Below are 55306 nucleotides of genomic sequence, written 5' to 3'. Positions count from 1 at the left end.
ATCTCATCGTCGCCGGTGCGCTCGAAGGACCACTCGTTATTATGTGCAACCTGCTCGATCACATCCACCGGGTGGATTTCACGTGCATATTCCAGCTCGACAAGTTCCATGAAATGCTTCCTGACGTTCTGGGAGCGCTATTCCCGCACTCCGCGGAAAGGCACACGCGAACAATCTTAATCTCGAACACGGTCGGCAGGATTTGGTCTGCTACGCACACTGGGACCGGGTCCCCACCACCCGGCGCATGATCCCGTTACGAATCATGCAACAAATTCAGTGTATTGATGCAGAGTCGCGTGAACAGCCCCTTTTTTGCGGCAAGGGGCACAAGGGTGTGGAAAGCCGCTCGCACAAAGATTCATCGAAGACCGATAAGCGATTCAGCCGAAAGCGCTTTTTCGGATCGGGCTTTGTGGAAAAGGTTAACGAAATATTTTCAATTATTTTTTGGGAGCGGCCTTCGTAGATCGTTTTGCCGGCGCTTCTTCGGCTGCCGTCTGGGTTTGACCCGGCGCTTTGGCCAATTTAGCTTCGAGCTCAGCGACTCGCCCGGTGAGCTTTTCGTTCTCGGCGCGAAGCTTCAGTGTCATCTCGCGTAGCGCTTCGAACTCTTCGCGCTGCACGACATCCATGGAATTGAGCATGCGCTCGGCCTGACCCTTGAAGGCGGTCTCGACCTCACGGCGCACGCCCTGCGCAGCCCCTGCGGCGTCCGTCACCAGCTTGGCGAATTCGTCGAGAATGCGGTTCGGTCCGGTCGACATGGCAAAACCTCTTGGTTGAAGTTTTGACGTAGTGCCGCGCGGCAGCGAATGCAAGATCGTTGCTTATGCTGCGACTTGATGCCGTCAATAATAGTTATTAAATTCGGCGCAGTGAAAGGATCAACCCATGGCCATAAGCGCAGATCTCGGGGGACCGCTCGAGGAATTCGTCAACAAGCTGGTGACCAGCGGCCGCTATAACTCCAAGAGCGAAGTGCTGCGCGAGGGCGTTCGCCTCATCCAGGAGCGCGAGACGAAACTCGCCGCACTCGATGCAGCCATCGCCCGCGGGATAGCTGATGCGGAGGCGGGACGGGTCAAGCCCGCCGAGGAAGTGTTTGCCCGGCTTGAGGCGAAGTACAAGGCGCAGGCTTCCGGCCGTAAATGAAGCGCGTCATTTTTACCGACGCCGCGGAAGGGGAACTTGAAGCGATCGGCGACTATATAGCTGTCGACAATCCCACCCGCGCCGCAACGTTCATTCAAGAATTACGTGACAGATGTCTCAGCCTGCCGGACATGCCGAAGCGATTCCCGTTGTTGCGGCGCTATAGGTCCAGCGGCATCCGACGGCGCGTCCACGGCAACTACCTGATCTTCTATCGCATCGACAACGAAACCATCGAAATCGTGCATATCCTCCACGGCGTTATCGATTATGAGGCGCTGCTCTTCCCCGAAAACTGACCCGTATCACGTTTGAGTTGATCCCTCCCCCGCCTTGACCCGGCCAAAAGCCTGCATCATGGTCCGCGCCGAACCGCCGCCCGACCCGGGAGTTTTTCTTGAGCGACTATCTTGCCCTGCCTCTGGCTGCCCTGCCCTTCCCCAATATTGATCCGGTGATCGTCCAGATCGGGCCGCTGGCGATCCACTGGTACGGCGTTGCCTATATCGTCGGCATCCTGTTTGCGTGGTGGTACGGCAAGCGGCTGGTGACCACCCCTAGCCTCTGGAACAACGGCAACCTGCCGATGAAGCCGGAAGACCTTGACGATTTCCTCGTCTGGGCGGCGGTCGGCGTCGTGCTGGGCGGGCGCGTCGGCTACATCCTGTTTTACGATCTGGCCCGTTACATCCAGAACCCGCTCGACATCTTCAAGGTCTGGCAGGGTGGCATGTCGTTCCATGGCGGCTTCGCCGGCACGACGCTGGCGATGATCCTGTTTGCCCGCAAGCGCGGCATCCCGGTCTGGACCATGTTCGACGTGGTCGCCGCCGGCGTGCCCGTCGCGCTCGGGCTGGTGCGGGTCACCAACTTCATCAATTCGGAGCTCTGGGGCAGGCTCACCAACGTCCCCTGGGCATTCGAGTTCCCCACGGGCGGCCCCTTCACGCGTCATCCGAGCCAGCTTTATGAAGCGGGGCTCGAAGGTCTTGTCCTGTTCTGCGTGCTGCGCGTTCTCACCCACACGCTTTTCAAACTGAAACGTCCGGGCTTCGTCGCAGGCGCCTTCGTCGCCGGTTATGGGCTGTCGCGCATCATCGTCGAATTCTTCCGTCAACCGGACGCGCAGCTCGGCTACCTCTTCGGCGGCTGGCTGACGATGGGCATGGTTCTGTCCGTGCCGATGGTCCTGCTCGGCGTCTGGGCGATGGTCACGGCCAAGCCGGCGCCTGAACCGAAAGCCGCATGACAAAGCTCAAGGAGCGCATCAAGCGGCTGATCGCGGCCAACGGCCCGATTTCGGTTGCGGACTATATGGCGCTTTGCCTGTTCGACCCCGAAGACGGCTACTACACCAACCGCGAGCCTTTCGGCACGGAAGGCGATTTTACGACCGCGCCGGAAATCAGCCAGATGTTCGGCGAACTCATCGCCGTCTGGCTGCGGAGCGCGTGGGAGGCAACCGGAGGCCCTCTGCCCGTCACCATCGCCGAGATCGGGCCGGGCCGCGGCACGCTGATGAAAGACATCTTGCGCACGCTGGCGAAGCTCGACCCTTCGCTCGTTGCGCAAGCCTCCTTCGCCATGATCGAAACCAGCCCAAGGCTGGCTGAAATACAAAAGAAAACGCTGACCGGGACACAGGCCCGCATCGACTGGCATCAGTCCATCAAGACCTTGCCTGCTGCCCCACTGTTCATCGTCGGCAACGAGCTTTTCGACGCTATCCCGATCCGCCAGTTCGTGCGCACCAGCGGCAAGTGGCAGGAACGCGTGGTCGGCCTGAACGACACCGGCGAGCTTCAATTCCTCGCTGGCGCCGCTTCACTCGACCCGTCCTTACTGCCCGCCAATGCCGCCACCGCTTCAGACGGCACCATCGCCGAGCTTGCGCCGGCGCGAACCGCGTTGATGGACGCAATCGCCGACAGGATAGCGACCCTTGGCGGCGCCGGCCTGTTCATCGACTATGGCCATCTCGAACCCGGCATCGGCGACACGCTGCAGGCGCTGCGCAAACATAAATATGAGGATGTACTGGCAAGCCCCGGCCATGCCGACATCACCTCCCATGTCGATTTTTCAGCACTTGCCGCAACCGCGCGGGGAAAGCAGCTCGACGCCCATGTCATGACCCAGGGTCACTTCCTCCTGGAGATGGGCCTGCTGGAACGTGCCGGCCAGCTGGGGGCAGCTCAGGATGCCGTAGGCCAGGAAAAAATCCGGAGGCAAGTCGAGCGTCTCGCAGCCCCCTCCGCCATGGGCGACCTCTTCAAAGTGCTGGCGATTTTGCCTTCCGGAACAGCCGTTTCGCCCTTTTCCGATGCGGATTGACTCGGCCAATCCGCTGCCTCACTGTCCCGTCCGCACCATTGCAGGCGAGGCTCCCCCCGGCGAAGTTTCGCCTTGACGGAATGGGTTTGGCGAAGAACAAGGCGGCATATGTCAGATCAAATCACGCTGAACCCGATCCGTTCCACCCTGCTCGGCGAAGCCGAAACCAAAGGCATAAGGCACGGTTACTTCACCCGCGTCGGCGGCGTCTCCAACGGCATCTATGAAGGCCTCAACATCGGCTCGGGCTCCAATGACGATCAGTCGCTGGTCCGCGAGAACCGCCGCCGCGTGGCTGCCTGGATGGGCGTCGATGTCGATTCGCTGCTAAGCGCCCACCAGATCCATTCGCCCGATGTGATCGTGGCGCGCGAGCCGTTTTCCGGTCCGCGGCCGAAAGCTGACGCAATCGTGACCGACCGCCCAGGCATCGCTATCGGTGCGACCACCGCCGATTGCGGACCGGTGCTGTTTGCCGATGCCGAGGCCAAGGTGATAGGCGCAGCGCACGCCGGCTGGAAGGGCGCTTTCACCGGCGTGCTCGAAAACACCATCACCGCCATGGAAGGACTGGGCGCCAAGCGCGACCGCATCGTCGCCGTGCTCGGCCCCTCGATCGGCCCCGACAACTACGAGGTCGGCCCCGAATTCGTCGCGCGCTTCGCGGAAGTCGACGGCGAAAATGCACGTTACTTCGCACCGTCGAAAACACCCGGCCACGCCATGTTCGACCTCAATCTCTACACGGTCGATCGCTTGCTGAAGGCGGGTATCACAGCCGAAAGCCTCGACCGCTGCACCTATGCCGAGGAAGACCTGTTCTATTCATATCGCCGCTCCACCCACCGCAAGGAAGCGGATTACGGCCGGCAGATATCGGCAATCATTCTGGAGGACATCTGATGGCGCTGCATTTCGAACGCTCCGAGTTTGACGCCCGCCGCGACCGGCTGGTCATCGAGATGGCCGAAAAGAAGCTCGATGCGATCCTGATGTTCGCGCAGGAGAGCATGTACTGGCTGACCGGTTACGACACATTCGGCTTCTGCTTCTTCCAGTGCCTCGTCATGAAGGCCGACGGCTCGATGGTTCTGCTGACGCGCTCGGCCGATCTGCGCCAGGCAAGGCACACCTCGACCATCGAGAACATCGTCCTGTGGACCGACCGCGACGGTGCAAACCCGACGCTCGACCTGCGCAACCTGCTGAACGACCTCGACCTCCTCGGTGCCCGTATCGGCATCGAATACGACACGCATGGCCTGACCGCCTTCAACGGCCGCCGGCTGGACGAACAGCTCCAGACCTTCGGCCAGATCGTCGACGCCTCGGGCATCATCTCGCGGCTGCGCCTGTTCAAGAGCCCCGCCGAAATCAAGAAAGCGGAAAAAGCTGCCAACCTCGCCGACGACGCGCTCGATGCCGGCCTGAAGCTGATCAAGCAGGGGGCGGATGAAGGTGCGATCCTTGCCGCCATGCAGGGCGCGATCTTCGAAGGCGGCGGCGATTACCCTGCCAACGAATTCATCATCGGCTCAGGCGCCGACGCGCTGCTGTGCCGTTACAAGGCCGGCCGCCGCAAGCTCAACAAGAACGACCAGTTGACGCTGGAATGGGCCGGCGTCTTCCACCACTACCACGCCGCCATGATGCGCACGGTGCTGACCGGCAAGGTTTCCAAGCGGCATCAGGAACTGTTCGACGCTTCCCGCGACGCGCTCATCGCCGTGGAGAAGGCGATGACACCCGGCGCCACCTTCGGCGACGTCTTCGACGCCCATGCCAAGGTCATGGAAGCGCATGGCCTGACCAAGCACCGGCTGAACGCCTGCGGCTATTCCCTCGGCGCGCGCTTTACGCCGTCCTGGATGGACATGCCGATGTTCTACCAGGGCAATCCCGAGCCCATCGCACCGAACATGACGCTGTTTGCGCATATGATCATCATGGATTCCGAAACCGAAACCGCGATGACGCTGGGTCGTACCTACCTGACGACGGATTCCCAACCGAAGCCGCTTTCGCGCCATGATCTCGACTTGATCGTGAAGTGAATCCGCTGGTGAAGATGGTTGCGCAAAAGTCGCCGGGGAGTTCGAGCACAATGAGGCGATTGGCGGCAAGCGCTCTGTCACTGCTCGCAATCGCCGCGCTGACCGCCTGCACCAGCACGCAGGATGTTCTCGAGCCGTCGGCAATAGCCCAGCAACAACAGCAGACGACTGCAGCAACCGCTGGCCAGCCTGCGCAGACCGGAACGACCACGCCTCAGCCGTCATCGCCGACGGCGCCGTCCCCTGCGCCATCAGGCACAACCGCGGCCATCACCACCAATGCCCGCATCCAGATCGCGCCGATCGTCGGCGCAAGCGTCGAGGCCGCGACCCCGTTAACCGAACGGCTGGCAAGCCGCGCCCGCCAACGCGGCATCCGCCTTGCCGGCGGGTCGGACGGATCGGCGACTCATATCCTCAAGGGTTATTTCTCGGCCCTCACAGAGGGCAAGGAAACGACCGTGGTCTATGTCTGGGACGTATACGATCCCGCTGGCACGAGGCTGCACCGCATCAACGGCCAGCAGAAGGTTCAGGTGACGGGCGGCGACGGCTGGTCGTCGGTTCCGGCAACCGCCATGCAGGCCATTGCCGACACCACCGTCGATCAACTGGCCACATGGCTGGCCGGCAGTGCGGGCTAGATCATGATCCCGAAAAGTGGAAACCGGTTTTCGGAAAAGATCATGATCCGACTCTGAGTTGTTGCGATGAAGCACCGTTTCTTTGGAATAACCGACGAAATAATCCGACGCCGCTTGCAATAGCGGCGCAGCCCGCTAAAAGCCCGATGAAATCCTTCACCAGGAACGGTGCATGAAACTCTTCGCAGGCAATTCCAATCGGGTCCTGGCTGAGGCGGTCGCCCGCTATCTGAACGTGCCGATCGGCAAGGCGAGCGTGCGGCGCTTCGCCGACCAGGAAATCTTCGTCGAAATCCAGGAGAATGTGCGCGGCGAGGATGTCTTCATCCTGCAGTCGACCTCCTTCCCGACAAACGATCATCTGATGGAACTTCTCATCATGATCGACGCGTTCATGCGCTCGTCGGCGCGGCGCATCACGGCGGTCATTCCCTATTTCGGCTACGCAAGGCAGGATCGCCGCGCATCGGGCCGCACGCCGATCTCGGCCAAGCTCGTCGCCAACATGATCGCCCGGGCCGGCGCCAACCGCGTCCTGACGCTCGATCTTCATGCCGGCCAGATCCAGGGCTTCTTCGATATCCCGACCGACAACCTCTTCGCCGTACCGGTCATGGCGCGCGACGTGAAGGCCAAGTACAAGCAGCTCAACAACGTCATGGTCGTCTCGCCTGACGTCGGCGGCGTGGTCCGCGCCCGCGCGCTGGCCAAGCGCATCGACGCCCAGCTCGCCATCGTCGACAAGCGCCGCGAGCGCCCGGGCGAATCCGAAGTCATGAACGTCATCGGCGACGTGCGCGGCAAGGACTGCCTGCTGATCGACGACATCGTCGATTCGGGCGGCACGCTCTGCAACGCGGCCGACGCACTGCTCGCCAACGGCGCGACCAGCGTCACCGCCTACATCACCCACGGCGTGCTCTCGGGTGGGGCTGCCGCACGCATCGCCGGATCGAAGCTTCAGGAACTGGTCATCACCGATTCCATCCAGCCGACCTCCACCATCGAAGCCGCACACAACATCCGCGTCATCTCGATCGGCGATCTCATCGGCGAAGCAATCTCGCGCACGGCAACGGAAGAATCGGTCTCCAGCCTGTTCGATTGATTCTTCGTGACACTCCCGAAACCGAGACAGGTTTCGGGAAATCGATTCAGGAACAGGCAGATAGGCTACCGTCCTGATTCTATTGTGACGGATGAAGTTTCGGCTTTCTAAGCTTACAAAAGCGTCCACACCATTCCCGCCAGTGCCGCCGCAACCAGCACGGTTATCATGTTGGCGTGCCATCTGATCAGCGCAACGCCTGCGGCAATCGCAATGACGCCCGCCGCTATATCCAGCGACGAAAAATCCGGCACTGGCAGCGTGAACGGCCCAACCTTCCACTCGCCGACATGGCCAAACAGCACATGCAGCGAAAACCACACCGCCAGATTGGCGATGATGCCGACCACCGCTGCAGTGACCGCGCCAAGCGCGCCGGCAAGCCAGCGGATGTTGCGCACGGTTTCGACAAAGGGCGCCCCAACGAAAATCCACAGGAAGCACGGCACGAAGGTGAACCACAGCGTGACCAACGCCCCGGCCAGTCCGCCGGTCAGCGGATCGAGGCCTGAAAGGCGCGCGCCGCCGAGAAAGCCGACGAACACCAGCACGAGGATGAGCGGCCCCGGCGTCGTCTCGGCAAGGCCAAGACCCGTCAGCATCTCGTCCGGCTTCAGCCAGCCATAGACCTCCACCGCCTGCTGCGCGACATAGGCCAGCACGGCATAGGCGCCGCCGAAGGTAACAGCGGCCATCTTCGAGAAGAACAATGACTCGGCTGCGAAGACATTCGCGCCGCCGAGCGTCATGTGCAGAACCGCCAGCGGCACGAACCAGATCGCCAGCCACACGGTGAGCGTCGTCAGGAAACGCCGCCAGCTTGGCCGCGTCCATTCCGGCATGACGGTGATGAGTTGAGGCGCTTCTTCTGGCTCCGCGCCAATCGCCGGCCTCGACATCCAAAAATGCGCCGCCGTCCCGCACAGCGCCGCAACCGCGATTATGATCGGAAACGGAACCTTCAGAAAGGCGATGGCAACAAATGCGGCCATAGCAAGCGCAACCATGAAACCGCCCTTCAGCGCCCGCTTCGAGACCTTGATCAGCGCCTCCAGCACCACCGCGAGCACCGCAGCCTTCAACCCGAACAACAGCCCCTGAACCAGGGACGCATCGCCCAACAGCAAATAGATTGCCGACAGCAGCGTGATGACGACGGCTCCCGGCAGCACGAACAGCAGCCCGGCGACCAACCCGCCGCGAACCCCATGCAGCAGCCAGCCGGAATAGGTCGCAAGCTGCATTGCCTCCGGCCCCGGCAGGAGCATGCAGTAGTTCAGCGCATGCAGGAATCGCGGCTCGTCGAGCCAGCGCTTTTCGTCGACCAGTATTCGGTGCATCAACGCGATCTGCCCGGCCGGTCCGCCGAATGATAGCAGCCCGATCTTGGCGAACACCTTCGTCGCTTCGGCGAAGGTCGGCGCGGGCAACTCGAAACCCGGTTCCGACAGGATTGCATCGTCAGCCATCGTCATGCCGCCACCGGCCAGTTGTGACGCTCGGCGGTTGCATGCCTGCACCAGCCATACAATGCATCGTAAATGATCATGCCTTTTTCCAATTGCCGCAGGTCATCCTGCTCGGTTGCCGAGAGTCCAAGCGATACAGCCAGAAGCCCCGCCGCCCGTGGTTCGATATCCAGCCGGGCGGTGTCCGCACCGCGCACTATCCGCGCCAGTTGCAGAAGCGCCGGATCGGAAAGGCCGAATTCCGCGATGAGCGTGTCGAATGTGCAGTCCTCAGCGCGGTGCGAGTAATGGACATCCTTGATGTCATAGGGAATCGCCCCAATTTCTTCGGCGACATCCTTCACCCATTCGGCTGCAACAAAATGAAAAACCGCTAATGGATCGATAAATCGCCGGATAAGCCACGGGCAGGCGATGCGGTCGATCTTTGGCCGCTCCCGCGTCACCCAGACGCTCGGTCCAGCGGCAACGTCGACACCGGTGCCAGCGCGCGAGACCAGAACGCCCCCAGCCTCCTCATAGGCATCGATGCCCCCATCGAGCATCGCGACATCGGCCCCGGCACGGGCAAGCCCTGCAGTCGCAATCTCGCTGACATTGTGCCCATGGGCGCAATAGACGACGATCTGCTTTCCGTCGCGAAACTCAGGCGACCATTCCGCAGTCTTCATATGATCGCGCCAGACCGCTGCGGCAATGCGCGTCGGCGCTTGCCTGAAAATGGCCTCGCGACGAACATCGACCACGTGTGGAAACCGGTCGGTTCCGGTCAAAGCAATAAGGTCCTGGGCTGAAATTCTTCGTGGCATGGTATCCTCCGCATGCAGCAGCGAAGGCGGAGCTTGGGCATTGCGCCTCAAACGGGGAGTCCACCATGCCCCCGGTAAATCGACATTATTCCCGCTTTGGCATCGCTTCAACCGGATAATCGTCTTTCGATCGATTGCATCCGCGACTTGCTGCTTTCGCCAAGAGGCTTTAGGGGAGGGTTCGAAAAAGATTTGCGAACCGCGCGGCCAGTCGTTGACCAGAAGCATTGTCACCGCCGCGCTTACGATGAAAGCCTGATTTTATGACCGACTTTGAACTGATGGCGCCCGCGCTGGCTGCCGCACTCGCATCGCGTGGATACGAGACCCTCACCCCCGTCCAGCGCGCCATGCTGACCCCGGAGGCCCGCGACGCCGACCTTCTGGTCTCGGCGCAGACCGGCTCGGGCAAGACGGTGGCCTTCGGCATCGCCATTGCCCCGACCATGCTCGATGGGCGCGAGCGCTTTGGCGCCGCCGGCCTGCCGCTTGCCCTGATCGTCGCGCCGACGCGGGAACTCGCCTTGCAGGTTCGCCGCGAGCTCGAGTGGCTCTATCGCGAAACGGGTGCCCGCATCGGCTCCTGCGTCGGCGGCATGGACATGCGCACGGAGCGCCGCGCTTTGGCCGATGGCGCGCACATCGTCGTCGGTACGCCCGGCCGCCTGCGCGACCACATCACGCGCGGCTCGCTGGATATCTCCGAGCTTCGCGCCGTCGTGCTCGACGAGGCCGACGAAATGCTCGATCTCGGCTTCCGCGACGATCTCGAATTCATTCTTGCCGCAGCCCCTGCCGAACGCCGCACGCTTCTGTTTTCGGCAACGGTGCCCAACCAGATCGCGCAGCTTGCCAAGCGCTTCCAGCGCGACGCCCACCGCATCACCGCGCAAGGCGAAAGCGACCAGCACGCCGACATCGAATACCAGCAGATACTTGTCGCGCCGTCCGACCGCGAAAACGCCATCATCAACACGCTGCTGTTCTTCGATTCCCAGAACACCATCGTCTTCTGCCACACCCGCGAAGCCGTGAAGCACCTGACGAGCCGCCTTTCCAATCGCGGCTTTGCCGTGGTTTCGCTGTCGGGCGAACTCAGCCAGGCCGAACGCACCAACGCATTGCAATCGATGCGCGACGGCAGGGCGCGCGTCTGCGTGGCGACCGACGTCGCGGCGCGCGGCATCGACCTGCCCAATCTCGGCCTGGTCATTCACGCCGACCTGCCGACCAACCCCGACACGCTCCTCCACCGCAGCGGCCGCACCGGGCGCGCCGGCCGCAAGGGCATCTGTACACTGATCGTGCCGCTGCACCGCCGCGGCACCGCCAGCCGCGTGCTGAAACTGGCGAAGTTGACGGCGCGCACCGTGCCCGCACCGACGGCCAGCGACATCGAGCGTCATAACCGCGAGCAAATCCTTGAAGATCCGGCCTTGTCGGTCGCCCCGACCGAGGACGAGGTCGCCTTCGTCGCGGAACTGATGAAGGCACACGGCGCCGAAAACATCGCCGCCGCCTATCTGCGGCTGCAGCTTGCAGCGCGCCCTGCCCCCGAAGAGCTGATGGACGCGCCGACGCACTTTGCCGAGCGCGCACCGCGTGGCGAAGGCCGTGGCGAGGCCGCCCCGCGCGACCGCAGCGACTTCGACAATGGCGTCTGGTTCCGCGTCACCGTCGGCCGCAAGCATCGCGCCGAGCCGCGCTGGCTGCTGCCGATGATCTGCAAGGCCGGCCACATCACCAAGCGCGCGGTCGGCTCGATCAAGATCAACGACACCGACAGCAATTTCGAGATCGCCGGCGACAAGGCAGATGCCTTCTGGGCAGCGGTGAAGGAAACCGGCACCGGCGAAAAGGGCGTGACGATCCAGAAGATCGACGGCAAAGCCGCCCCTGCCCGCGAAGCAGCCGCCCCTTCCTGGAACAACGAGAAGAAGGGCAAGTTCAAGCCCAACAAAGCCAAGCCCAGGACCGAGGGTTTTTCAGGCGAGCCGCCGCACAAGAAGCCGAAGAAGAAGTTCAACAAGGCAAAACCAGCCTGAGAACGGCGATTTCGCGCCAAACCTTGCGCTTAGATGCACCTTCGGCTATAGAGCCGCCACCCGCGTAGACACCCTTGGAGGCAACGTGGATGAGAGCCGCCTCAACCGGCGGCTTTCGACGTTTGAGGACCGGTATTAAACCCGTCCCCGGGCGCTCCATAACACGAAAGGAAATGCCATGAGCCACGATACTTATGAGCTCAAGGCCGAAGCTCGCGAACAGGTCGGTAAGGGGTCCGCCCGTGCAGTTCGCCGCAACGGTAAAGTGCCTGCAGTTATTTATGGCGACAAGCAGCCTCCCCTGGCGATCGCCCTGTCCTACAAGGACATCTACTACAAGATCCACGGCGGCGGTTTCAAAACCACCATCGCGACGATCGATCTTGACGGCAAGAAGATCCAGGTCCTGCCGAAGGATTACCAGCTCGACCCGGTCCGCGATTTCCCCATGCATGTGGATTTCCTGCGCGTCGGCAAGAACACTGAAGTCAACGTCAACGTTCCGGTTCACTTCACCAATGAAGAGAAGTCGCCCGGCATCAAGCGCGGCGGCGTTCTCAACATCGTTCGCCATGACGTGGAATTCCACTGCCCGGCCAATGCGATCCCGGAATTCATCGAAGTCGACCTCACCGGTCTCGACATCGGCGATTCGGTTCACATCTCGGCCATCAAGCTGCCCAAGGACGTGAAGCCGGTCATCTCCGATCGTGACTTCACCATCGCGACCGTTGCCGCACCTGCCGGCCTCAAGAGCGAAGATAACGCAGCTGAAGCCACGGCTGAGGCTGCGGCCGAAGCTCCGGCCGAAACCGAAGAGTAATCTTCGAGGCTCCGGAGGGCCGCAACGATGCTGCTTTTTGCAGGTCTCGGCAATCCGGGTGCCAAATATGCCAACAACCGGCACAATGTCGGCTTCATGGCGGCGGAGGCAATCGCCCGCCGCCATGATTTTTCGCCCTGGTCGAAGAAATTCCAGGGCCTGATCGCCGAAGGCAAGCTCGACGGCGAAAAAGTCATCCTCCTGAAGCCCCAGACCTTCATGAACCTGTCCGGCCAGTCGGTCGGCGAGGCGCTGCGCTTCTACAAGCTCCAGCCTTCCGATCTCACGGTGTTCTACGACGAGCTCGATCTTGTTTCCGGCAAGGTGCGGGTGAAGACCGGCGGCGGCGCTGGCGGCCATAATGGCATCCGCTCCATCGACCAGCACATCGCCAGGGACTATCGCCGCGTGCGCATCGGCATCGGCCATCCGGGCGTCAAGGAAATGGTGCACAACCACGTGCTCGGCGACTTCGCCAAGGCCGACGGCGAATGGCTGGACGTGCTTCTGGACGCAATAGCGGACAATGCCGCCTTGCTCACCAAGGGCGACGACAACGGCTTCATGAACCGCATCACGCTGGCACTGCGCGACAAGCTGCAACCGACCGGCACCGACGACACCCCGCCGCCGAAAGCACCGAAGCCCGAGGCGCCAAAGGCTCAAAGCCACATAAGGCAGGCCCGCAAACCGCAGGCTCCGGTGATCAAGATTCCCGAGAGTGGTCCCATGGCCGCGATGCTGAAGAAGCTGTTCGGCGGCAAGGAGTGACTTTGCCCCGGCTACGACCGGTAGTTACTTCTGCGTTGAAGGGCACGATGGCCTGATTTCTTGAAGAAACCTCCCATTATCGCTATATTTCTCACGAACCTCGTGTTTTCGTGAGATTGAGCCATGAAAAACCTGACCATATCGCTGAAGGAAGAGCTTCTGCAGGACACCAGAGTGAACGCTGCAAAGGCCGGCAAGAGCATGTCGCAATATGTCGCCGACTTGCTGGAGCGGGAAGCTTCCCATGAAACCACCAGTGCAGACGACGAAATAAAGCGCCGGCTGGCGAGGTTGCAGCGTGTCTTCGACGGGCCCAAGCTTCCTATTTCTGAAAATGGGCGCATGCCTACCGCGGAAGAGCGGAATGCCAGGCGCTAAGGTCTTCATAGACAGCAACACCTTTCTCTATACATTTGACGTCTATGAAGGAGAAAAGAGACTGTTGGCACAGCGTTGGTTGGAGTATCTGTCCAATCGCAATCGCGGCGTCACCAACCTTCAGGTGCTGAACGAAATTGCCAATGTTGCGATACGCAAGTCGGCCAAATTCGGAGACACCAACGTCTTTTTCAGGATCGACGCCTTCGCTGATTTCGGCTCACATCCTCTTCGGCTCGAAACAACAATCGCTGCACGCGCGATCCATCTTATGTTTCGCTTCTCCTGGTGGGATTGCCTTCTCCTCGCCTCAGCGCTCGAACTGGGCTGCAAATACTTCCTTTCCGAGGATTTGAAGGACGGTCAGGTCATCGAAGGCTTGACGATCATCGACCCTTTCGCCCATAGCCCTGAGCAAATCTTGGTTCCTCGATAAGGCTTTATCATCATGGGTTTCAAATGCGGCATCGTCGGCCTGCCCAATGTCGGCAAATCGACGCTTTTCAACGCGCTCACGCGCACGGCTGCAGCACAGGCCGCCAACTACCCCTTCTGCACCATCGAGCCGAATACCGGCGAAGTGGCCGTGCCCGATCCGCGCCTGAAGAAGATCGCTGACGCCGCGAAGTCAAAGGAGATCATCCCGACCCGGATCTCCTTCGTCGACATCGCCGGCCTGGTGCGCGGCGCCTCGAAGGGCGAAGGACTGGGCAACCAGTTCCTCGCCAACATCCGCGAAGTCGACGCCATCGTGCACGTGCTGCGCTGCTTCGAGGATGACGACATCACCCATGTCGAGGGCCGTATCGACCCGGTCGCAGACGCCGAGACGGTCGAAACCGAACTGATGCTTGCCGACCTGGAAAGCCTCGAGCGCCGCATCGTCCAGTTCCGCAAGCGCGCCGGCAGCAAGGACAAGGAAGCGCTGACCGTCCTGCCGACGATGGAACAGGCGCTGGCCCTGCTGCAGGAAGGCAAGCCCGCGCGCATGCTGCTCAAAGGCATCGCGGCGGAAGACCTCGCCATCCTGCAAGGTCTCAACCTGCTTACCTCACATCCCGTCCTCTATGTCTGCAACGTCTCGGAAGCCGAGGCCGCGACCGGCAACGAGCACACAGCAGCAGTGGAGAAGATGGCAGCCGCGCAAGGTGCCGGCACCGTCGTCATCTCGGCGGCGATCGAGGCCGAAGTCGCCCAGTTGCCCGACGAGGAAGCCCACGAATTCCTGGCTGATCTCGGTCTTGAGGAACCCGGCCTGGACAAGCTTATCCGCGCCGGTTACGACCTTCTGCACCTGATCACCTATTTCACCGCCGGCCCCAAGGAAACGCGCGCCTGGACCATCCAAAAGGGCACCAAGGCACCGCAGGCGGCTGGCGTGATCCACACGGACTTCGAACGCGGCTTCATCCGAGCCCAGACCATCGCCTACAATGATTTCGTCACGCTTGGCGGCGAAGTGCCAGCCAAGGAAGCCGGCAAGGCGCGCGACGAAGGCAAGGAATATGTCGTGCAGGACGGCGACGTTCTGATGTTCAAGTTCAACACCTGACCGCAGCGATGTGACGCCGATTCTTGACGCATTGAACGCCGAGGTCTACGGCGTTCACTTAAACCAAGCGTCGGCCTCTGACGCGCTTTCTCTCAAGAAACGGAGCCCAGCGATGATCAAGGCCTTTGTCCTCGACAATGACCGCCTGCGCCCGGTGGACGATCTCGAGGCGAACAAGGATGCGGTGATCTGGGCCGATCTCGTTATCCCAACCAAGGAAGAAGAAGCGGAAGTCGAGAAGTGGCTCGGCGTCGGCGTGCCGACGCGCGAGGAGATGGAGGAGATCGAGATTTCCTCGCGCCTCTATGTCGAGAACGGCGCCTACTTCATGACCGCCACGCTGCCGGCGAAAACGGATGAGGATCATCCCATCATGTCGCCGGTAACCTTCGTGCTGTCGGGCAAAAGGCTGATCACCATTCGCTACCACGAACCGCGTGCGTTCCAGACCTTTCCGCTGCGGGCCGAAAAAGTCACCATGGGCTGCACAAATGGCGAGACCATCCTCGTCAGCCTGCTCGAAGCGATCGTTGACCGCCTTGCCGACGTGCTGGAGCGTATCGGTCATGACATCGACACCATTTCGCACGGCATCTTCCAGTCATCCGAAAAGAATGCTTCCAAGCGCGACCACGACTTCAAGAAGGTGCTGCAGGCCATTGGCCGCAAGGAGGAACTGACCTCCAACATCCGCGAGAGCCTGATGACACTTCAGCGCCTGTCCGGCTTCCTCGGCAACGTCACCATGCAGGCCAAGAGCAAGGATGTGCGTGCTCGCGTCAAGACGCTGTCGCGGGACGTATCCTCCCTCACGGACCACGCCTCGTTCCTGTCCAACAAGATCACCTTCCTGCTCGACGCCACGCTGGGCATGATCAACATCGAGCAGAACGGCATCATCAAGATCTTCTCGGTCGCCGCCGTAGTCTTCCTGCCGCCGACGCTGGTCGCCTCCATCTACGGCATGAATTTCGACATCATGCCCGAACTGAAATGGCTTCTCGGCTATCCCTTTGCTCTCTTCCTGATGGTCCTGTCGGCCATCCTGCCCTACCTCTACTTCAAGCGGCGCGGCTGGCTGTAACAACCGTAAGGCACCTGTGGCGCCACGCCCGGCCTTGCCGTCGGAGGCGACAATTGGCACTATGAAAGTTCAAGCCTGAACAGGATTGCGGCATGACCACCAAGAAATGGGCCTATGAGGATTTCCCCGAAGGCGGCTCGATCGACCTCGGCACCAAGGTTGTCACCGCCGCCGAGATCATCGAATTCGCCAGCGAGTTCGACCCTCAGCCGATGCACCTCGACGAGGAAGCCGGCAAGGCGAGCATTCTGGGCGGGCTTTCGGCCTCCGGCTGGCACACCTGCGCGATGTTCATGCGCATGATGTGCGACGCCTTCCTGCTCGACTCCACCTCGCAAGGCGCGCCCGGCATCGAATATGCCCGCTGGAAGAAACCTGTACTGGCCGGGGACACGCTGACGGGCCGCAGCGCCGTCCTCGCCAAGCGCCTGTCGAAATCGCGCCCGACGCTCGGCTTCGTCACCTGCCGCCATGAACTCTTCAACCAGAAGGGCGAAAGCGTGATCGAGCTGGAAAACACCGGAATGTTCCTGACGCGCGAGGGCACGGCATGACGCTGGACGAATTCCTCGGCATCGGCGTCACGGTCACCCTCGGCTCGCACAGATTCGAGCCGGAAGCCATCAAGGCTTTTGCCGCCAAATACGACCCCCAGCCTTTCCATATGGATGAGAAGAAGGCCGAGAACAGCGTGTTCGGCAGGCTCTGCGCCTCCGGCTGGCACACCACCGCGACCTGGATGCGTTACAATCTTGAACAGCAGGCGCTGGCAGACGGTAAATGGGACGGCCCCGGCCCCAAGCCGGAATTCGGCCCCTCACCCGGCTTTAAGAACCTGAAATGGCTGAAGCCGGTCTATGCCGGCGAAACAGTAACCTTCACCCGCACCGGCTTGAGCCATAGGCCGGTCGCCAGCCGTCCCGGATGGCGGCTCGTCACCATCCGCGCCGACGCTTTCGATTCGACCGGTGACAAGGTTCTGGAGTTCGAGAGCGCGGTTCTGGTGAAGGCGGATTGAGAACGATCTGAAAGTTCAGTGCTGCCCCTCACCTGCCTGCCGGCATCCTCTCCCCGTATAGTGACGGGGAGAGGAAGACTGGCCGCAACGTTGACGCCCCCTCTCCCCGTTCTTCACGGGGAGAGGGTAAGGGTGAGGGGCAGCGCCGACCTCTCAAAACTCAATGCCCGTCGAACGCCACCAGCGTCCTCACCGGCACATCCAGCGCCTCCAGCTTCGCCCTTCCGCCCAGCTCCGGCAGGTCGATAACGAAACAGGCGGCCACGATATCCGCCCCCATCTGGCGCAGCAGCTTCACGGCGCCCTCAGCCGTGCCTCCGGTGGCAATCAGGTCGTCGACCAGGATAACCTTCTCACCGGGCACGACCGCGTCCTTGTGCATCTCCATCTCGTCCAGCCCGTATTCCAGGCTGTAGGCGACGCGCACGGTTTCGTGCGGCAGCTTTCCCTTCTTTCGGATCGGAATGAAGCCAGATGAGAGTTGGTGCGCCATTGCCCCGCCAAGGATAAAGCCGCGCGCCTCGATGCCGGCGATCTTGTCTATCTTCGAGCCGGCATAGGGATGCACCAGTTCGTCGATAGCGCGCCGGTATGCCCGCGCATTGCCGAGCAGCGTGGTGATGTCGCGGAACATGATGCCCGGCTTGGGATAGTCGGGAATGTTGCGGATCGCAGAGATCAAGGTGTCTTCGAGGGAGGATTTCATGAGACCGTTCCGTTGAGGCTTACTTGTGCGACCGCGCGGACAAAAAGAAAAGGGCGCTTGCGCGCCCTTCCCAACATTCGACTTGCCGGCGGTTGCCGCTTTTAGTGGGCGACGCCCGACCAGACCTTGCGCTTGGTCAGGTAGACGAGCGCTCCGAACAGCAGCAGGAAGGCCATGACACGGAAGCCGGTCTGCTTGCGTGCTTCCAGATGCGGCTCGGCGGCCCACATCAGGAAGGCGGAAACGTCGCGGGAATACTGGTCGACCGTCTGCGGCGCGCCATCGTCATAGGTGACCTGGTCATCCGAGATCGGCTTGGCCATGGCCAGCGACTTGCCGGCGATGAAATACGGGTTGTAGTGCGTGCCCTCGGCGATCTGCATCCCCGCAGGCGGCTGCTCGTCGAAGCCCGTCAGCAGCGCGTGAATATAGTCCGGACCGGCTTCGGCATACTGCGTGAAGATGTCGAAGATGAAGGTCGGGAACCCACGTTCCACGCCGCGCGCCTTGGCGATCAGCGAGAAGTCCGGGGGAGCCGCACCACCGTTTGCAGCGGCAGCCGCATTGTGGTTCGGGAACGGCGACGGGAAGTGATCGCTGGGGATCGCCTTGCGCGTGAACATCTCGCCATCGGCGTTGGGGCCATCCTGCACTTCGTATTCGGCAGCGAAAGCCTTCACCTGGGCCTCGGAATAGCCGAGATCTGCCAGCGTGCGGAAAGCTACCAGCTCCATCGAATGACAGGCCGAGCAGACTTCCTTGTAGACCTTCAGGCCGCGCTGGAGCTGGGCCTTGTCGTAGGTGCCGAACGGACCTGCGAAAGACCACTTTTCCTGCTTCGGCTTGTGGATCGGAAAATGGGTCGGCTCAGCCTCGTTATGGCCTTCCTCGGCGGCGATGGCAGCGCCGAATGCGCCGGCCACGACCAGTCCGAACACAGCCAATCCAGTGAGAATCTTTTTCATGCGAACATTCCTCTCAAGATTCTCGCTCAGCCCTTGGTTTCCGGCGATGCCGCAGCACCCGCGGGATGACCCGAGCCGGACTTGTTCTTCTCAAGCACCGCTTCGGTGATCGAGTTCGGCAACCGCCGCGGCGTCTCGATCAAGCCGAGAACCGGCATGATGACGAGGAAGAACGCGAAGTAGTAAAGCGTCGAGGCCTGAGCCAGCGCCACATATGTGCCTTCCGCCGGGCGCGAACCGAGCCAGCCGAGGAAGATGGCATTGGCAACGAACAGCCAGAAGAACAGCTTGTACCACGGGCGGTAGAAGGCCGAGCGAACCTTCGACGTATCCAGCCACGGCACGAAGAACAGGACCGCGATGGCGCCGAACATGGCCAGCACGCCGCCGAGCTTCGAGTCGATCGGACCGATGTTGAAGGTGATGGCGCGCAGGATCGCGTAGAACGGCAGGTAGTACCATTCAGGCACGATATGGGCCGGCGTCTTCAGCGAGTCGGCAACGATGTAGTTGTCCGGGTGGCCGAGATAGTTCGGGATGTAGAAGACGAAGTAGGCGAACACGGCAAGGAACACGACCATGCCGAAGGCATCCTTGATGGTCGCATAGGGCGTGAAGGCCACGGTGTCGGTCTTCGACTTGATCTCGATGCCGGTCGGGTTGGTCTGGCCGACGACATGCAGCGCCCAGATATGAAGAATGACGACGCCGGCAATCATGAAGGGCAGCAGATAGTGCAGCGCAAAGAAGCGGTTCAGCGTCGGGTTGTCGACGGCGAAGCCACCAAGCAGAAGCTGCTGGATCCACTCGCCCACCAGCGGAATGGCGGTGAAGAAGCCGGTGATGACGGTGGCGCCCCAGAAGGACATCTGGCCCCAGGGCAACACGTAGCCCATGAAACCGGTCGCCATCATCAAGAGATAGATTATGCAGCCGAGGATCCAGAGCAGTTCACGCGGCGCCTTGTACGAGCCGTAGTAGAGGCCGCGCATGATGTGGATGTAGACGGCAATGAAGAACATCGAAGCGCCGTTGGAATGCAGGTAGCGCAAGAGCCAGCCCGAATTCACGTCGCGCATGATCTTTTCGACCGACTGGAAGGCCAGGGTCGTGTCTGCCGCATAGTGCATGGCCAGCACGATGCCGGTCAGGATCTGCGCACCCAGCATCAGCGAAAGAATGCCGCCGAAGGTGTAGGCATAGTTCAGGTTACGCGGAACCGGAAAAGAGACGAACGAGTCGTGGATGAGGCGCGGCAATGGCATGCGCGCGTCGAACCAGCGTTCGATGCCTGTCTTTGGCGAATAGGTCGAGTGTCCACCGCTCATGGATTAAGTTCCCTCTGCCTTAGCCGATCCGGATCGAAGTGTCGGAAATGAACGAGAATACCGGGATCGCCATGTTCTCAGGCGCCGGTCCTTTGCGAATGCGTCCGGCCGTATCATACGCCGAGCCGTGGCACGGGCAGAACCAGCCGCCATATTCACCCTGCTCGCCGAGCGGGATGCAGCCAAGATGGGTGCAGACCTGAACCATCACCATCCAGGCTTCCTTGCCCGGCACGGTGCGGTTTGCGTCGGTCGCGGGCGCGTCGCTCGCCAGATTGGCGTTGCGTGCAAGCGGATCCTTGAGATCGCTGAGGCTGACGGCCTCGGCTTCCTTCATCTCTTTTTCGGTGCGGTTGCGGATAGCCACCGGCTTGCCGCGCCACTTGACCGTCAGCGACATGCCAGGCGTCAGCGACGAAACGTCAACCTCCACCGAGGAGGCTGCAAGCGTCGAGGCGTCGGGGCGCATCTGGTCGATGAACGGCCAGGCGACCGCACCAGCGCCAACGACGCCAGCCATGCCGGTCGCCACATAAAGAAAATCACGACGGGTTGGGTCGATCGTGTCGTTTGCGCTCACGAGATATGATCCTTTCGCCTTACCCACGCCGGCGGTGGAGCCATGTCCCCGCTCACTGTCGACGGCCCGCAACCGCATAGCGGACCAGGCTGACGAATTCCTCCGGCATTTGGCACTCGGTTTATGCGCGAAGCCGGCGCTTGTCCAGACGGGACAAGGGGTCAGGGCAGATTGTCGCGGGTGGCTGTGGAGAGTTTATCAACAGGGTGGAAAACCATGCGCCATGTAAAAATGTAGATACATATCTACATTATCGTTGATACGTGGCCATTTTTGTGGAAATCTATCTGTAGACGAACGAGGATCACCGTGACCATTACGACTCTGTCCAGCCGCACGTTCAATCAGGACACAAGCGGCGCTAAGAAAGCCGCGAATAATGGCCCGGTCTTTATTACCGACCGTGGCCGGCCGGCCCATGTCCTGCTGACGATCGAGGATTATGAGCGCCTTGCAGGCAAGACGATGAGCCTGGCCGAAGCCCTTGCACAGACCGATGGCGGCGATTTCGACTTCAATCCGCAACCCATCGGCAAAGGCCTGTTCAGGCCGGCCGATCTCGACTGATGTACCTGCTCGACACCAACGTCATCTCCGAACTCAGGCGCAGGGAACGGGCAAACCGTCAGGTTCTGGCGTGGGCGGACACCATGTCGCCGGTGCAGTTCTTCCTTTCGGCCATAACCGTGCTCGAACTGGAATATGGCGCCCTTCTTGTCGAGAGGCGAGACGCGCTGCAAGGCGCATCGCTACGCAACTGGATTTCAGGAACCATTTTGCCGCAATTTGAAGGCCGCATCCTTCCGGTCGACACCACGGTTGCTTTGCGCTGTGCAGCCTTGCACGTACCCGATCCTCGACCCGAGCGCGATTCGCTGATTGCGGCAACGGCGCTGGTGCACGGCCTGATCATCGTCACGCGCAACACAAGCGACTTCCAGCCGACCAGCGCGCCGCTTTTCAACCCGTGGCATGAGACGGGCGCCACGGCCTGACCCGCCCCTCTCATGGCTCGAATAACCGCGCTCACATCGCGCCGAGCCTGACCAAAACTTCCTTCGGGATGGCGAGATCGCGGATCACGTCGTCATGGCGGCGCAGGCCGCAAAGCTCGCGCTGGATGAAATAGGCATGCACGGCGCGAGCCGTCGCTTTCAGCAACCGTGTTCTCCCATCGGCATCGCCCTGATGATTGCGCAGCAGCGCCAGCGCCTCCTCGGCGCGCTGTCCGGCTCGGCCGAGCGATACGGCCATTTCCGCCAGCATTTCGTGCTCCAGCACGTTGAAGCCTGTATCCTGCGATGGATGCGAATACTTGCCGGGCGGACGAAGCGACATGGCCGCCCTACTCCGCGGCGAGCCGATCGGCCAGGAAGCCGCCCGACTGGCGCTTCCACAGCTGCGCATAAAGGCCATCCCTGGCGATCAGCGCTTCATGCGTGCCTTCCTCGACAATCTGGCCGTCGTCGATGACGATCAACCTGTCCAGCGCCGCGATGGTGGAAAGCCGGTGAGCGATGGCGATGACGGTCTTGCCTTCCATCATCCGGTAGAGATTGTCCTGGATCGCCGCCTCGACTTCCGAATCCAGCGCCGAGGTCGCCTCGTCGAGAATGAGTATCGGCGCATCCTTCAGCATCATGCGCGCGATGGCCACGCGCTGGCGCTGGCCGCCCGAAAGTTTCACGCCGCGCTCGCCGACGTGGGCATCGTAGCCGCGCCTGTCCTTGGGATCGGACACATCGACGATGAACTCATGCGCCGCCGCCCGCTCGGCAGCCTCCTCGATCTCCGCCTGCGTCGCCCCTTCCCGGCCATAGCCGATATTGTCGCGGATCGAGCGATGCATCAGCATCGCCTCCTGGCTGACCACGCCGAACTGCGCGCGCAGCGACCCTTGCGTCACCGAGCGTAAATCATGCCCGTCGATAAGGATGCGGCCTTGCTCGACATCGAACAGCCGCAGCGCCAGGTTGACGATGGTCGTCTTGCCCGCCCCCGACGGGCCGATCAGCGCCACACGCTCACCCGGCCTGACATGCAGGTTCAGGTTCTCTATGACGCCGCCGCCCTTGCCATAGTGGAACGAGACGTTCTCGAAGCGGATATCGCCTTTTGCGCGCGGCATGACCACCGCATCCGCCGCATCACGTATCGCAGGCCGTACCGAGATCGTGCGGGTGGCATCCTGCACGGTGGCATAATTGCGGATCAGGCCGCTGATGTTGAACATGATCCAGCCCGACATCTGGTTCAGCCGGAAGACAAGGCCGAGCGAGGCAGCGATGGCGCCAGTGGAAATGCCGCCACCGGTCCATTTGTAGATGCAGATCGCCGCCACCGATCCCATCATGAAGCCGTTGAGGATGGCAATCGCGCTGCGAACCAGCGTGACCGAGCGCGTCAGCCGCACGACCGCAACCAGAAACCGCTCCAGCCCGTCGCGGACATAGGCATGTTCGCGCCGCCCGCTGTCGAACAGTTTTACCGCCATGATGTTGGTGAAGGCATCGACCAGCCGCCCGTTGAAGATCGAGCGTTCGTCTGCCACGGCGCGGCCGGCGCGGCGCATTTCGGGCAGCAGGAAGTAGACGATCGCTCCATAGAGGACGAACCAGACCGTCACCACGACACCCATCAGCGGATCGACCGTAATCAGGATCGTCGTCGTCAGGATCATGAAGGTCAGGAACGCCCACATGGTCTGGAGCACATTGACGATGAAATCGCCGACGGCCTCGCCGCCCTGCATGATCTTTGTCGCGATGCGTCCGGCAAAATCGTTCTGGTAGAAATCATAGGGCTGCTCGATGACGCGGCGGAATGCCTGCCAGCGCACCATCGAGAAAAAGCCGGGCACGACCATCTGCTGCTCGACGATCGCGCCGCCGATCATCACCACGCTGCGCACCACCAGAAGCAGCGCCATGAGCGCCACCAGTTCCGGCCAGTGATCGGTCAGCAATGCCTGCGGGCTGGTCTTGTCGAGAAGATCGATCAGCCAGCCCACAGACCAGTAGAGCGCGGCATCGACCGCGCCGCTCAGGCCGCCGACGATCAGCAACAGAATGAACGGCCCCTTGGCCTGACTGGCGAAGTAAAGGATGAAGCGCCACGCATTGGCCGGCAGCACTTCGCGGTCGGTGTCCTGGAAGGGATCGACCGCGCCCTCGAACCTGCGCCACAGCCTGTCGCTAAAGTTGCCGTCTTTCATTCGGCCGGCCTCGTCGCTTCGATCTGGTCTTCGTGGAACAGGAAGCCGCCGGACTGGCGCTTCCACAGCCGCGCATAAAGGCCGTCCTGCTCCACGAGTTCGTCATGCGTACCCTGCTCGACGATGCGCCCGTCATCGAGCACCACCAGCCGGTCGAGGGCTGCGATGGTAGAGAGGCGGTGCGCAATGGCGATGACGGTCTTGTTCTGCATCAGCGCATGGAGATTTTCCTGGATCGCCGCCTCGACATCCGAATCGAGCGCCGAGGTCGCTTCATCCAGCACCAATATAGGCGCGTCCTTCAGGAAGACACGCGCGATGGCGATGCGCTGGCGCTGGCCGCCCGACAGCTTCACGCCGCGCTCGCCGACATAGGCGTCGTAGCCGGCGCGCTCCTTGTTGTCCCGCAGCCTGCCGATGAAATCATGCGCCTCGGCCTTGCGCGCGGCTGAAATAATCTCGGCGTCGGTCGCGTCCGGCTTGCCGAGCTTGATGTTGTCGCGCAGCGACCGGTGGAACAGTGCGGTATCCTGGCTGACGACGCCGATATTGGCCCGCAGCGAATCCTGCGTGATCGTCGAGATATCCTGCCCGTCGATGACTATCCTGCCGCCTTCCAGATCGTAGAGCCGCAGCATCAGGTTGACGAGCGTGGTCTTGCCGGCACCGGAAGGCCCGACCAGCCCGACCTTCTCGCCCGGCTTGACGACGAGATCGATGCCTTCGAGCACCCCGCCGCCCTTGCCGTAGTGGAAGACGACGTTTTCAGCGCGGATCTCGCCACCCTTGACCACCAGTTCCTTGGCACCGGGCTTGTCGATCAGCCCGAGCGGCTGCGAAATCAGCGCCTTGGAGTTTTCGAGAACGCCGAGATTCCGCAGGATGCCGTTGAGCTGCATCATCAGCCGCAGCAGCAACATGTTGAGCCGCAGCACGAGGCTGAGCGTGAAGGCGACGGCGCCGACGGTAATCGTGCCCTCGACCCAGAGAAACACGGCAAAGCAGGCAATCGCCGTGATCATAACGCCAGACAGCGCGGTCATGGTGATGCGCAGGCCGGTCAGCTTGCGCATGAACGGCCGCTGCGTCTCGACATAGGTGTCGAAGCCGTTGCGGATATAGCGGTCGTCGCCATCGGCGGCGAACAGCTTCAGCGTCAGCACATTGGAATAGGAATCGACGATGCGGCCATTGATCATCGAGCCGGCCTCGGCGGTCGCCTCGGCATGCTTGCGTATCGACGGCAGGTAATGGCGCGCGACGAAGCCGAAGGCGATGATCCAGACCAGCACCAGACCAGCCATGCGCAGGTCAAGGCTCGCCACCAGCGCCAGCGTGGTGATCGTATAGATGATCATGAACCACACGACCTCGATGAAGCTTTCCATCAGGTCGCCCGTCGCCTGCCCCGCCTGCCACACCTTGGTAGCGATGCGGCCGGCGAAATCGTTCTGGAAGAAGGCATAGGACTGGCGCGAGACGTGGCGATGCGCCTGCCAGCGGACGAGATTGTAGAAGCCCGGCGTAATCGTCTGCTCGTCGATCAGGTCGGACAGCGCCTCGACGATCGTACGCAGCACCAGAACGGTGACCAGCATGAACAGCAATTGCATGCCGGCAGCATCCCACAGCCCCTGCCAGCTTCGGTTGTTGGACGCCTGATCGAGAATATCGACCAGATGCCCGACGAAATAAAAAAGCCCCGCTTCGACGAGCGGGGCTATTCCACCGATGACCAGCATGGCGAAGAAGGCGAGCTTTGCCTGGCCGACATAATGCCAGATAAAGCCCCACACCGTCTCGGGTGGCCGAAGGTTTCCGGGCTCCCGAAACGGGTTCACCCAGCCTTCGAACACCTCATAGACGGCGCGCATGCTCATTCGGCGGCGAGACCCTTTCCAAGCGTTGCATTCTCAACCGATTCGTCATCCGGCAGGAAGCCGCCTGATTGACGGGTCCAGAGCTGCGCATAGAGCCCGCCGCGTGCGACGAGTTCCTCATGCGAGCCTTCCTCGATGACCCGGCCCTGGTCCATGACGACCAGCCGGTCCATCGCGGCTATGGTGGAAAGCCGGTGGGCGATCGCGATCACTGTCTTGCCCTCCATCAGCCTGTAGAGGTTTTCCTGGATTGCCGCCTCGACCTCGGAATCGAGCGCGGACGTCGCCTCGTCGAGAATGAGGATCGGCGCGTCCTTCAGCATAACGCGGGCAATGGCGATGCGTTGCCTCTGCCCGCCCGACAATTTCACGCCACGCTCGCCGACATGGGCGTCGTAGCCCTTGCGTCCCTTCGGATCGGAAAGCCCGGCGATGAATTCGGCAGCCGAGGCGCGCCGCGCTGCTTCCACCATCATCTCGTCGTCGGCATCGGGACGGCCATAAAGAATATTGTCGCGCACCGAACGATGCAGCAGCGACGTATCCTGCGTGACCATGCCGATCTCGGCGCGCAGCGAATCCTGCGCCACGGCCGAGATGTCCTGGCCGTCGACAAGGATGCGGCCGCTTTCCAGATCGTAGAAGCGCAGCAAAAGGTTCACCAGCGTCGACTTGCCCGCTCCCGAGCGCCCGACCAGACCGACCTTCTCGCCCGGCCTGATCGTCAGCGACAGATGCTCGATGACGCCTTTGCCCTTGCCGTAGTGGAAGCCGATATTCTCGAACGCGATCTCGCCCTTGCTGACGGCGATATCCTTCGCGCCGGGCTTGTCCTCGACAAGCCGCGGCATCGAGATCGAGCCGATGCCGTCCTGCACCGTGCCGATATTCTCGAACAGGCCCGACACTTCCCACATGATCCACTGCGACATGCCCCACAGCCGCAGCACCAGTCCGATGACGACGGCGACAGCGCCGATCGATACGGCCTCGCCGAGCCACAGCCAGATGGACAGCGCGGTGACAGCGGTGAGCAGGACCGAATTGAGGACATAAAGAACGCCATAGAGCCCTGTGACCAGCCGCATCGAGCGATAGACCGTCTCGAGGAAGCTCGACATGCCCTCGCGCGCAAAGGAGGCTTCACGCCGGCTATGCGAAAACAGTTTTACCGTCTGGATGTTGGTGTAGCTGTCGACGACGCGCCCGGTCATCAGCGAGCGGGCGTCCGCCTGCTCTTCCGCCACCTTGCCGAGCCGCGGGATGAAGTAGCGCAGCAATATCATGTAGCAGACGAGCCAGATGGCAAGCGGCGCAGCCAGCCGCCAGTCGGCAGAGCCGACAATGACCAGCATGCCGAGGAAATAGACGATGACGTAGTTCAAGACGTCGACGAGCTTGATCACGCATTCGCGCACCGCGAGCGCCGTCTGCATCAGCTTGGTGGCGATGCGGCCTGCAAACTCGTCCTGGTAGAAGGTCATCGACTGCTTGAGCAGGTAGCGGTGCACCTGCCAGCGGATGCGCATGGGATAGTTGCCCATCAGCGTCTGCTGGTTGACCATCGAATTGATGAACACCGTGCCCGGCAGCAGAAACAGCACGACGAAGGCCATCGCCGCCAGCTTCCAGCCCTCGGTCTGGAGGAAGGTCTCGCGATTCTGCGCCGACAGCCAGTCTACGATCGAGCCGAGGAAGCCGAACATCCACACTTCGGCCAGCGCGACCAGCGCCGTCAGAATAGCCGAAACGGCAATGAAGGGCCACGACCCCTTGGTGTAATGGAGGCAGAAGGCGACCAGCGTCTTTGGCGGCTCGACCGGCTCTGCTGCGGGAAATGGATCTAGTCTTTTTTCAAACCAGCGAAACATCGTTCATTCTCTGTTTGGTGCCTTTTCCCGAAAGCTGCGCGCCGTTCGGGAAGTTAATTCGTAAAAACAACATGTTACAGCATAAATCCGAATCAATCCGGGATCATGCTGCAGCGTTGGTTCATGCAGCGCGGCGAACCGATTCACCTTCATCGTATTCGGGCGCCTCCTCACTGGCTTGATCGGGCTTGCCTTCCAGGGCCGGCCCGACCTCCTCAATGTAGGGCGTCCGGGCGGATTCGCCGATATCTTCGGCGACCGCTCCTGCCACGGTTGTGACAGGAGCCCGCCAATCCCTGAGAGACCGCAATGCCGAAGCAATGCGATCGCCCAGCCATTGCAGCGGCGAGCGGTAGCCCGGATCGGGGCTTGCACCCGAAAAGTCGACATCGGGCAGACCGCCGCGACGCCGTATCCGGCTTTCCGGATAGTCGGACGGCAGGCGCACGCCCATGACCATCGCCCAGGCCGACAGCTTGCGCTCGGACAGGCTCACGCGACCGTTCGGCTGCGGCGACAAAGGGGCTGGTTCTGGTGGGGATTTTCGCCCCCTGAATGAAAAAGACATGGTCGGATTCCTTTGAAAACGGAAAAGAGTTCCGGCGGGAATCGAGTCCTGAAGCTTCGAAATGTCAGAGTTAAAGCGCCAAACCCTGGCCGACATCACGCCCAAAGGCCGTGGATCGGGAGCGCACGAATACGCGGAGATGGAGTTACTGGTGCTTTAGAATGTCAAAGGAAAGCTTCGAACCGAAAACCGCCGTCAGCGTCGTGCGGCATGGGCCGGGAGCAAGAACATATGAATAGTCATGACTGCCTCCGTCGGTTCGAGTTGACAATGACGGCTCTATAACCGCATTCGGCGCGCAAGACCACGCATAACTGCCAAATTGTCGCAACCTTGCGGCGCCTGTGGCGATCACGCAACACATTAGCGAGTGAAGATATTGCCCGACGGCATCCGCATCGCCCTCTACCAGCCCGACATCGCCGGCAACACCGGCACCATCCTGCGCATGGCCGCCTGCCTCGCCATCGCCGTCGACATCATCGAACCGGCCGGCTTCGACCTTTCGGACCGCAACCTGAGACGGGCCGGCATGGACTATCTCGAAATGGCCTCCCTGACGCGCCATGTCGATTTCACGGCGTTCGAGGCGTGGCGAAAGGCCGAAGGCCGCCGGCTCGTTCTGTTCTCGACCAAAGCCGCCCTGCCCTACACGCAGTTTCGCTATGCCGATGGCGACGTAATATTGTTTGGCCGCGAGTCGGCCGGCGTACCAGAAGACGTGCATGAGACCGCCGACGCGCGGCTCCTCATCCCGATGAAGGGCGGCGGCCGCAGCCTCAATCTCGCGCTGAGTGCCGCGATGGCCGCGGGCGAAGCGATCCGGCAACTCGGCTGAAACATCTTCTATCCCCGCCACTATCGCCCAGCTTGCAATCTTGCGTCCTCGGACCCTGACCGACCCGCCGATTCTCAGCCGTGTGAACATCATCTCATCCTTCGATTTGCATCCTGAAGGATCTCTTGCTACAACCTCAACATTAGTTGAGGTCAAGCGGAAAGTCGGACATGGGCAGGGAATTGTCAGTCGGCGAGGTGGCGCATCGTAGCGGCATCGCGGTTTCAGCACTTCATTTCTACGAGACGAAGGGGCTCATCCAAAGCCATCGCACCGGTGGCAACCAGCGCCGATACGGCCAGGACGTGCTGCGCCGGGTCGCCGTCATCAAGGTCGCGCAGGAGGTCGGCATTTCGCTGGCCGATATCGCCGCCGCTCTGGCCGCGCTGCCGGATGGCAGGACGCCGACGCGGGAAGACTGGCGCGTGCTTTCGGAAGGCTGGGCCGCCGATCTCGACCAGCGCATTCTTCAGTTGCAGAAGCTGCGCAACGGGCTGACCAACTGCATCGGCTGCGGCTGCATGTCCATCGACCGCTGCCCCCTGCACAATGCCGACGACCATCTCAGCGAAGACGGCCCCGGCCCGCGCCTGCTTCTGACCGCATCGCACAGAAAATCCAGCCGCGAATGCGGAAAGCTCTGAACTTGGCCGCCGCCCGCCCGAATCTCAACACAGTCTAGTCGGAAGTCGGCAGGCGCCGGATGGTGAACTCGATGACATCGCCCGGTCGCTCGAACCAGCTTTCGATCGTTGTCCAATAGGCCTGCTTCGGCCAGCGTTCGAACCACTCCTGCGCCTTGGCGCGGGCGTCCGGACGGGGCAACACGAAAGTCTCGCGCAAAAAGCCGTCGCGTGGCGTGCGCTCACGCTCTGCCCGGCTCTGGTCGAGCCTTCTTTTCAGACCATCGAGCGGCGGTCTCGTCGGGGTACGCACGACTAACTCCTTGACCCTGATCAATTACAGATTAGGGATCGCGCGGGAAAAGACGAGTCATTTTCGCAGGCGCCAATCACCAGATGGCAGGCCTGCAAGGCAGTGAGTGGAGACGAGTGCCTATGGAGCGAGCTGAAATACCGGCGGGATTGCCTGCGGATATCGAAGGCAAGAAGGAACGGGCGCGCGCCTGGTTCGAGGAACTGCGCGACCGCATCTGCGCCGGCTTCGAGCAGATCGAGGACGACCTCACCGGCCCGCAGGCCTCATGGTCGCCGGGCCGTTTCGAAAAGACCCCCTGGCAGCGCGAGGAAGGCAAGGGCGGTGGCGGCATCATGTCGATGATGCATGGCCGTGTCTTCGAGAAAGTCGGCGTCCACACCTCCACCGTCCATGGCGAATTCTCTCCGGAGTTCCGCAAGCAGATGCCCGGTGCCGAGGAAGATCCAAGCTTCTGGGCAAGCGGTATCTCGCTGATTGCGCACCCCTGGAACCCCAACGTGCCCGCCGTACACATGAACACGCGCATGGTGGTGACCTCGCGCCAATGGTTCGGCGGCGGTGCTGATCTCACCCCCGTGCTCGACCGTCGTCGCACGCAGGAAGACCCGGACACGCTCGCCTTCCACAAGACGATGCAGTTCGCCTGCGGCAAGCACGCCGCGATCGCCGACTACGACCGCTACAAGGCCTGGTGCGACGAGTATTTTTATCTCCCCCACCGCAATGAGGCGCGCGGCGTCGGCGGCATCTTCTTCGACTATTTGCAGTCGCCGCAGGAAAAGGGCGGCTGGGAAGCGGACTTTCGCTTCGTGCAGGATGTCGGCCGTTCCTTCCTCGTTGTCTACCAGCATCTGGTGCGCAAGAATTTCGGCCTGAACTGGACCGACGGCGACCGCGAAGAACAGCTGATTCGCCGCGGCCGCTACGTCGAGTTCAACCTGCTCTACGATCGCGGCACCATTTTCGGCCTGAAGACCGGCGGCAACGTCAACTCGATCCTGTCGAGCATGCCGCCGGAGGTGAAGTGGCCGTGATGCAGGTAATGTCGCTTATGGGCAATGTGACCTGAAAGCGACACTTATGCCGGATTGTTACCACCTGTAAGATTGCGTGGTGACAGCGGGCAATAATCTCACTATCTCATGGATAAGGCTGGTTCGAGCGTGAAAACACGTTGAACCGGCTAAGCATGACACAGGAAATGCGGTGGGTTGGGCCTCCCGCGAAACGCGCTAAACCATGATTGGCAGCCGAAGTCCGGCTTCCTGAAAGATCGTGGCGAAACAAGACGATAGAGCACGATCCGGAATCTCTTGTGATGGATCAGGCTCTAGAATTTTAGTTAACTTTTAGCTGACAGTGTCCGTCCATGATCAAGCAGTCTCTCCTCGGCGCGATGGCGCTTACTCTTGTCCTCGGTTTTGCTGGCGCAGCCGGCGCCCGCGATCTATCTGATTGCGAGCGCAATGGTTCGCAGGCAAAAATGGCGGCTTCCAACAGCGGCAAGGAAACACCAAAATCCGCAAGTGCGGCTGCGGCGCGCTGCCCGGATCTGTCGGCCGAGACGCCCGTGAAAAGCCTTAAAGCCGAGCCAGTCAAGGCCATGATCGAACAGGATTCGCCCGCTCCTGAATTCAACGTTGCCGTTCCGCCGGCGGCAGCCTCGTCCTCCATCATCCGCGCGAAAAACTTCACCGTCCTCGTCAAGCGGCCTGAAAAGGCCACCGCCGAAACGCTGGTTCTGCTCCATGGCTCGGGCGGCGACGAGACGACGATGATGTCGCTCGCCTCCCGCATCGCCCCGCGCTCGGTGCTGATGGGCGTGCGCGGCCGCGTCGTGCAGGACGGCAGCAAGCGCTGGTATGCGCGCCTGACGCCGACCCGATTCGACCAGCGCGACATCCGCTCGGAGGCAAATGCCTTTGCCGGTTTCCTGCAGGACGCCGTCAAGAAGAAGATGCTCGATCTCGATCACACCACCTTCGTCGGCTATTCCAACGGCGCCAATCTCCTGACCGCCCTGACCCTGCTTCACCCCGGCCTCGTCGAGCGCGCCGTGCTGCTGCGACCAATGTCGGTGCTGGAAAAAATCCCGGCGGTCGATCTTTCCAGCGTCCGCTATCTCGTCGTCGCTGGTCAGGCCGACGTGACCTATTCGCCCTTCGCACCCGCCCTCGAAGCGATGCTGAAGGATCACGGCGCGCGCATCGACGCTCACATGATCAAGGCCGACCATGGCCTCGGCGATGAGGACGCCAAGCTCGTCAGCGACTGGCTTGCCCGTTCGAATGCCGTTTCGTTGAACTGAAACAAGCCTCGATCAGAATGAGTTGATCCAGGCCCGCAGACGCAACTTATTGCCCCATTCCGTGTTATCATCCTGTCCGCCACAAAGAGCGAGGATAGGAGGAAAACCGATGAAGGAATTTCAATGCGGATCGCTTGTTCCCGGCTGCGACTGGCATACAAAGCATGAGGAAGAAGCCGAAGTGATGCGCCGCGCAGTCGAGCATATGCGCGAAACTCACGGCGAAACGATCATCCGCGAAACCATGATCGAAGCTATCCGCTCGCGGATCGAAAAAGTCCGCAACGCGGCCTGATCAGAATCGGCTAACTTGTTGTTTTCAAGCTATCGGCGGCGCGCTCAAGCAGCGCGTCGCGATTGAGCGCAAAGCCGGAATCGACCCACGCGGTTTCCAACGAGCGTAGCGCCTCGCCCATCTTGGGCCCTTGCGCGGCACCCAAAGCGGCCAAATCCGCACCCTTGACCGGAAAGACCGGCCTTTCCCACTTTTCGGCAAAAGCAAGCAGGCGCGAGAACCCGCCGGCTTCCATCAGCGCCTTGTCGACCTCGACCGCACGGGCGCGCGCCGAAGCCAGCGCCAACCGCAGGCGGTCGACAAAGCCTTTCGGCTCGCCGCGATAGAGCATCTTTGCAAAAGCGCCCTCAGCCCAGGTCGACACCGGCGCGGGCATGCCCGCCCATTGCAACAGGCGTTCGCTCTCGGTCTTCGAAAATTTCAGCCGCTCGGCCAGCCCGGCCATGCGCGCGGCATCCGGCGGCACGATTGCCGCGAGCCGCAGCAACGGATCGGGCTTCCAGCCCAGATCACGTTCGGTCTTCACCAGCCCGTGAATGGCATCGATGCCCCATTTCTCGCTCTCGGGCAGGATACGCGTCAAAACGCCGGCCTGTCGCATCCACAAAAGCGCACGCGAGGGGTCAGGCGCAGAAAGCAGCTTTTTCAGCTCGGCCCAGACGCGCTCCGCCGAAAGCTGGTCGAGCCCGTCCTTCAGCCGCGCGCTGGCCTTCACGCCCTCGGCGTCCGGCCGGCCCGAGCCGTACCAGGCGAAGAACCGGTAAAACCGCAGGATGCGCAGATAGTCTTCGCGAATGCGCGCTTCCGCGTCGCCGATGAAACGCAAGGTGCGGCTTTCGAGGTCTGCCAGTCCACCGACGAGATCGATAACCGTGCCGTCGGCTTCGGCGTAGAGCGCATTGATGGTGAAGTCGCGCCGCTCGGCGTCGCTCTTCCAGTCACGGCCGAAGCGCACCTTGGCGCGCCGCCCGTCGGTCTCGACATCGGCGCGCAGCGTCGTCACCTCGAACGGCTTGCCGCCGGCAATGACGGTGATCGTACCGTGCTCGGCCCCGGTCGGCACGGCCTTGAAGCCCGCAGCCTCGGCACGCCGCGTCGTCTCCTCCGGACGATTGGTCGTGGCAATGTCGATGTCGGAAACCGTCTCGCCCAGCAGCGCATTGCGCACCGCGCCGCCGGCGATGCGTGCTTCCTCGCCATCAGCCGAGAGCGCTGCCAGAAGACGCTGAATATCCTTGTCGCCGAGCCATTTGGCCCGGTCGGCGATCGACGCCTTATCGCTCATGCATAGAGCCTTTCATAAAGCGTGCGGATGATGCCGGCAGTGACGCCCCAGATGCGCTGCCCGCCATAGGGCATGTCGTAGAAGACCCATTCCTTGTCGTTCCACATCCGGCTGCTCTGGTGGTGGTTGGCGGGGTCCATGAGGAAACGCAGCGGCACTTCGAAGGCCGTATCCACTTCATGCGGATTGATCGTCAGATGAAACCCCGGCCGCACGATGCCAAGCACCGGCGCGATGCGGTAACCGCTGCCCGCGACATAATCGGGCATGCGCCCGACGACCTCGACATGATCCTCGCCCAGCCCGATTTCTTCCACCGTCTCGCGAAGTGCCGCAAACTCCGGCGTCGGATCGGTCGGATCGATGCGGCCTCCGGGAAACGCCACCTGCCCCGAGTGATTGCGCAGTTTCTCGGTGCGCTTGGTCAGGATGACGCTTGCCTCATCGCCATGATCGACCACGGGGATCAGCACCGCCGCATCGCGCAGATTGTCGCGGCGGATCAGATGGCCAAGGCCCGGATTGAAGCGATGGTCGCCATAATCCTCGTCCAGAACAGGCTCGCGCTCCTGCTCCACCCGCCTGCGAAAATCGAGTGCCGAAAAATGCGTTGCGACTGCGTTGTCCATGGCTCAGGCGCTCAACCGCCGAAGTTTCTCGGCCGGCATGATCGGATAGACCTCGCCGCCGGAGCGCACCGCAAACATCAGCTCGCCGCCGATCTCGATTTCCTCGCCATGCTCGACCAGTTCATACATCACCGGCCGCGCCACCAGCGCCTCCAGCCTTCCGCGCACCAGCACATAGGGTTTTAGCCCGCCGGTCTCGTCCTCGTCGACGAAGCGCATCGAATGTTCCGGCCCTGCCTCGACGACATCGCCGACATTGGTGCGGAAGGTGATGACCTGCTCGTCACCCTTGCCCGAGACATTCATCTCGACGGCCACGAACGGCGCATCGACCACCCTGATGCCGACCTTTTCCACCGGCGTGACCAGATAGGTCTTGCCGTCCGCATCCTTGCGCAGCACCGTCGAGAACAGCTGCACTAGCGGCATGCGCCCGATCGGCGTGCCGAGATAGAACCACGTTCCGTCCGGCCGGATCTCCATGTCGAGATCGCCGCAGAAGTCGGGATTCCAGCGTTCGACCGGCGGCAGACCCTTGCCTGCACGGGCCGCACGTGAGATCAGCGCCGACAGTCCGGCGGTGTCTCCGGCCTCGGTCAGACTCTGTTCACGATGCTCTTCGACTTTGGTCATGGTCACGAAATAGTCACTGTTGTTCCGCTTGTCAGCCTAGATGAGTGATTTAAGTTCATTCAATAGCACCATAGGCGTGCGAATCGCGGCACTGGACGTTGCCGGCCGACGTTCCAGACAAACGAGGATCGAAGCGGCATGAGCATAATCGTCAAGGACCCATCGATCGGCGAAAAGGAAATGGTGGCGCAGGCCGAGACGGCTCTGGCCGACATTTCCAAGGTCCGCGACGGCGTCGGCAAGGTCATTTTCGGCCAGGAAAGCGTCGTCGAGCGCACGCTCGTCGCCCTTCTGGCCGGCGGCCACGCGCTTCTCGTCGGCGTTCCCGGCCTTGCCAAGACCAAGCTGGTCGAGACGCTGGGCATCGTGCTCGGCATGGATGCGCGCCGCGTCCAGTTCACGCCGGACCTGATGCCGTCCGACATTCTCGGCTCCGAGGTGATGGAGCAGGACGAGGCCGGCAAGCGCTCCTTCCGCTTCATTCCCGGCCCGATCTTCGCGCAATTGCTCATGGCCGACGAAATCAACCGTGCTTCGCCGCGCACCCAGTCGGCGCTGCTGCAGTCGATGCAGGAGTACCACGTCACCATAGCCGGCGCGCGCCACGACCTGCCCGCCCCCTTCCACGTTCTAGCCACCCAGAACCCGCTCGAACAGGAAGGCACCTATCCCCTGCCGGAAGCCCAGCTCGACCGCTTCCTGATGCAGATCGACATTCTCTACCCCGATATCGAGGCTGAGCGTCGCATCCTGCTCGAAACCACGGGTGTCGAGGACGCAAAGGCGGCGAATGTGCTGACGCCTTCGCGGCTCCAGGAAATCCAGCAGCTCATCCGCCGCATGCCGGTGCCCGAGAGCGTGGTCGAGGCGATCCTCGATCTCGTCCGCTCGGCCCGTCCGGGTCAGGGCAATGCCGAGACCGACAAGCATGTCGCCTGGGGCCCCGGCCCGCGCGCCAGCCAGGCGCTGACGCTCTGCGCCCGTGCCCGCGCACTCTATGAAGGACGCCTTGCCCCCTCCATCGACGACGTCAAGGCATTGGCCGAACCCGTATTGCAGCACCGCATGGCTCTGACATTCGCCGCCCGCGCCGAAGGCATGAGCGTGCGCGATGTCGTCGCCCGGCTGGTGAAAGGGGTCTGATGGCACGCATCGGCGAGGCCTCCTCCCCGGTCGGCACGCGAGACGCCCTTGCCCGTGCAAGGATGCGCGCTTCGCTTGTGCCCGACCTGCTGATCGAGGCCCGCCGCGTCGTTAACACCGTCATCGGCGGCTGGCATGGCCGGCGCAAGCGCGGCATCGGCGAGAATTTCTGGCAGTTCCGCCCCTATGTCGACGGCGAGTCGCAATCCGCAATCGACTGGCGGCGCTCGGCCCGCGACGACCACACCTATGTCCGCGACCGCGAGTGGGAAGCCGCCCACACCGTCTGGCTCTGGGCCGACCCCTCGGCCTCGATGCTCTACAAATCGACCACAGCCAGCGTTTCCAAGGAATCGCGCGCGCTGGTGATTACGCTTGCGCTGGCCGAGCTCCTGTCGCGCAGCGGCGAGCGCATCGCCTGGCCCGGCCTCACCGACCCTTTCACGGCCCGCAACGGCGCCGAGCGCATTGCTGCGCACCTGTCCCACGCACCGGGCCTGCCCGCAAGGCCGGACCTCACCGCCATCCGCCGCTTTTCCGACATCGTTATCGCCAGCGACTTTCTTGATCCGGTCGAGGAAACCCAGGAATGGCTCGACGTACTCGCCCGCCACGGCGTCCGCGCCCATCTCATCGAAATTGCCGATCCGGCCGAGGAGAGCTTCCCCTATGCCGGCCGCACCGAGTTCACCGATCCCGAGACCGGCGACAAGCTGACCGCCGGCCGCGCCGAAATGCTGAGCGAGGACTATCAGCGGCTCTATGCCGCCCGCCGCCATGAGCTGGCTGCGTGGTGCAAGCGTCTCGGCTGGAGCTACACCGTCAACCATACCGACCGCCTCGCCTCCGACGCACTGGTGCGCATCCACATGGCGCTGACCGCCGATGGCGGCTACGCCTCCGGGGTCCGCGCATGAGCTGGCTTCCGCTCTCCTTCGGCTTTCCGGCCATCCTCTGGGGCCTGCTGGCGTTGCCCGTCATCTGGTGGCTGCTGAGGCTGACGCCGCCGAAGCCACAGACGGAAGTCTTCCCGCCGCTGAAAATCCTCGCCCGCGTCCTGAAGCGCGAGGAAACCCCGCAAAAGAGCCCGTGGTGGCTGACGCTGCTGCGCCTTTTGATGGCCGCACTCGTCGTCATGGCGCTGGCCGAGCCAGTGTTCAACCCGCGCGAAAAGCTGCCGACAAACGGCAGCGCGCTGGCGCTGGTCATCGACAATGACTGGGCAAGCGCTCCCGACTGGGACCGCCGCGTCGCCACTGCCGAGCGCCTGATCGGCGACGCCAATTCCACCGGCGTGCCGGTTCTGCTCGCCTTCACCGCCGAAAAGCCGAATGCCGAGATCGGCCCCTTCGACGCCGAAGCCGCCCGCGACAAGCTGCGCGCCACCAAGCCGCGCCCGGTTCCGACCGACCGGCCGGCCGTCTATGCGCGGGTCGCCGCAGCACTTGAAGCGCTGCCCGGCGCCAGCGTCGCCATCCTTGCCGACGGCCTCGCCGCCCAGGGCGACGAAGCTGCATTCAACACGCTGCTCGGCAAGAACCCGGCCGATGTCGTCTGGATCGTTCCGGATCGGCTCAACACGGTCGGGCTGAAAGCCGCAGAAAACCAGCTCGAAGGTTTCGCGCTGACCGCAATCCGTCCGCCCGGCGATGCCGGCCCGCGTCAGGTCACGGCCGGGGCCTTCGACGACAAGGGTCGCCGCATCGCCGATGCCGCGCTAACATTCGGCGCGGGCGAAACGACGGCAACCGGCCAGATGCAGGTGCCGTTCGAACTGCGCAACGATTTTGCAGCCATCGCCATCGACGGCGAAAACCAGGCAGGAGCGGTGCGCGTGCTGGATGAAAGCTCCAAGCGCCGCCGCGTCGGCCTGCTCTCCCAGTCCGAGGCCGATCAGGCCCAGCCCCTGCTCTCGCCGCTCTACTACATCCGCCGCGCGCTTGAGCCCTTCGCCGATCTGGTCGAGCCGCGCAGCCCCGATCTCGCCGACGCCATCCCGCAGCTTCTCGACCAGAAGCCGGCGATGATCGTCATGGCCGATGTCGGCACCATCCCCGACGCTGCCCGCCAGAAACTGATCGAATGGGTCGACAATGGCGGCACGCTGGTGCGTTTCGCCGGCTCGCGCCTCGCCGCAGCCGGCAATGACGAGGAGCTTCTGCCCGTGCGCCTGCGCCTCGGCGAACGTTCGCTCGGCGGCGCGCTGTCCTGGACCGAGCCGCAGGCTGTGGCCGAATTTCCCGCCGGCCCGTTTGCCGACCTGACCCCGCCCTCCGAGGTCACCGTCAGCCGTCAGGTGCTGGCCGAACCCACCGCCGATATCGTCGAGCGCACCTGGGCAAGCCTTGCCGACGGCACGCCGCTGGTCACCGGGGCGAAGCGCGAAAAGGGCACCATCGTGCTGTTCCACATCACGCCGGAAGCGACGTGGTCCAACCTGCCGATCTCGGGCAGCTTCGTCGAGATGCTGCGCCGTCTCGTCCAGCTTTCACGCAATCAGGGCTCCGCTGCCGCAAATGCCGAAGGCCAGATTGCCTCGCTCGCCCCTTACCGCATGATCGCAGCCAATGGCGCGCTCGTGCCGCCGACGCCCGATGCCCGGCCATTGACTGTCGGCCAGGGTGGACCCGCCCCCGTCACCATAGAAAACCCGCCCGGCCTCTATGGCAGCGAGGAAGGCGTGGTTGCGCACAACTTGTTAGGTGCCGATGCGGCTTTCACCCCGCTCGTCCGTCCGCAGGTCGCAGCGCCGATCACCGAAATGCGCTATGCTTTCGACGAATCCCGGGATCTGAAAGGTCCGCTCGTGGCTGCTGCCCTGTTGCTGATGCTTCTCGACACGCTCGCCGTCTTCTGGATGGGCGGCATGTTCAACCGCCGCCGCAAGGCTGCCCGCGCGGCAGGTTCCGCCGCGGTTGTCCTGCTTGCCGCCGGCGCCATGTTCGCGCTCTCCTCCCACGCCATGGCGCAGGACGCCAAGCCGGGCGATGCCGAGGCCATCGAAGCGGTCGCAACCACCCGCCTCGCCTATGTGCTGACCGGCGACGCCTCCATCGACGCCATCAGCCGCGCCGGCCTCGACGGCCTGTCCCGCTTCCTGATCGACAAGACCGCACTTGAGCCCGGCAAGCCGGCCGGCGTCGACATCGCGAAGGACGAGCTTTCCTTCTACCCGATCATCTACTGGCCGATCGATCCCAACGCCGCCATGCCGACCGAGCAGGCGATTGCGCGCATCGACGCTTATATGCAGCAGGGTGGCACGGTGCTGTTCGACACCCGCGATCAGTATTCCACCGGCATCGATGCCGGCTCCGCCAGCCCCGCGACCGAGCGGCTGCGCGACATCCTCGGCAATCTCAACGTGCCGCCGCTGGAACCGGTGCCGGCCGACCACGTGCTGACCAAGTCCTTCTTCATCCTTCCGGATTTCCCCGGCCGCTTCAACGGCAGCCCCCTCTGGGTCGAGGCCTCGGCCGAAGCAACCAATCCCGAGCATCGCCCCGTGCGCACCGGCGACGGTGTCACGCCGATCATGATCACCGCCAATGATTTTGCCGGCGCATGGGCCATCGACGCCAATGGCGAGCCGATGCTGCCCACCGTGCCCGCCGACCCGATGCAGCGCATCTATGCCTACCGCGCCGGCGTCAACATCGTCATGTACATGCTGACCGGCAACTACAAATCCGATCAGGTCCACGTGCCGGTGCTGCTCGAAAGGCTGGGGCAGTAGCGTGAACAACTGGTCCCTCTCCTTCGAACCACTACTCGGCTGGCCGCTCGTTGCCGCCATCATCGTGCCGTTGGCGCTTTTGGCCATTCTCGGCCTGTGGTTCCGCCAGCGCGGCGGATGGCTGCGGCTCGCAGCCCTTGCAGCCCTTGCCGCAGCGCTCATCAATCCCGTCCTGCTCGACGAAGACCGCGAGCCCCTGCAAAGCGTCGTCGCGCTGATTGTCGACCGCAGCCAGAGCCAGGACATCGGCAACCGCACTTCCGAGACCGATCAGGCCGTGACCGCGCTGCAGGAGCGGCTTGCCCGCTTCAAGCAGTTCGAAGTGCGCGTTGTCGAGGCCGGCAAGGCCGATGCCGCCGACGAGCGCACGCAGACGCGGCTGTTCTCGGCCCTCGACGGTGCTTTCCGTGACGTCCCGCCCTCGCGCATCGGCGGCGCCATCATGGTCACCGACGGGCAGGTGCACGACGTGCCCGCAGCACCCAATTTCCACGCGCCGCTCCACGCCCTGATAACCGGCGAGGAAAACGAGCGCGACCGCCGCATCCGCTTCGAAAAGGCGCCGCGCTTCGGCATCGTCGGCAAGCCGCTGGCCATGACCTACCGCGTGCTGGACACCGGCGGTGCAACTGGCGAAGTCGATGTCCGCGTTTCGGTCAACGGCCAGCAGGTGTCGGTCGAGCGCGCGACGATCGGCCAGGAAATGCCGGTCGACATCACCATTCCGACTGCCGGCCGCAATATCGTCGAGCTTCAGATCGACCGCGTCGACGGCGAACTCACCGACACCAACAACCGCGCCATCGCGCTGGTCGACGGCATCCGCGAAAACCTGCGCGTGCTGCTGGTTTCGGGCGAGCCGCATGCCGGCGAGCGCACATGGCGCAACCTGCTCAAGTCGGACGCCTCGGTCGATCTCGTCCACTTCACCATTCTGCGGCCGCCGGAAAAGCAGGATGGCACGCCGATCAACGAATTGTCGCTCATCGCCTTCCCGACGCGCGAGCTCTTCGTCGACAAGATCAACGATTTCGACCTGATCATCTTCGACCGCTACCAGCACCGCGACGTGCTGCCGATCCTCTATTACGACTACATCGCCGAGTATGTCGAAAAGGGCGGCGCGCTGCTGATCGCCGCCGGCCCCGAATATGCCGGCGACCAGTCGATCGCGCGCACGCCGCTGATGTCGGCCCTGCCGGCGATGCCCAGCGGCGAGGTCGTCGATCAGGCCTTCTATCCGCGGCTGACCGACGTCGGCAAACGCCATCCCGTCACGCGCGGCCTCGAAGGCTCCGGCACCGAGCCGCCCAAATGGAGCCGCTGGTTCCGCCTCATCGGTATCGACCGGCCCGAGGGCGAGGTGGTGATGAAGGGCCCCGACGACCGTCCGCTGCTGCTGCTCGACCGCAAGGGCGAAGGCCGCGTCGGCATGTTCCTGTCCGATCAGGGCTGGCTGTGGGCGCGCGGCTTCGAGGGCGGCGGCCCGCATGTCTCGCTCTATCGCCGCATCGCCCACTGGCTGATGAAGGAACCGGAACTCGAGGAAGAACGCCTCACCGCCAATGGCCGCGGCATGACGCTGGACGTGCGCCGCCAGACGATGAGCGACGACCCCGGTGCCGCGCAGGTCATCACGCCTTCGGGCAAGGCCATGACCGTGCCGCTTGCGCAATCCGAGCCCGGTATCTTCGCCGGCAGCGTCGAGACCAACGAGATCGGCCTCTATCAGGTCGCCAATGGCGATCTCACCGCACTTGCCCATATCGGCCCGATCAACGCACCGGAATTCGCCGACGTCATCTCGACGGAAAACATCGTGCGCCCGGCAGTCGAGGCGAGCGGCGGCAGCGTGCGCCGGCTCGCCGGCCTGACCGGCATCAGCGTGCCGAGCGTCGTGCCGGTACGCGGCACGGCGGAAGCCTCCGGCCGCGACTGGATCGGCCTGCGCACCACCAATGACAGCGTGCTGAAATCGGTCAGCCGCGTGCCGATGTTCGGCGGCTTCTTCGGTCTCGGCCTGCTGCTCCTGGCGCTCGGCTCCATGTGGTACCGCGAGGGGCGGTAGGGCCGAGGGGTAAGCCCTCCCCCAATCGGAGTATGTTTTTCCTCCAAAGGTGGAAAATCCGCCTTGGTCGTTCTCCCGAAGACCTGATAGAGCCCGTTTCGGCCTCCAAAATCGCGCGGATTGCGCTATCGTGGGCGGCCAACCAACAGTGACTAACCAAGAGGAGCGAGCCATGGGCCTGCGCATCAACGAAACCGCCCCCGATTTCACCGCCGAGACCACCCAAGGCACGGTCAAGTTCCACGACTGGATCGGCGACGGCTGGGCCGTGCTGTTCTCGCATCCGAAGAATTTCACGCCCGTCTGCACCACCGAACTCGGCACCATGGCTGGCCTCGAAGGCGAATTCCGCAAGCGTGGCGTCAAGATCATCGGCATCTCGGTCGATCCGGTCGAAAGCCACGCCAAGTGGAAGGACGACATCAAGACCGCGACCGGCTTCAGCGTCGACTATCCGCTGATCGGCGACAATAACCTCAAGATCGCCAAGCTATACGACATGCTGCCCGAGGGCGCCGGCGACAGCTCCGAAGGCCGCACGCCCGCCGACAACGCCACGGTGCGCTCGGTCTACGTCATCGGCCCGGACAAGAAGATCAAGCTCATCCTCACCTACCCCATGACCACCGGCCGCAACTTCAACGAAATCCTGCGCGCCATCGATTCCATCCAGCTCACCGCCAAGCACCAGGTGGCGACGCCGGCCAACTGGCAGCAGGGCGAAGACGTCATAATCACCGCCGCCGTCTCCAACGAAGACGCCATCAAGCGCTTCGGCGCCTTCGACACCATCCTGCCCTACCTGCGCAAGACCAAGCAGCCGGCTGGGTAGGTCGAGGACGGTCCCCTCCCCCTTGAGGGGAGGGTGGCCCGTAGGGCCGGGTGGGGTCGCCGCAGTGCTCGACGGTCCTTTGCGCCGCGCGCTGCCTTAACCGACCCCCTCTGGCTGCTTCGCAGCCATCTCCCCCCTCGAGGGGGGAGAAAACGCCGGCGCGCTTCACTCCTCCGGCTCAGTCGTAAACATCAGCGGATAGCCCGCCGCCTTGCCCGCATCGGTGGCGCGCGTCGCCTTGGTCTCGGCCACATCCTTCGTAAACACCGCCACCACGCAGACGCCGCGCTGGTGCGCAGTGATCATCACACAATGCGCCTGATCCTCGCTCATGCGAAACTCGGCCTTCAGCACCCGCACGACGAACTCACGCGGCGTGAAATCGTCATTGATCAGGATAACCTTGTGCAGCTTAGGCCGCTCGGTCTCAGGCTTGGTTTTCGTGCGGGGAATGGTGATCGTGTCGGTCATCGGACGCGCGGATGATGGATGCGACGATCATCGAGTTTCGCACACTCGGGCCGGATGGTCTACCGCGTAGCAAACCTTGAAAACCTAAGTCAGGATGGTCTTGACGCTACCGGGGCTCAAACCATGAAAGCTACGATATCGAAAATAACGGATGACGAACTCGTTGCGCGCTTCATTGAAATCAGCATAGCGCAAGGTGAGGCCAGCGAGACGTTCGAAACGACGAAATTCAACCGCCTCTTTGACCGCAAACAGAAGCTTCTTGGCGAATTGCGAGCCCGCCAGGGGGACCAACGAAGGCTGCTGTTTGCCCTATACGATCACCCCAACATGCAGGTTCGCCTGAATGCCGCCTACGCGACCTATGCCTTGGACCCAGCTGGAGCCACGGCGGTGTTTGAAGCGATTGTCGCCTCAAAGCACTTTCCGTGGGCCGGCAGTGCCGGGATGACCTTGGCCATGTTGGAAATGGGGATTTCCCAGCTTCCAAATGATCCCTGAACGGCCTTCATTTTCTGGTGGTGTGCCATCCATGGATGGCGATCACCGCCTCAGCACCGCGCTCAACACATCCCTGATCCCGATCGCGCCGACGAACCGCGACTGCTCATCAAACAGCGCCACCGGCGAGGTCTGTGAGCGATGCATGGCGAGCATCACCGTCTTCAGCGAGGTGCCGGGCTTTGCCCAGAACACCTGCGGGGCATCGTCGGGCAGGTTCTCGATATCGTCGCAGGACACCCACACCGCCGGCTGGCCGTTGCGTTCGGCTGCCGCCACCATGCCGTCCTTGTCGATCTTGAAGCGCGTCGTCTGGCGCCGGTCTAGCCATAGCCAGCCCTTGCCCGCCGATTCCAGATCGCGCCGGTCGCGCATCACGTTCCACGCCGTCAGCACCGACAGCGGGTTCACGTTGGAGATGAACTCGCGGACATAATCGTTGGCCGGGCGCAGCACGATGTCTTCCGGCGCGCCGGTCTGGACGATGCGCCCGCCCTCCATGATGGTGATGTGGCTGCCGATCTTCAGCGCCTCTTCGAGATCGTGGCTGACGAAGATGATCGTCTTCTTCAGCTTCTCCTGCAGTTGCAGAAGCTCGTCCTGCAGCTTGGTGCGGATCAGCGGGTCGAGCGCGGAAAACGGCTCGTCCATGAGCAGGATCGGCGCTTCGGTGGCGAAGGCCCGCGCTAGCCCCACGCGCTGCTGCATGCCGCCCGAGAGCTCATGGGCGTATTTCTTCGCCCATGGCGTCAGGTTGACCAGCTCGAGCTGCTTGCCGACCTTGAGCTTGCGCTCCGCCTCCGGCATGCCGGCAAGCTCGAGCCCGAGGCCGACATTTTCCTCCACGGTGCGCCACGGCAGCAGGCCGAATTGCTGGAACACCATGGCCACCTGCTTCTGGCGCAGGCGGCGCAAGGTCGCCTCGTCGCAGGTCACGACATCGACAGTCTTGTCGCCATCCTTGACCAGCACCTGCCCGCGGGAAACGACGTTGAGCCGGTTGACGGCGCGCAGCAGCGTCGACTTGCCCGAACCGGACAGGCCCATCAGCACCGAAATCTCGCCCTCGTGGACGGTGAGATTTGCCCCGGCGCAGCCCAGCACATTGCCGGTCTTTTCCAGGATTTCCGAACGGCTGGCGCCCTTGTCGACCATGGCCAGCGCATCGGCCGTGTCCGGGCCGAAGATGATGTCGACATTTTTGAAATCTACGGCAACGTTCATTTCTTGCCTCCGACGCCGATGCGCGTCATGCGGTCGAGCACGATGGCGAGCACGACGATTGCCAGGCCCGCCTCAAGCCCGAGGTCGATCCTGCGCGAACCGAGCGCGCGGTTGATTTCGGTGCCGAGCCCGCCGGCGCCGATAAGGGCTGCAAACACCACCATCGACAGCGACAGCATGATGCACTGGGTCAGCCCAGCCATGATGGTCGGCAGGGCCGCCGGCAGTTCCACCTTCCACAGCAGTTGCCGCTTGGTCGCGCCGAAGGCTTCGCCGGCCTCGACGATCGCGGTCGGCACCGAGACGACGCCCAGATGCGTCAACCGCACGGCGGTCGGGATGACGAAGATGATGGTGACGATCAGGCCCGGCGCATTGCCGAGGCCGAATAGGGTTAGCACAGGGATGAGATAGACGAAGGTCGGCAGTGTCTGCATCAGGTCCAGCACCGGCAACATGATGCGATAGACCTTCGGCTTGTGCGCGGCCCAGATGCCGAGCGGTACGCCGATGGCCATCGAGGCTGCGGCAGCGGCCACCACCAGCACCAGCGTCTGCACCGTCTGCTTCCACAGGCCCTGGTTGATGATGAAGAGCAGCCCGAGTGCGACGCCGATTGCCAAGGGCCGCGAGCGTTGCAGGAAAAAGGCGATGCCCGCGATGATCAGCACCAGCAGCACCGGCGGCACCATCAGCAAACCATCGACGATGCCGTTGAGAAGGAAGTTGAGGCCGTTCGAAAAGCCGCGGAAGATCGCGTCAAAATTGTCGGTCAGGAAGGTGAAGAACGCCTTGCCCCAGGCACCGATCGGAATCTTGTAGCTGGCCAGGAATTGCGAAACCGGATCCATTGCGTCCCTCTCCCGCCGTCTCGACGGTCATGTGCTTTGGAACAAAACGGCGCAGCCGGCTTTCCGACGGCTGCGCCCTTGCTTCACTTCATGCCTTTGCAGGCTGTTTCAGCTGCCAAGCGCGGTCTTCACCGCAGCGGCCGCATCGCCGCCGTCGAAGGTGGTTACGCCGGCGATCCAGGGCGTGACGGCGTCCGGGTTCTTCTTCAGCCAGTCGGTCGCGACCGTGTTGGCATCGCTGCCCTTCAGGATCGCGTCCATCATCTCGCCTTCCATGTCCAGATTGAACTTGAGGTTGGCGATGAACTTGCCGGCATTCGGGCACTCGGTCAGGTAGCCCTTGCGCACATTGGTGCTGACGGTGGCGGCACCAAAGCCCGAATCGCCCATGCCGTCGAGATAGGTGATCTTCATCGCGCCCATCACCGGATGCGGCGTCCAGCCGAGGAAGGCGATCCATTCGTTGTTCTTCATCGACTGCTCGGCCTGGGTGAGCATGCCGGCTTCGGACGATTCGACCAGCTCGAAGCCTTCGAGATTGTCGGCCGGGTTCTTGATCATGTCGAGGATGATTCGGTTGCCGTCATTGCCGGCTTCGATGCCGTAGATCTTGCCGTCGAACTTGTCCTTGAACTTGCCGAGGTCGGTCAGCGTCTTGACGCCGGCTTCGGCGACATAGGTCGGCACGACGATGCCGTAGCCCGCGCCGGTCAGGTTTTCGCTGACGGTCTCGACCGAACCATCGGCGGTGTATTCCTTGATGTCGCTGGTCATCGACGGCATCCAGTTGCCGAGGAAGACGTCGAGATCCTTGTTCTTCAGCGACGCATAGGTCACCGGCACCGACAGCTGGATGACCTGCGGCTCATAGCCGAGCGCGGTCAGCAGCACCGAGGCCACGCCCGTGGTCGCCTGGATGTCGGTCCAGCCGACATCGGAGAGCCGAACGGTCTTGCAGCTTTCAGGATCGGCGGCAGACGCGACACCGGACGCCAAAAATGCCACCAGGCCAACGCCGGCAGCGAGTGCTTTCATATTCATGGAATTCTCCCATTGTGATTCTTGTGCGGCAGCAGCTACGATTTCTTGCCGTTCGTATCCTTAAGCCAAACACCATTTTGGTGTGGTTTCAAGCGGTAAGGCGGGGCGAGCCGCGCCGCTCGCTTATCTGTGTGCGACACTGCAGGATCAACCATCCGGTGTAGATTGCTGCAACTGCTCCCAAAACGCGCGCCTGCCGTCTTTCAATCGATACGGCCCAACCCTATATTGGCCCGACCTGAGCAGGCCACCCGGAGGGACATTATGGCGACCTTGCAGAATTTCGACGCCGAGATTGCGAAGACCAAACAGGTCGTCGATGACATGCGCACCAAGATCGACCAGTCCAGCACCGTGCTGGAAAAGCTCGCCACCTCCGACCAGAAGATCGGTTCTGCCGATTTCGATATCGAGAACGCCCGCATCGAGGACGTGCTGAAGCAGCAGAAGGTGATGGAAGGCAACATCGCCGACCTGATCATCGGGCTGGAAGACGCCACCAACGTCTTCGGCACCGAGTTCGAGAGCATGAAGAACTACACCGGCTGGGAAAGCTTCGTCGGCATCTTTTCGGCCCAGAAGAAGCAGCGCATGCGCACCGACCGCGTCCGCAACATGTCGCTCGCCGGCAATCTCCAGGAGCTTCTGGCCAAGTCCGACACCATCGTCGGCATCCTGAAGGCGCAGAAGCAGGTTCTGGACGCCCGCTACAAGACCTCCGAAGCCAGCCTCGCCCAGGTTATCGAGCGCCGCAAGGTCACGATGACCAATCTTGAGGCTACCCAGAAGCGCATCGAGGAACTGAACCCGCTGCTGCTCGACATCGAGAACAAGATCGCGGCCTCCACCAGCCAGAAGGAGCGCACCCAGCTTGAGGGCGACCGCTCGAAGCTGGCGACCGAATACAACGAAAAACAGGCCAAGGAGCAGGAGCTGCTGGCCGAGAGCCAGACGCTGGAACGCTACACCTCGATGTTCCAGACCTTCGTCGATTCGCTCAACAACCAGATCGCGGCGCAAAACACGCTGATCAACAAGCTGACCATCGACACCGAGCAGCGCATCGTCCTCTACAAGGCGCTGGAGGACTCATTGAAGACCGCCGCGCAGCAGGATGTCGCTCACAAGATCAACACGCTGGGCAGTCAGGTCGACAACACTGCCGAGGAAACCATGGCCGGCATAGGTGCTGCCGCGCAGAAGCACATCGGCGACCTTCTCGAAATGCATGAGAAGAACATGGTCGCGACCTCCGACATCCAGCGCCGCAAGAAGCTCGCCGACGACGCCTTCGCCCGCCGCTTCGAGGAAGTGCTTAAGAAGCACAACGCCTCGGACTATGTGCGGACCTAGGCCCGGCATACCCGCATGAGCGCCGAAACCGACGCTGCCACACGCTATTTCGATGCCATTCGCGCAGCCCTCAGCGGCCTCGAAATCTTCATGCGCGACGATCGCTCGCCGCTCTACCGGCATGGCATCGTCGCCAAAGTCGTGGCCGAATACATAGCGCGGCTGGAGAAATCCTTCTCCTGCTGGCGCAATCGCCTCGGCTTCATGGAGACCTTCAAGATATCGCGCGCTGAAAGCGGCTTTCCAATCTTCCAGAACGTACTCGAACTGGAAAACGACCGCCGCACGGCCACCGAGCGCCTCGCCGCAATCCCTTCGCCCAAGGAATTGCGCGGCGAGATGGCCGACTTCATCCTGCGCCACAAGGCGTTTCCGCAGGCCCTCCAGCGCTCCATGGCCGAGCGGCTCTATCTGGAAGATGTCGAGGATGGCGCGGTCTTCGGGCCGTTTCTTCTGGCCCAGACGGCCAAAGTCTCCGTCAATCCCAAGACTGGGCGGCCCTATTACCTCGTCCATTGGGCGTCGTTCGACGGCAGCGCCAACCTGCCGCTGATCTACATGGCGACGGTGGAGGATTCTTCCGACGGCATGGTCAGACAGCTTGTCACCAGCGACGGCAAGCTCAACGAAAAGGTGAAGATTCCGCTTCCGGTCGACGGGCTGCTCAACCCCGAGCTCGCCCACCGCTTCGACGATTTCACCGAGAAGAATTCGGCCTATACGCTGTCGCCGGCAACCATCGCCAACAACCTCGACAAGGATTTCGAGACGCTGCATCCCAAGCAGCTGCGCCGCGTCGTGCTCGGACCCTTCTATTCGGCCGGCATCACCGAGCACAATTCGTCCGTCGCCGAAGTGCTTTCCAAGGTGCGCAAACCCGAAAACGCCTGGCTGCTGACCTGGACCATCCAGGAAATCTATTCCAAGGGCGAAAAGCCCGGCCGCCGCGGTCTCTGGTCGAGCGAGAAGGCGACCCAGGAATTCTTCATCAACACCGACGACCTCGAAGCCGCCCGCCAGGGCGTCAGCGACTACGAAAAACACGCCCTGATCCCGCACGAGGCCTATCAGGCGCTCTACGCCGCGGGCGAAACGGAAAAGATTTTCGGCGGCTACAAGGTCCACATCCTGTCGAACGGACAGGTGATTTCGGATGTTTAGAGTGATCCTGTCGAGAGCCGACGCTGCCCCTCACCCTCACCCTTTCCCCGTAAGAACGGGGAGAGGAGGGCGTCGGCGTTGCGGCCAATCTCCTTCTGTGAGCGAAGCTCCAACGTTGACGCCCCCCTCTCCCCGTTTTTCACGGGGAGAGGGTAAGGGTGAGGGGCAGCGCCAAAGTCAGCGGATCAGCTTTATCTTCGATCACAAGCGGGATGCCTAAAATGGACACCGGCCTGACCACCATTCCCGAAGCCGATATCGAAAAGCATCGCGCCACCGTGCAGAGCTTCATCACGCGCATCGTCGTGCTGGAGGATTCGTCCGGCCAGTCCGGCACAGCACTTGCCGGCACCAACCGCCGCTTCCTCTCCACCGTCTCCACCGGCTCGGTCCGCAAGACCCGCGAGATCGAGCTTGCCAAAACCGTCGGCGCAATCCGCCCCGACGACCAGCTGATGAGCATTTCGCAGCACACGCTGCTCTATCGTGCCCGGCGCGGGCTTGCCATCGCGCTGGCCGTCGCAGACGTCTTCGCGCGCGGCGGCGACCTCGAAAGCCTGCAGGCGAAAAACGCCCGCGCGCCGCTGGAAGGCGACGAGGCTACGCATTTCAAGAAGCTGCTCTCGGCCTCGGCCTATGTCTCGGCCTTCACGCTTGCATCTTACCTCCTCCAGACCATCGACGCCGACGGCGAGGCCCCCAACGACATCGCCGAGCCGGACTTCCTGTTCGACACCGCGCAGGACGCGCTGAAAGCGCTAATTGCCGGCCTCGACCGCGCCATTTCCGGCGCCAGGGACGACGCCGACCTGATGACGCGCGCCCGCGCCTTTGCCCGCACGGCGATCGACGGCCTGCTGACGCGAAAGGGCCGCTTCGACGGCCTCGGCACCTTCGAGAACGCGCATATTCGCATCGACGCCGACGATTTCACCATCGATGGCTTCGACGTCGCCCCGGGCAAGAAGTCGAAGCCGCTGGTGATGACCTTCAAGAAGCCGGACGAGGTCGTCGGCAACCACATCGCCAAATACCAGTCGGTCAAGCTCGCCAAGATGCTGATGGCCTATGATTTCGACCGCGAGCTGAACCCTTTCGTCGAGCTCGGCGGCTTCCTCTTCACCTTCATCGGCGACGGCTCGCCCGGCACCGGCAAGACGACGCTGATCCAGATGATCGCCGGCCTGCTCCACGGCTATTGCCAGACCGCCGGCTATCAGTTCGTCTACGAGAATTTCGGCGTCGACCAGATCTCGTCCTATCAGGGCAAGTCCGGCCAGAACTGCAAGCAGTTCATCACCAACGTGCTGAACCCGCGGGCCATCGGCTTCGGCACGGTCGACGACATCGACCAGGTTGCCGCCAAGCGCTCCGACGACCGCGCCTCAGCCGGTCAGCAGGAAATCACCGGCGTGCTGATGGAGGCCTTTTCGGGTGCCTCCACCGTCATTCGCGGCAATTGCTCCTTCGGCATGTTTTCCAACTATCCCGAAAATGTCGACGACGCGCTGCGCCAGCGCGCCGGCGCCCGCTGGCTTGTCGACGGGCCGCAGAGCCGCGACGACTACATCGACATCTTCGTCCTTCTCGCCGGCAAGAACCACAAGATCCCCCTCGGCAAGCATGAGCTTTACGCCGCGCAGGAAATCCAGCGCGCGGTCGAGAACGCCTATGAAGGTTACTCCAAACCGCATGAGGACGGGCTGGTAAAAGTCTACGACCGCTTCATGAAGGAGAACGGCGAGCCCAAGACCATGGCCGATGTCGGCACCTATCTGCACCAGATCAAGGAGGCCGAGCCGCGCTTCACCGGCCGCGCCATCAAGAACGTCACCGACGCCATCAAGATGCGCGCAATGGACATCGAGCTTCCGGACGAGTGGTTCGAGAAGCCGGAAGCCTTCATGCACAAGGGCTACGACGAAAAGAAAGCCATGATCGAGGAACTGCGCGGACCGTTCTCGATGGACATGGTCATGCAGGAGATCAACCGCTACGCCGATTCCGAATTCCGCTACTCCGACCGCTCCGACGACGCCGCCGTCGAAAAAATGATCCGCGACACAAGACTGCGCGAGCGGGCAATCCGCGAGATCGAGGGATTGAAGGCCAAGGGGGCTTGGAATGCGTGAGGAATCTTTGCCCCTGCTCCGCCTGCCGGCACCTTCTCTTCGGATGCAGGGAGAAGGACTAAGCTCCAACGCTGACGCCCCCCTCTCCCCGTCATTCACGGGGAGAGGGTAAGGGTGAGGGGCCTCTTGATGCGCGGACCGGAGTCATCGCGAACCAACCGAGCACGATCCCTGCGCAAGGCAGACAATGATGCCGAACGCGCATTGTGGTCAGACCTGAAGGGTCGACAGGCGAACGGTGCCAAGTTTACGCGACAGCTTCCGATCGGGCCATATTTCGCCGACTTTGCCTGCCGCGAAGGGCGGTTGGTGGTTGAACTCGATGGCAGCCAGCATCTAGACAACGAATATGATCGGCGACGCGATCAGTTCATGATTGCTGAAGGATGGTCCGTCTTGCGGTTCTGGAACACGGATGCACTGACTGAGCGAGATGCTGTGATTGACACGATCATAGCCGCCCTTGAGCGCCGGCTGGATCCCGTCGAGGCCCAGGATTTGCGATTTATAGCAGCGTCGACCTACCGGGAGATTCTCTGTTGAGCCGTTTCGCTGCCCCTCACCCTTACCCTCTCCCCGTGAAAAACGGGGAGAGGGGGGCGTCATCGTTTGTGATCTACTTTTCCCCGTCTCTGCGGGAAAAAAGTGAGGGGCAATCCTGATGGACCTCCTCCGCGACAACGATCTCATCTACGGCCGCCTGCTGCCGGTCGAGGAGCCGCATCTTATCGAGCGCTACAACAAGGCGCTGAAGGCGTTCGGGCTGAAGCCGACGAAGCTGAAATCCTTCGAGATCGACCGCTCGGGCTTTTCCCCACAGATCGCCGAGGAACTGGATGACCGGCTCTATCTCGACCCCAACGAGGTCAACCGCCGCTTCATCATCCTCACCCCGGCGCAGGCCGACCTGCCGGTCGTCCACACCGCCTTTTCCAACACCTCGCAGCTGCTCTACGAGTTCTTCACCAAGAACTCCCGCGCCATCGACGCCCTGACGATCAAGGACGTCATCTACGGCGAGATCGAAGATTCGGTCTCCAAGGTCGAAGACATCGAGGACCTGCTGTCCATCAATCAGGTCGAGTTCCGCGTCCTGTCGGGCGAGGACGTGCTCGGCAAGGCGGCCGAACTCGGCACGCTGGTCGACAGGCTGAAGCAGGAGCCTGATGCATGGCGCGACAGCGCCATGCTGGAGCGCATGGTGGAGCTGGCCAAGGTCACCGGTGACATCCGCGAAAACGCGCTGGTGCCGGACCAGGTCATTTTCCGCCACAACGCCTATTGGACCAGCCATTTCGGCGGGCTCTACGTCTTCGTCGACCGCGACATGACGACCGTCATCAGCGACCCGTCGGCTCCCGGTTTCCGCCGCTCGCGGCCGTGGCAGGTCAGCTACCTGTCGATCGACGACGCCGACCGCGTCTTCCGTTTCCTCGCTTCGACAGGCCGGCTCGAACTGCCGCGCGCCTCATGGATCGAGGCATCGAACTATCTCGAGCATCGCGCCGAAATGGCGATCCTTTCGCTTATCCGCCAGTCCGAGCCCGAGCGCAGCCTCGCCAATGCCGACAAGGTCTGGCTCCAGACATGGATTCACGGCCATGCCGACCTGATCAACCGCGACGGCACTTTTCCCTTCCTCAACGCCGCCAAGCGCCAGATCGCGCAGTTCGGCCAGCTCAAGCTTGATGACGTCGATCCGCTGCACCGTTTCCTGGTGGTGCGCGCCAAGCCGGACCACCCCGACGCCTGGCTGACCAACCGTCTGATCTCGGATTTCGTGCCGGCCGATTTCATCTCGCGCTATGTTTTCAACAAGCAGGGCTTCTACAAGGATTACGAGAGCTTCACCGCGCCATGGCGATCCCATGTTGTGGACCTCTTGAAAACCACATATCTGAAAGACAAGAATGCGTTTCGCGCGCGCCTTTACGGCCTGTCGGACAAGGCGTGATGCGGCGTCCGTTCGGCACCAGTGCTTCGCAGCTACGAGGGGGACCAGATGCTTGATCCGATCGTGAACTTCTTCACCTGGGTCTTCCAATGGATCGGCCGCGGCATCGGCCTGCTCATCGGCATCCTGTTGTGGCCCTTTATGTGGGCCGGCCGCTGGTATGGCAATCGCGGCCTCATTCTACGGGCCGTGCTCGGGCTGATCCTGGTTGGCTTCGTCTTCCTCTACGGCTATTTCTTCTACGTCACCCAGGTCTGGAACGGCTTCGATCCCGACTATCCGACCCGCATAGCCGCGACCTCCACCACCGCCAAGGCGACGAACGCCGTTGCCGGCGATCCGATTGCGGCGGATAGCACTGGTACCAGTCAGACCGGACAGCCCGCGACAGGTGGAGCGAGCGGTACGACGACCGCGCAGACCGCGCCTCAAACCTGCAAGCGTTCCGAGATTGCTGCCGTTTCGGCCGATCTCATCGACTTCAACGTCAACAGGAACGCGTGGATTTCCTCCATGCTTGCCTCGAAGATGGGCTTCTTTGGAGTGCCGTGGCGCAACACGCCCTTCTTCGACAACAAGGCCGCCTTCCAGCTCGGCATCAATCAGGTTCTGCGCCGCACCACGACGGAGCTAGTCGATGCTCTTGGCCGTGCACGCGGCACCTCGCGCATAGACCAGAACCTGCAGGACGCCCGCACCGCGCTCGCCTGGGACGAGGACGCCTGGTATGTCGGCCTGCGCGGCCCGACCCGCCCGACACCCAGCGTCTATCGCGAGGCGATCACCAAGCTTCGCACCTTCAATACCAGCCTGGAGAAATGCGAGGCGACATTCGACGCGCGCGCCGACAATTTGCTCCAGTTCCTCGACCGCATTTCCGGCGACATCGGCTCCACTTCCGATATTCTGCGCAGCCAGCTCGAGGCCTCCGACGCCGGCTGGTTCGATCCGCGCGCCGACGACCGCTTCTGGTTCGCCTACGGCCAGCTCTACGCCTATTACGGCATGCTGCACGCGACCCGCACGGATTTTTCGGCGGTCATCCGCGAGCGCAACATCACCACGCTGTGGGATACGATGCAGACCCAGATGCGCGACGCGCTCAACATGCAGCCCTGGATCATCTCCAACGGCAACGAGTCCAGCTTCATCTTCCCGTCGCATCTGGCGACGATGGGCTTCAACCTACTGCGCGCCCGTTCCCAGATCGTCGAAATTCGCCAGGTGCTTGACCGCTAGCAGCGGCCGAGCGGTGAAATATCAGCGGCTGATAGCCCGAGACGCAATTGGAATGAGCATCGCGACGGCCTGAACCGTCGCGATTTCGGCATTCGCCGACGGTCGCTGCGCCCTGTCGCAATCCGTGTATTGCGCGGCTGTTTTGAGACGGCGCACCCCTTCCCTCTCGGGCTTCTATGCACGCGACAAAGCGCCGGGCGACCAAGCTCCGGCAAATCAGATCGAACCCCGAGGGAACAATCCATGGCCGACGTAAAGAGCGACATCGAGATAGCGCGTGGCGCGAAGAAGAAGGTTATCCAGGAGATCGGCGGCAA

The 55306-nt window shown here is 62.4% G+C and carries 57 protein-coding genes (1 of these 57 cut by a window edge); 36 read left to right on the top strand and 21 right to left on the bottom strand.

Annotated elements, in window-relative coordinates:
- Positions 1–110: the beginning of a YbjN domain-containing protein gene (locus tag WBQ96_RS19520; RefSeq protein ID WP_336553348.1), read on the bottom strand. 391 nt of this gene lie to the left of the window's left edge; the window shows 110 of its 501 coding nt (coding positions 1–110); it begins with the start codon at positions 108–110; its stop codon lies off the left edge, out of view.
- Between the two features lie 333 nt (positions 111–443).
- On the bottom strand, positions 444–767 hold the full coding sequence (locus WBQ96_RS19515) for an accessory factor UbiK family protein (protein ID WP_336553349.1): 324 nt from the start codon (positions 765–767) through the stop codon (positions 444–446).
- A 127-nt stretch (positions 768–894) separates the two neighbouring features.
- Between WBQ96_RS19515 and WBQ96_RS19510 the strand changes: the two genes are divergently transcribed.
- The 8 genes from WBQ96_RS19510 to WBQ96_RS19475 all read left to right on the top strand — a co-directional run bounded on the left by WBQ96_RS19510 (position 895) and on the right by WBQ96_RS19475 (position 7295).
- Positions 895–1155, top strand: coding sequence for a type II toxin-antitoxin system ParD family antitoxin (locus WBQ96_RS19510; RefSeq protein ID WP_336553351.1), 261 nt, complete (start codon positions 895–897; stop codon positions 1153–1155).
- Positions 1152–1454 (top strand): type II toxin-antitoxin system RelE/ParE family toxin, encoded by a 303-nt coding sequence (locus WBQ96_RS19505; protein WP_336553353.1) that lies wholly within the window; start codon positions 1152–1154, stop codon positions 1452–1454. Before WBQ96_RS19510 ends, WBQ96_RS19505 begins: the two co-directional genes overlap by 4 nt.
- 98 nt (positions 1455–1552) lie before the next feature.
- Positions 1553–2404: a prolipoprotein diacylglyceryl transferase gene (gene lgt / locus WBQ96_RS19500; protein ID WP_336553354.1), complete on the top strand. Its 852-nt coding sequence runs from the start codon at positions 1553–1555 to the stop codon at positions 2402–2404.
- Positions 2401–3489 carry a class I SAM-dependent methyltransferase gene (locus WBQ96_RS19495; protein WP_336553356.1) on the top strand — a complete coding sequence of 363 codons (1089 nt, stop codon included), beginning with the start codon at positions 2401–2403 and terminating at the stop codon, positions 3487–3489. Before lgt ends, WBQ96_RS19495 begins: the two co-directional genes overlap by 4 nt.
- A gap of 108 nt (positions 3490–3597) precedes the next feature.
- On the top strand, positions 3598–4392 hold the full coding sequence (gene pgeF, locus WBQ96_RS19490) for a peptidoglycan editing factor PgeF (RefSeq protein WP_336553358.1): 795 nt from the start codon (positions 3598–3600) through the stop codon (positions 4390–4392).
- Positions 4392–5543, top strand: a complete 1152-nt coding sequence (locus tag WBQ96_RS19485) for a M24 family metallopeptidase (RefSeq protein ID WP_336553360.1) — start codon at positions 4392–4394, stop codon at positions 5541–5543. The genes pgeF and WBQ96_RS19485 overlap by 1 nt, the downstream gene beginning before the upstream one ends.
- Positions 5544–5593: 50 nt before the next feature.
- Positions 5594–6187 (top strand): hypothetical protein, encoded by a 594-nt coding sequence (locus WBQ96_RS19480; protein ID WP_336553362.1) that lies wholly within the window; start codon positions 5594–5596, stop codon positions 6185–6187.
- A gap of 172 nt (positions 6188–6359) precedes the next feature.
- Positions 6360–7295 (top strand): ribose-phosphate pyrophosphokinase, encoded by a 936-nt coding sequence (locus WBQ96_RS19475; protein WP_336553364.1) that lies wholly within the window; start codon positions 6360–6362, stop codon positions 7293–7295.
- A 113-nt stretch (positions 7296–7408) separates the two neighbouring features.
- Here WBQ96_RS19475 and chrA read toward each other — a convergent pair whose 3' ends face one another.
- Positions 7409–8770, bottom strand: a complete 1362-nt coding sequence (chrA, locus tag WBQ96_RS19470; RefSeq protein ID WP_336553366.1) for a chromate efflux transporter — start codon at positions 8768–8770, stop codon at positions 7409–7411.
- A complete protein-coding gene (locus WBQ96_RS19465; RefSeq protein WP_336553447.1) occupies positions 8767–9573 on the bottom strand; it encodes a chromate resistance protein ChrB domain-containing protein in 807 nt (268 codons plus the stop codon). Before WBQ96_RS19465 ends, chrA begins: the two co-directional genes overlap by 4 nt.
- A 263-nt stretch (positions 9574–9836) precedes the next feature.
- On the opposite strand from WBQ96_RS19465, the gene WBQ96_RS19460 reads away from it, so the two are divergent.
- From WBQ96_RS19460 to WBQ96_RS19420, 9 genes are all read left to right on the top strand, one after another.
- The gene (locus tag WBQ96_RS19460) at positions 9837–11618 is read left to right on the top strand and encodes a DEAD/DEAH box helicase (protein ID WP_336553367.1); all 1782 of its coding nucleotides are present in this window, start codon (positions 9837–9839) and stop codon (positions 11616–11618) included.
- 178 nt (positions 11619–11796) lie between these two features.
- Entirely contained in the window at positions 11797–12441 is a 645-nt protein-coding gene (locus WBQ96_RS19455) for a 50S ribosomal protein L25/general stress protein Ctc (RefSeq protein WP_336553369.1), read from the top strand.
- A gap of 27 nt (positions 12442–12468) precedes the next feature.
- Positions 12469–13212, top strand: coding sequence for an aminoacyl-tRNA hydrolase (pth, locus tag WBQ96_RS19450; RefSeq protein WP_336553371.1), 744 nt, complete (start codon positions 12469–12471; stop codon positions 13210–13212).
- A 123-nt stretch (positions 13213–13335) separates the two neighbouring features.
- Entirely contained in the window at positions 13336–13590 is a 255-nt protein-coding gene (locus WBQ96_RS19445; RefSeq protein WP_336553372.1) for a DUF6364 family protein, read from the top strand.
- On the top strand, positions 13577–14026 hold the full coding sequence (locus WBQ96_RS19440) for a PIN domain-containing protein (protein ID WP_336553374.1): 450 nt from the start codon (positions 13577–13579) through the stop codon (positions 14024–14026). Before WBQ96_RS19445 ends, WBQ96_RS19440 begins: the two co-directional genes overlap by 14 nt.
- Positions 14027–14038: 12 nt before the next feature.
- A complete protein-coding gene (gene ychF / locus WBQ96_RS19435; RefSeq protein ID WP_336553376.1) occupies positions 14039–15142 on the top strand; it encodes a redox-regulated ATPase YchF in 1104 nt (367 codons plus the stop codon).
- A 112-nt stretch (positions 15143–15254) separates the two neighbouring features.
- Positions 15255–16226 carry a magnesium/cobalt transporter CorA gene (gene corA, locus WBQ96_RS19430; protein ID WP_336553378.1) on the top strand — a complete coding sequence of 324 codons (972 nt, stop codon included), beginning with the start codon at positions 15255–15257 and terminating at the stop codon, positions 16224–16226.
- Between the two features lie 92 nt (positions 16227–16318).
- Positions 16319–16780, top strand: a complete 462-nt coding sequence (locus WBQ96_RS19425; RefSeq protein WP_336553380.1) for a MaoC family dehydratase — start codon at positions 16319–16321, stop codon at positions 16778–16780.
- Positions 16777–17244 (top strand): MaoC family dehydratase, encoded by a 468-nt coding sequence (locus WBQ96_RS19420; protein WP_336553382.1) that lies wholly within the window; start codon positions 16777–16779, stop codon positions 17242–17244. The genes WBQ96_RS19425 and WBQ96_RS19420 overlap by 4 nt, the downstream gene beginning before the upstream one ends.
- 160 nt (positions 17245–17404) lie before the next feature.
- Here WBQ96_RS19420 and WBQ96_RS19415 read toward each other — a convergent pair whose 3' ends face one another.
- The 4 genes from WBQ96_RS19415 to petA all read right to left on the bottom strand — a co-directional run bounded on the left by WBQ96_RS19415 (position 17405) and on the right by petA (position 20823).
- Positions 17405–17950 (bottom strand): adenine phosphoribosyltransferase, encoded by a 546-nt coding sequence (locus tag WBQ96_RS19415; RefSeq protein WP_336553383.1) that lies wholly within the window; start codon positions 17948–17950, stop codon positions 17405–17407.
- 101 nt (positions 17951–18051) lie between these two features.
- Positions 18052–18915: a cytochrome c1 gene (locus WBQ96_RS19410; RefSeq protein ID WP_336553385.1), complete on the bottom strand. Its 864-nt coding sequence runs from the start codon at positions 18913–18915 to the stop codon at positions 18052–18054.
- A 26-nt stretch (positions 18916–18941) separates the two neighbouring features.
- Positions 18942–20243 (bottom strand): cytochrome b, encoded by a 1302-nt coding sequence (locus WBQ96_RS19405; protein ID WP_336553387.1) that lies wholly within the window; start codon positions 20241–20243, stop codon positions 18942–18944.
- A 19-nt stretch (positions 20244–20262) separates the two neighbouring features.
- Complete coding sequence (gene petA, locus WBQ96_RS19400) at positions 20263–20823, bottom strand: ubiquinol-cytochrome c reductase iron-sulfur subunit (RefSeq protein ID WP_165116714.1); 561 nt, start codon at positions 20821–20823, stop codon at positions 20263–20265.
- A gap of 309 nt (positions 20824–21132) precedes the next feature.
- Between petA and WBQ96_RS19395 the strand changes: the two genes are divergently transcribed.
- Together WBQ96_RS19395 and WBQ96_RS19390 are read left to right on the top strand one after the other, a co-directional pair.
- Positions 21133–21390 carry a type II toxin-antitoxin system Phd/YefM family antitoxin gene (locus WBQ96_RS19395; protein WP_165116716.1) on the top strand — a complete coding sequence of 86 codons (258 nt, stop codon included), beginning with the start codon at positions 21133–21135 and terminating at the stop codon, positions 21388–21390.
- The gene (locus tag WBQ96_RS19390) at positions 21390–21818 is read left to right on the top strand and encodes a type II toxin-antitoxin system VapC family toxin (RefSeq protein WP_336553392.1); all 429 of its coding nucleotides are present in this window, start codon (positions 21390–21392) and stop codon (positions 21816–21818) included. Before WBQ96_RS19395 ends, WBQ96_RS19390 begins: the two co-directional genes overlap by 1 nt.
- Positions 21819–21849: 31 nt before the next feature.
- Here the strand turns inward: WBQ96_RS19390 and WBQ96_RS19385 are convergent, their stop codons facing one another.
- The 5 genes from WBQ96_RS19385 to WBQ96_RS19365 form a co-directional block, all read right to left on the bottom strand.
- Complete coding sequence (locus WBQ96_RS19385; RefSeq protein WP_336553394.1) at positions 21850–22161, bottom strand: DUF6665 family protein; 312 nt, start codon at positions 22159–22161, stop codon at positions 21850–21852.
- 7 nt (positions 22162–22168) lie between these two features.
- A complete protein-coding gene (locus tag WBQ96_RS19380) occupies positions 22169–24037 on the bottom strand; it encodes an ABC transporter ATP-binding protein (RefSeq protein WP_336553396.1) in 1869 nt (622 codons plus the stop codon).
- Positions 24034–25911, bottom strand: coding sequence for an ABC transporter ATP-binding protein (locus WBQ96_RS19375; protein ID WP_336553448.1), 1878 nt, complete (start codon positions 25909–25911; stop codon positions 24034–24036). The genes WBQ96_RS19380 and WBQ96_RS19375 overlap by 4 nt, the downstream gene beginning before the upstream one ends.
- Positions 25912–25913: 2 nt before the next feature.
- On the bottom strand, positions 25914–27788 hold the full coding sequence (locus WBQ96_RS19370; RefSeq protein ID WP_336553398.1) for an ABC transporter ATP-binding protein: 1875 nt from the start codon (positions 27786–27788) through the stop codon (positions 25914–25916).
- 121 nt (positions 27789–27909) lie between these two features.
- The gene (locus tag WBQ96_RS19365) at positions 27910–28284 is read right to left on the bottom strand and encodes a hypothetical protein (RefSeq protein ID WP_337035914.1); all 375 of its coding nucleotides are present in this window, start codon (positions 28282–28284) and stop codon (positions 27910–27912) included.
- Between the two features lie 451 nt (positions 28285–28735).
- Between WBQ96_RS19365 and WBQ96_RS19360 the strand changes: the two genes are divergently transcribed.
- A complete protein-coding gene (locus tag WBQ96_RS19360; RefSeq protein WP_336553449.1) occupies positions 28736–29194 on the top strand; it encodes a tRNA (cytidine(34)-2'-O)-methyltransferase in 459 nt (152 codons plus the stop codon).
- Between the two features lie 170 nt (positions 29195–29364).
- A complete protein-coding gene (gene soxR, locus WBQ96_RS19355; RefSeq protein ID WP_165116730.1) occupies positions 29365–29838 on the top strand; it encodes a redox-sensitive transcriptional activator SoxR in 474 nt (157 codons plus the stop codon).
- Between the two features lie 34 nt (positions 29839–29872).
- Here soxR and WBQ96_RS19350 read toward each other — a convergent pair whose 3' ends face one another.
- The gene (locus WBQ96_RS19350) at positions 29873–30130 is read right to left on the bottom strand and encodes a hypothetical protein (RefSeq protein ID WP_091917690.1); all 258 of its coding nucleotides are present in this window, start codon (positions 30128–30130) and stop codon (positions 29873–29875) included.
- A 122-nt stretch (positions 30131–30252) separates the two neighbouring features.
- Here WBQ96_RS19350 and hemF point away from each other — a divergent pair, with 122 nt between their 5' ends.
- From hemF to WBQ96_RS19335, 3 genes are all read left to right on the top strand, one after another.
- Positions 30253–31167: an oxygen-dependent coproporphyrinogen oxidase gene (gene hemF / locus WBQ96_RS19345; protein ID WP_336553403.1), complete on the top strand. Its 915-nt coding sequence runs from the start codon at positions 30253–30255 to the stop codon at positions 31165–31167.
- Between the two features lie 335 nt (positions 31168–31502).
- The gene (locus tag WBQ96_RS19340) at positions 31503–32441 is read left to right on the top strand and encodes an alpha/beta hydrolase (RefSeq protein WP_336553405.1); all 939 of its coding nucleotides are present in this window, start codon (positions 31503–31505) and stop codon (positions 32439–32441) included.
- A gap of 109 nt (positions 32442–32550) precedes the next feature.
- Positions 32551–32736, top strand: coding sequence for a DUF1059 domain-containing protein (locus WBQ96_RS19335; RefSeq protein WP_336553407.1), 186 nt, complete (start codon positions 32551–32553; stop codon positions 32734–32736).
- 10 nt (positions 32737–32746) lie between these two features.
- On the opposite strand, the gene WBQ96_RS19330 is transcribed toward WBQ96_RS19335, so the two are convergent.
- From WBQ96_RS19330 to WBQ96_RS19320, 3 genes are read right to left on the bottom strand one after another with little or no spacing between them, the layout of a single operon-like run.
- Entirely contained in the window at positions 32747–34021 is a 1275-nt protein-coding gene (locus tag WBQ96_RS19330) for a CCA tRNA nucleotidyltransferase (protein WP_336553409.1), read from the bottom strand.
- Positions 34018–34650, bottom strand: coding sequence for a CoA pyrophosphatase (locus WBQ96_RS19325; RefSeq protein WP_336553411.1), 633 nt, complete (start codon positions 34648–34650; stop codon positions 34018–34020). The genes WBQ96_RS19330 and WBQ96_RS19325 overlap by 4 nt, the downstream gene beginning before the upstream one ends.
- 3 nt (positions 34651–34653) lie before the next feature.
- Positions 34654–35283 carry a DUF1285 domain-containing protein gene (locus tag WBQ96_RS19320; RefSeq protein ID WP_165116855.1) on the bottom strand — a complete coding sequence of 210 codons (630 nt, stop codon included), beginning with the start codon at positions 35281–35283 and terminating at the stop codon, positions 34654–34656.
- Positions 35284–35421: 138 nt separating this feature from the next.
- On the opposite strand from WBQ96_RS19320, the gene WBQ96_RS19315 reads away from it, so the two are divergent.
- The 5 genes from WBQ96_RS19315 to WBQ96_RS19295 all read left to right on the top strand — a co-directional run bounded on the left by WBQ96_RS19315 (position 35422) and on the right by WBQ96_RS19295 (position 43062).
- Positions 35422–36426, top strand: a complete 1005-nt coding sequence (locus WBQ96_RS19315) for an AAA family ATPase (RefSeq protein ID WP_119815739.1) — start codon at positions 35422–35424, stop codon at positions 36424–36426.
- The gene (locus WBQ96_RS19310; protein WP_336553414.1) at positions 36426–37343 is read left to right on the top strand and encodes a DUF58 domain-containing protein; all 918 of its coding nucleotides are present in this window, start codon (positions 36426–36428) and stop codon (positions 37341–37343) included. The genes WBQ96_RS19315 and WBQ96_RS19310 overlap by 1 nt, the downstream gene beginning before the upstream one ends.
- The gene (locus WBQ96_RS19305; protein ID WP_336553416.1) at positions 37340–40162 is read left to right on the top strand and encodes a DUF4159 domain-containing protein; all 2823 of its coding nucleotides are present in this window, start codon (positions 37340–37342) and stop codon (positions 40160–40162) included. Before WBQ96_RS19310 ends, WBQ96_RS19305 begins: the two co-directional genes overlap by 4 nt.
- Position 40163: 1 nt before the next feature.
- On the top strand, positions 40164–42230 hold the full coding sequence (locus WBQ96_RS19300; protein ID WP_336553417.1) for a hypothetical protein: 2067 nt from the start codon (positions 40164–40166) through the stop codon (positions 42228–42230).
- A 172-nt stretch (positions 42231–42402) separates the two neighbouring features.
- Entirely contained in the window at positions 42403–43062 is a 660-nt protein-coding gene (locus WBQ96_RS19295; RefSeq protein ID WP_336553418.1) for a peroxiredoxin, read from the top strand.
- A 165-nt stretch (positions 43063–43227) separates the two neighbouring features.
- On the opposite strand, the gene clpS is transcribed toward WBQ96_RS19295, so the two are convergent.
- Positions 43228–43533 (bottom strand): ATP-dependent Clp protease adapter ClpS, encoded by a 306-nt coding sequence (gene clpS / locus WBQ96_RS19290; protein WP_336553420.1) that lies wholly within the window; start codon positions 43531–43533, stop codon positions 43228–43230.
- A 123-nt stretch (positions 43534–43656) separates the two neighbouring features.
- Between clpS and WBQ96_RS19285 the strand changes: the two genes are divergently transcribed.
- Positions 43657–44034, top strand: coding sequence for a DUF2019 domain-containing protein (locus WBQ96_RS19285; protein WP_336553423.1), 378 nt, complete (start codon positions 43657–43659; stop codon positions 44032–44034).
- 42 nt (positions 44035–44076) lie between these two features.
- On the opposite strand, the gene choV is transcribed toward WBQ96_RS19285, so the two are convergent.
- From choV to WBQ96_RS19270, 3 genes are all read right to left on the bottom strand, one after another.
- A complete protein-coding gene (gene choV / locus WBQ96_RS19280) occupies positions 44077–45258 on the bottom strand; it encodes a choline ABC transporter ATP-binding protein (protein WP_336553425.1) in 1182 nt (393 codons plus the stop codon).
- Positions 45255–46109 carry a choline ABC transporter permease subunit gene (choW, locus tag WBQ96_RS19275; RefSeq protein WP_336553426.1) on the bottom strand — a complete coding sequence of 285 codons (855 nt, stop codon included), beginning with the start codon at positions 46107–46109 and terminating at the stop codon, positions 45255–45257. Before choW ends, choV begins: the two co-directional genes overlap by 4 nt.
- Before the next feature lie 108 nt (positions 46110–46217).
- Positions 46218–47150, bottom strand: coding sequence for a choline ABC transporter substrate-binding protein (locus tag WBQ96_RS19270; protein WP_442920867.1), 933 nt, complete (start codon positions 47148–47150; stop codon positions 46218–46220).
- 264 nt (positions 47151–47414) lie between these two features.
- On the opposite strand from WBQ96_RS19270, the gene WBQ96_RS19265 reads away from it, so the two are divergent.
- The 6 genes from WBQ96_RS19265 to WBQ96_RS19240 all read left to right on the top strand — a co-directional run bounded on the left by WBQ96_RS19265 (position 47415) and on the right by WBQ96_RS19240 (position 54989).
- Complete coding sequence (locus WBQ96_RS19265; protein ID WP_336553429.1) at positions 47415–48503, top strand: hypothetical protein; 1089 nt, start codon at positions 47415–47417, stop codon at positions 48501–48503.
- Between the two features lie 15 nt (positions 48504–48518).
- On the top strand, positions 48519–49664 hold the full coding sequence (locus WBQ96_RS19260) for a hypothetical protein (RefSeq protein WP_336553431.1): 1146 nt from the start codon (positions 48519–48521) through the stop codon (positions 49662–49664).
- Between the two features lie 221 nt (positions 49665–49885).
- Positions 49886–51796, top strand: coding sequence for an AAA family ATPase (locus WBQ96_RS19255; protein ID WP_336553432.1), 1911 nt, complete (start codon positions 49886–49888; stop codon positions 51794–51796).
- Positions 51797–51925: 129 nt separating this feature from the next.
- Positions 51926–52339, top strand: coding sequence for an endonuclease domain-containing protein (locus tag WBQ96_RS19250; protein ID WP_336553435.1), 414 nt, complete (start codon positions 51926–51928; stop codon positions 52337–52339).
- Positions 52340–52457: 118 nt separating this feature from the next.
- Positions 52458–53750 carry a DUF6638 family protein gene (locus WBQ96_RS19245; RefSeq protein WP_336553436.1) on the top strand — a complete coding sequence of 431 codons (1293 nt, stop codon included), beginning with the start codon at positions 52458–52460 and terminating at the stop codon, positions 53748–53750.
- 48 nt (positions 53751–53798) lie between these two features.
- Positions 53799–54989: a DUF2333 family protein gene (locus WBQ96_RS19240; protein ID WP_336553438.1), complete on the top strand. Its 1191-nt coding sequence runs from the start codon at positions 53799–53801 to the stop codon at positions 54987–54989.
- Positions 54990–55306: the final 317 nt, after the last annotated feature.

The organism is Mesorhizobium sp. CCNWLY176, assembly GCF_037153935.1.
In the GTDB taxonomy this organism is placed as follows: Bacteria; Pseudomonadota; Alphaproteobacteria; order Rhizobiales; family Rhizobiaceae; genus Mesorhizobium_M; species Mesorhizobium_M zhangyense.
The sequence above is the reverse complement of the archived record's forward strand: the minus strand, read 5'-3'. Positions and strand labels throughout refer to the sequence as shown.

What these genes read in the sequence shown, in the direction of transcription:
- ychF (WP_336553376.1), top strand. Translation starts at nt 14,039, where the DNA reads ATGGGTTTCAAATGCGGCATCGTCGGCCTGCCCAATGTCGGCAAATCG.
- WBQ96_RS19440 (WP_336553374.1), top strand. Translation starts at nt 13,577, where the DNA reads ATGCCAGGCGCTAAGGTCTTCATAGACAGCAACACCTTTCTCTATACA.
- WBQ96_RS19415 (WP_336553383.1), bottom strand. Translation starts at nt 17,950, where the DNA reads ATGAAATCCTCCCTCGAAGACACCTTGATCTCTGCGATCCGCAACATT.
- WBQ96_RS19405 (WP_336553387.1), bottom strand. Translation starts at nt 20,243, where the DNA reads ATGAGCGGTGGACACTCGACCTATTCGCCAAAGACAGGCATCGAACGC.
- WBQ96_RS19445 (WP_336553372.1), top strand. Translation starts at nt 13,336, where the DNA reads ATGAAAAACCTGACCATATCGCTGAAGGAAGAGCTTCTGCAGGACACC.
- pgeF (WP_336553358.1), top strand. Translation starts at nt 3,598, where the DNA reads ATGTCAGATCAAATCACGCTGAACCCGATCCGTTCCACCCTGCTCGGC.
- WBQ96_RS19455 (WP_336553369.1), top strand. Translation starts at nt 11,797, where the DNA reads ATGAGCCACGATACTTATGAGCTCAAGGCCGAAGCTCGCGAACAGGTC.
- WBQ96_RS19480 (WP_336553362.1), top strand. Translation starts at nt 5,594, where the DNA reads ATGAGGCGATTGGCGGCAAGCGCTCTGTCACTGCTCGCAATCGCCGCG.
- WBQ96_RS19505 (WP_336553353.1), top strand. Translation starts at nt 1,152, where the DNA reads ATGAAGCGCGTCATTTTTACCGACGCCGCGGAAGGGGAACTTGAAGCG.
- WBQ96_RS19260 (WP_336553431.1), top strand. Translation starts at nt 48,519, where the DNA reads ATGAGCGCCGAAACCGACGCTGCCACACGCTATTTCGATGCCATTCGC.
- pth (WP_336553371.1), top strand. Translation starts at nt 12,469, where the DNA reads ATGCTGCTTTTTGCAGGTCTCGGCAATCCGGGTGCCAAATATGCCAAC.
- WBQ96_RS19305 (WP_336553416.1), top strand. Translation starts at nt 37,340, where the DNA reads ATGAGCTGGCTTCCGCTCTCCTTCGGCTTTCCGGCCATCCTCTGGGGC.
- WBQ96_RS19285 (WP_336553423.1), top strand. Translation starts at nt 43,657, where the DNA reads ATGAAAGCTACGATATCGAAAATAACGGATGACGAACTCGTTGCGCGC.
- WBQ96_RS19310 (WP_336553414.1), top strand. Translation starts at nt 36,426, where the DNA reads ATGGCACGCATCGGCGAGGCCTCCTCCCCGGTCGGCACGCGAGACGCC.
- WBQ96_RS19370 (WP_336553398.1), bottom strand. Translation starts at nt 27,788, where the DNA reads ATGTTTCGCTGGTTTGAAAAAAGACTAGATCCATTTCCCGCAGCAGAG.
- choV (WP_336553425.1), bottom strand. Translation starts at nt 45,258, where the DNA reads ATGAACGTTGCCGTAGATTTCAAAAATGTCGACATCATCTTCGGCCCG.
- WBQ96_RS19410 (WP_336553385.1), bottom strand. Translation starts at nt 18,915, where the DNA reads ATGAAAAAGATTCTCACTGGATTGGCTGTGTTCGGACTGGTCGTGGCC.
- WBQ96_RS19315 (WP_119815739.1), top strand. Translation starts at nt 35,422, where the DNA reads ATGAGCATAATCGTCAAGGACCCATCGATCGGCGAAAAGGAAATGGTG.
- WBQ96_RS19330 (WP_336553409.1), bottom strand. Translation starts at nt 34,021, where the DNA reads ATGAGCGATAAGGCGTCGATCGCCGACCGGGCCAAATGGCTCGGCGAC.
- WBQ96_RS19375 (WP_336553448.1), bottom strand. Translation starts at nt 25,911, where the DNA reads ATGCGCGCCGTCTATGAGGTGTTCGAAGGCTGGGTGAACCCGTTTCGG.
- WBQ96_RS19380 (WP_336553396.1), bottom strand. Translation starts at nt 24,037, where the DNA reads ATGAAAGACGGCAACTTTAGCGACAGGCTGTGGCGCAGGTTCGAGGGC.
- WBQ96_RS19465 (WP_336553447.1), bottom strand. Translation starts at nt 9,573, where the DNA reads ATGCCACGAAGAATTTCAGCCCAGGACCTTATTGCTTTGACCGGAACC.
- WBQ96_RS19325 (WP_336553411.1), bottom strand. Translation starts at nt 34,650, where the DNA reads ATGGACAACGCAGTCGCAACGCATTTTTCGGCACTCGATTTTCGCAGG.
- WBQ96_RS19515 (WP_336553349.1), bottom strand. Translation starts at nt 767, where the DNA reads ATGTCGACCGGACCGAACCGCATTCTCGACGAATTCGCCAAGCTGGTG.
- WBQ96_RS19385 (WP_336553394.1), bottom strand. Translation starts at nt 22,161, where the DNA reads ATGTCGCTTCGTCCGCCCGGCAAGTATTCGCATCCATCGCAGGATACA.
- soxR (WP_165116730.1), top strand. Translation starts at nt 29,365, where the DNA reads ATGGGCAGGGAATTGTCAGTCGGCGAGGTGGCGCATCGTAGCGGCATC.
- WBQ96_RS19245 (WP_336553436.1), top strand. Translation starts at nt 52,458, where the DNA reads ATGGACCTCCTCCGCGACAACGATCTCATCTACGGCCGCCTGCTGCCG.
- WBQ96_RS19390 (WP_336553392.1), top strand. Translation starts at nt 21,390, where the DNA reads ATGTACCTGCTCGACACCAACGTCATCTCCGAACTCAGGCGCAGGGAA.
- WBQ96_RS19485 (WP_336553360.1), top strand. Translation starts at nt 4,392, where the DNA reads ATGGCGCTGCATTTCGAACGCTCCGAGTTTGACGCCCGCCGCGACCGG.
- WBQ96_RS19335 (WP_336553407.1), top strand. Translation starts at nt 32,551, where the DNA reads ATGAAGGAATTTCAATGCGGATCGCTTGTTCCCGGCTGCGACTGGCAT.
- corA (WP_336553378.1), top strand. Translation starts at nt 15,255, where the DNA reads ATGATCAAGGCCTTTGTCCTCGACAATGACCGCCTGCGCCCGGTGGAC.
- WBQ96_RS19250 (WP_336553435.1), top strand. Translation starts at nt 51,926, where the DNA reads ATGCGCGGACCGGAGTCATCGCGAACCAACCGAGCACGATCCCTGCGC.
- WBQ96_RS19265 (WP_336553429.1), top strand. Translation starts at nt 47,415, where the DNA reads ATGGCGACCTTGCAGAATTTCGACGCCGAGATTGCGAAGACCAAACAG.
- WBQ96_RS19240 (WP_336553438.1), top strand. Translation starts at nt 53,799, where the DNA reads ATGCTTGATCCGATCGTGAACTTCTTCACCTGGGTCTTCCAATGGATC.
- WBQ96_RS19420 (WP_336553382.1), top strand. Translation starts at nt 16,777, where the DNA reads ATGACGCTGGACGAATTCCTCGGCATCGGCGTCACGGTCACCCTCGGC.
- choW (WP_336553426.1), bottom strand. Translation starts at nt 46,109, where the DNA reads ATGGATCCGGTTTCGCAATTCCTGGCCAGCTACAAGATTCCGATCGGT.
- clpS (WP_336553420.1), bottom strand. Translation starts at nt 43,533, where the DNA reads ATGACCGACACGATCACCATTCCCCGCACGAAAACCAAGCCTGAGACC.
- chrA (WP_336553366.1), bottom strand. Translation starts at nt 8,770, where the DNA reads ATGACGATGGCTGACGATGCAATCCTGTCGGAACCGGGTTTCGAGTTG.
- WBQ96_RS19475 (WP_336553364.1), top strand. Translation starts at nt 6,360, where the DNA reads ATGAAACTCTTCGCAGGCAATTCCAATCGGGTCCTGGCTGAGGCGGTC.
- WBQ96_RS19425 (WP_336553380.1), top strand. Translation starts at nt 16,319, where the DNA reads ATGACCACCAAGAAATGGGCCTATGAGGATTTCCCCGAAGGCGGCTCG.
- hemF (WP_336553403.1), top strand. Translation starts at nt 30,253, where the DNA reads ATGGAGCGAGCTGAAATACCGGCGGGATTGCCTGCGGATATCGAAGGC.
- WBQ96_RS19270 (WP_442920867.1), bottom strand. Translation starts at nt 47,150, where the DNA reads ATGAATATGAAAGCACTCGCTGCCGGCGTTGGCCTGGTGGCATTTTTG.
- WBQ96_RS19320 (WP_165116855.1), bottom strand. Translation starts at nt 35,283, where the DNA reads ATGACCAAAGTCGAAGAGCATCGTGAACAGAGTCTGACCGAGGCCGGA.
- WBQ96_RS19340 (WP_336553405.1), top strand. Translation starts at nt 31,503, where the DNA reads ATGATCAAGCAGTCTCTCCTCGGCGCGATGGCGCTTACTCTTGTCCTC.
- WBQ96_RS19255 (WP_336553432.1), top strand. Translation starts at nt 49,886, where the DNA reads ATGGACACCGGCCTGACCACCATTCCCGAAGCCGATATCGAAAAGCAT.
- WBQ96_RS19510 (WP_336553351.1), top strand. Translation starts at nt 895, where the DNA reads ATGGCCATAAGCGCAGATCTCGGGGGACCGCTCGAGGAATTCGTCAAC.
- WBQ96_RS19460 (WP_336553367.1), top strand. Translation starts at nt 9,837, where the DNA reads ATGACCGACTTTGAACTGATGGCGCCCGCGCTGGCTGCCGCACTCGCA.
- WBQ96_RS19295 (WP_336553418.1), top strand. Translation starts at nt 42,403, where the DNA reads ATGGGCCTGCGCATCAACGAAACCGCCCCCGATTTCACCGCCGAGACC.
- WBQ96_RS19495 (WP_336553356.1), top strand. Translation starts at nt 2,401, where the DNA reads ATGACAAAGCTCAAGGAGCGCATCAAGCGGCTGATCGCGGCCAACGGC.